Genomic DNA, 55,967 nt, shown 5'->3' with positions numbered 1-55,967 from the left:
CGGAACTCGACGGACGCGACCCGGTCGCCGCCGTACGCGCCGGCGTCGTCCAGGTCCCGGAGGGCAGACGCGTGTTCGCCGGGCTCAGCGTCGACGAGAACCTGCGCACCGGCGGCCTCGGCCTCGGCCGCCGCAGCCCCGCCCTGGTGCGCGAGGCCCGGGAGCGGGTCTTCACGCTGTTCCCGAGGCTCGCCGAACGCACCCACCAGGCCGCGGGACTGCTGTCCGGCGGAGAGCAGCAGATGCTCGCCATCGGCCGCGCCCTCATGGCCGCCCCCCGCCTGCTCCTGCTCGACGAGCCCTCCCTCGGCCTCGCCCCGCAGATGGTGGCCCGGATCGCCGACGTCGTGAAGGAGATCAACAGCCAGGGCACCGCCGTGCTCCTGGTCGAACAGAACGCCGGCATGGCCCTCTCCCTCGCGGACAGCGCCTACGTCCTGGAGGTCGGCGAGATCCGGCTCTCCGGGCCGGCCGCCGAACTCGCCCGCACGGACGCCGTACGCCGCCTGTACCTGGGCGAGACCGCCGACGGTCAGGGGGCCGCGTGAACGACCGCACCACCACACCCGAGGTGCTCGACGTCCGGGACGTCACCGTCCGGTTCGCCGGGCTCACCGCCCTGGACACCGTGTCCTTCACGGTCGCCCCGGGCTCCGTGCACGCGCTCATCGGCCCCAACGGAGCCGGCAAGTCCACCTGCTTCAACGTGCTCTCGGGCCTGTACCGCCCGGCCGCCGGCACGGTCCGTCTCGGTGACACCGAGCTGACCCGCCTCGCCCCGCACCGCATCGCCGCCCTCGGAGTCGCCCGCACCTTCCAGAACATCGTCACCACCGAGGGCACGGTCGCCGACAACCTGATGCTCGGCCGGCACGCCCTGTCCCGCGCCGGCTTCGCCGCCAGCGCCCTGCGCCTGCCGAGCGCCGTGCGCGAACAGCGCGCCCACCTCGACCGGGCCCGGGAGATCGCCGAACTCGTCGGCCTCGGCCCGCACTTCGACTCCCCGGTCGCCCTGCTCTCCTACGGCGACCGCAAACGCGTGGAGTTCGCCCGCGCCCTCTGTCTGGAGCCCAGCGTGCTGCTGCTCGACGAACCCGTGGCCGGCATGAACGGCGCCGAACGCGCCCGCACCGCCGAGGTGGTGCGCACCGTACGGGCCGAACTCGGCCTGTCCGTCCTGCTGGTGGAGCACGACATGGGCCTGGTCATGCGGCTCGCCGACGAGGTCACCGTCCTCGACTTCGGCCGGGTCATCGCCCACGGCAGCCCCGACGAGGTCCGCCGCGACCCCGGGGTGCTGCGCGCCTACCTCGGCACCGAGGCCACCGAGGCCGGCGGGGAGGATGCGGCATGACCGGGTTCCTCGACAACGTCCTCAACGGCCTGGCCCTCGGCTCGGTCTACGCCCTGGTCGCCCTCGGCTTCGTCATCATCTTCAAGGCCTCCGGCGTCATCAACTTCGCCCACGGCTCCCTGCTCCTGCTCGGCGGCTACCTCACCGCCGTCCTCCACGACGACCTCGGCTTCGCCGGCGCCCTCGCGGTCGCCGTCCTGGTGACCGCGGCCGTGGCCGGGCTCATGGACCGGTTCCTGCTCCAGGTCGGCGGCCAGGACGCGCACTCCGCCCATGTGCAGACGATCGTGACCATCGGCATCGACATCGTCCTGCTGACCGACCTGTCCCGGCGCATCGGCGGCGACCTGCTCACCCTCGGCGACCCCTGGGGCGACTCCGTGAGCGGCCTCGGCCCCATCACCGTCGCCGACAGCCGGCTCGCCGCGATCGTGGTCTCCGCCGTCGTCATCGGCGGTGTCTTCGCCCTCTTCCGCTACACCTCCTGGGGCCTGTCGCTGCGCGCCTCGGCCGAGGACGTGGAGGCGGCCGCCCTGATGGGCGTACGCCTGGTACGGGTGCGCACCCTCGCCTGGTGCCTGGCGGGCGGCCTCGCGGCGCTGGCCGCCGTCTTCCTCGCCGCGTTCCCGGCCCCCGGCCTGGAACGCACCACCGGACAGATCGCCCTGAAGGCGTTCCCGGCCGCCATCCTCGGCGGCATGACCTCGCCGCCCGGCGCCCTCGCCGGCAGCATGCTGATCGGCCTGACCGAGGCCCTCGTCGCCGGCTACCAGTCCGAACTGCACGTCCTCGGCGAGGGCTTCGGCGACGTCGCCCCCTACGCCGTGATGGTCCTCGTCCTCCTGGTACGGCCCACCGGGCTGTTCGGCGCGAAGGGAGCGGCCCGTGTCTGACTTCCTGCGCCGCAGCCGCGCCCGCACCCTCCTGCTGGTCCTCCTGCTCTGCGCCCTGCCCTTCTACCTGGACGCCTTCTGGCTGCGCATCGGCCTGTTCTCGATGGCCGCCGCCGTCGGCGCGATCGGCCTCGGCCTGCTCTCCGGCACCGCCGGCCAACTCTCCCTCGGCCACGCCTTCTTCCTCGCCGTCGGCGCCTACGGCTACGTCTGGCTGGCCGGCGAACCCGGCCCCGGACTGCCGCCCGCCCTCGCCGTCGTCCTCGCGGTGCTGCTCGCCGGGGCCGCCGGCGGCCTGTTCAGCCCCGTCGCCGCCCGGGTGCGCGGCATCTACCTGGGCATCGCCACCCTCGCCCTGGTCTTCCTCGGCCACCACGTCCTGCTCACCGCGGACTCCGTCACCGGAGGCTTCAACGGCAGTTCGGTGCCGCCGCTGGAGCTCGGCGGCTTCAGCTTCACCGGCGCCGATCCCGAACTGACGGTGCTGGGCGTGCCGTTCGGCGCGGAGGAGCGCCTGTGGTACCTGAGCCTGGCGCTGTTCGCACTCACCTGGTTCACCGCCCGAGGCATCCTGCGCGGACGCCCGGGCCGCGCCATGGTGGCGCTGCGCGACAGCGAGACCGCGGCCGCGGTGATGGGCGTGCACATCGCCCGCTACCGCTCGGCGGCCTTCGTGGTCTCCTCCATGTACGCGGGTTTGGCCGGGGTGATGCTCGCCCTCGCCTTCCGCCGCGTGGTCCCTGACTACTTCGGCCTCGCCCTCTCGGTCGACTACCTCGCCATGATCGTCATCGGCGGCCTCGGCTCGGTGGCCGGAGCCACCGCGGGAGCCGTCTTCGTCACCGCGCTTCCCCTGCTGATGACCCGCTACGCCGACCAGCTGCCCCTGGTGGCGGCCCCCGGCACCACCGACGGAGCGGTCGGCCCCACCGAGGCGGCCCGCTACCTCTACGGAGCGGCGATCGTGCTGATCCTGCTCTTCGCCCCCGACGGCCTGCACGGCCTGGTCCGGCGCACCCGCGCCCGCCTGCGCCGCCGCCGGACCGTCACCGAGGACGCGGACACCGCGACCCCGGAACCCTCACCCGCCTCAGCCGATCGAGCCAAGGAGCCGACACCGTGAACCACCCCACGCACCGCACCAGGACGGTCCTGGCCGCCGCCCTGTCCGCCCTGCTCCTCGCAGGCACCGGCTGCAGCTCCAAGGCGGACAGCGACAGCGCAGGAGACGGCGCCGACGGCGTCAAGGCAGGCCCCGGCGTCACCGACAAGACCATCAAGCTGGGTGCCCTGACCGACCTCACCGGCCCGTACGCCACCCTCGGCAAGTCCATCGTGCAGGCCCAGCAGATGTGGGCCGACGAGACCAACGCCGACGGCGGCATCTGCGACCGCAAGGTCGAGATCGTCGTCAAGGACCACGGCTACGACGTGCAGAAGGCGGTCACCGCCTACGCCGACATCGCCCCGGACGTGGTGGCGCTGCCCCAGGTCATCGGCTCGCCGGTGGTCGCCGCGCTGCTCGACGACATCGAACGCGACAAGGTCCTCACCTTCCCGCAGGCCTGGGCCGCCTCCCTGCTCGGCAAGGACCCCGTGCAGGTGCTGGGCACCACCTACGACGTCGACATGATCGCCGCAGTGGACTTCCTCACCCGCACCAAGGGCCTGGCCAAGGGCGACACCATCGGCCACGTCTACTTCGAGGGCGACTACGGCACCAACGCCCTCGAAGGCTCCGAGTGGGCCGCGAAGAAGGCCGGGATCAAGGTCGTCGGCCAGAAGATCAAGGCGACCGACACCGACCTGTCCGCGCAGGTCTCCGCGCTGCGCAAGGCCGGCGTCAAGGCCATCCTGATCAGCGCCGGACCGGCCCAGACCGCCTCGCTGGTCGGCGTCGCGGCCTCCCGCGGACTGCAGGTCCCGGTCGTCAGCAGCGCCCCCGGCTACGCCCCGCAGCTGATGAAGACGCCCGCCGCGGCCGCCCTTGAGGCCATGCTGCACGTGGTGAGCGCGGCCCCGGCCGTCAGCGCGGACGTGCCCGGCGTGCGGAAGATGGTCGCCTCCTACCAGAAGAAGTACCCGGGTGAGCTGGTCGACTCCGGCGTGCTCTCCGGGTACAACGCCGCCCAGCTGATGGGCGCCGACCTGAAGAAGGCCTGCAAGGACGGCAGCCTCGCCCGCGAGGACGTGGTCGCCGCGCACCGTTCGCAGAACAACGCCGACGCCGGCCTCGGCACCCCGCAGGACTTCTCCGACGTGGCGAAGCCCGCGAGCATGTCCACCTATGTGCTCAAGCCCGACGCCAAGGCCGTCGGCGCCATGGTGAACGTCGAGGACGCGCACGAGGCGCCCGGGGTGGCCGAGTACCTGGCCGCGAAGTCTTCCTGACACAGCGTCACCCGGCCCGTGGTGCGACGGCACCACGGGCCGGGATTCAGCGCCGCGGCCGATGAATGCGTTCTCCATCCTCTATTGGACCTACCGACCACGCGCCCGTCACGCTGGGGCTCGGCCCACGCTCCCTTCGCCCGGGTCGCCGAGGCCCACGGGGTGAGCCCGCAGCGCGTCTGCCTGGCGTGGATGCTGGCCAAGTCGCCGGTCGTCGTGCCGATCCCCGGCGCCAGCCGGCCGGAGTCCGTCCGCGACTCGGTCGCCGCGGCCGACCTCACGCTCACCGCCGACGAGATCGCCGCTCTGGACGCGGTGTAGGAGCTGCCCGGAGGGGCGGAAAGCGCTGCTGCCGCTGATCGCCGCGTACATCATCGACACTCGTGGGGGAGCGCGGCGCACGCCTGTCCGGCGGGCAGCGCCGGCGGCTGGCCATCGCGCGTGCCCTGATGAGGGACCTCGGGGGCTGATCCTGGACGAGGCGACCTCCGCGCTCGACGCCCGCTCCGAGGCCGTCGTCCAGGAGGCGCTCGCCCGGCTGCTGCGCGGGCGCACCACGCTCGTCGTGGCACACCGGCTGTCCGCCGTACGCGGCCCCGCACCGCATCGGGCCCGGCCGCCGGACCTGACCCGGACGTCTGCCCGGCGGCGTGGCCTGTCCGTCAGGCCGCGCTGCTGCGCGGGATCCGGTGCCGGCAGGTCGCGTCGTGGTCGCAGCCGAGACTCGTCCACCAGCGTTCGCAGCAGGCGGCGGTCAGCTCGGCGCGCACGATGTCCTCGGCGTTCCCCTCCGCGGGCGCCCGGCGCGCCCGTTCCTCCCACTCGGCGAGCGCCCGGTGCTGGTCCCCGATCACGCTCTCGCGCACCACCCCGATCACCGGGACGAGGCTCGCGGCGGCGAAGAGACACGCGGCCCACATCGGCCCGTACTCGTATTCGAGGACCGCGGTCCAGGCGAGTCCGGCGCTGGTGGCGATGTAGAGGGCGCCGAGGAGGCGGCTGGAGCAGTTCATGGGCGTCACACCGTCCGTGCTGAAAGGTTTGCCTCCTGTCCAACGGCACACGGCGCCAAGGGACGCGGGTGATTTCTCAACCCGTCCCGGCGGCCGTGCGGCGAAACCCGTCACGACCGGCGTACGGAGTGCTCCCGGGGACCCTTCGCAAGCAGGTACCGGGCCCGCACAGCCCCCGCAGCGGAGGGTGCCGGCGCACGAGGGACCACGCCCGGCCGTCCTCCCGTTCGAGGGGCGTGACGAACGTTCGCGCGGCGTCCGCGGCGGAGCAACCGCGTCCCGCCGGTTCCTGCGCGGACACGGGTCCAGGGCGACGGCCGCCCCGGCCGGGGCGCTCGGGCCCGTCATGACCCGCTCCGACGGCGGCGGGACACCCGTGGCCCCGCCCGGTGACGGTACCGCGGTGCCCCTGCTCGGCTTCGCCGCCGGCATCCTGAACGCTCGCGTCCCGCCCGCGCAGGGAGAGGGCCCCGGTCCGGCCGGCGGGCGCTCCGGGACGGTCCGGCTCGCCACCTTCACCGCGTCCGCCCGCTGTTCCGGGCTGCCGTCACCGCCCCCGTGACCGTCCGGCCGGGCGCGGCCACGGGCGCTGGACGGCCCGGGCCGGCCGGTCGGCCGTCGTCAAGCCCGATCCCGGAATTAGCACCCCCGTGTGCTCGGGCGCCTACACTCCTCGGTTGGGCCCATGGTGTTGGGCCGGACATGAAAGGCGCGTTGACAGGGTGTTCCAGGATTCCCCCATTTACGACCGACTCATCACGGAACGCGGCGACATTCCCGCCCAGGTGCGCAGGGAGGCCGAACGCGTCAGCAGGGAACTGGAGTTCGTCATGCAGCCGCTGCAGTCCTTCGGCGCCCCGCCCGCGGAACGTCCCCAGGCGCCCGGCACCGGATGGCAGCGCTCCGCCCTGCCCCCGGGCCTCCCGCCGCACTGACCCGTCACGGTACGGCCCGGTCGGCACCGCTGCTCCGCCTCGGCCGCGGCACGGTGGGCCGGGACAGCCACTCGGCGATGGTCCGCGCGATCGGCTGCCCGGTGTCCACCTCGACGAAGCCGAACTGCCCCGACTGGTTGCACTCCAGGAACCACCAGGTGCCGTCCGCGTCCTCCGCGAAGTCGAAGGCGCCGTAGGCCAGTCCGGCGTGCCGCATGTAGGCGCGCACGCCCTCGGCGATCCGCGCCGGCACCTCGGCGGGATGCCAGGCGGCGGCGGTCGAGGAGAAGCGGACGTCCACCTCGTCGGGGTCGGCGAGCCTGCGGGCGGCCAGCAGGCGCTCGCCCACGACGGTGAGCCGGATGTCGGCCCGCTTGGTGACGTGCCGCTGCAGCAGGGTGGGGCCGAAGGCGACGGCGGAGAAGTCCGCGTCGGGGGAGACCCTGCTGGTCGGCACGGCCCGGGGCGGGTCCTGCGGATGGGCGCCGGAGACCGGCTTGACCACCAGGTCCGGGTAGCGCTCGGCGAACTCGCGGGCCGCCTGCGGGAACGTCGTGATGAGTGTGGCGGGCACCGGCAGCGAGCAGCTCTGCGCCAGCCGCAACTGCCAGGGCTTGTGACGGGCGCGATGGGCGGCGTCGGGATCGTTCATCCAGCGGGCACCCGAGCCGCGCAGCATGCCGTAGAGCGCCTGGGAGGACTCCTCCGCCAGCCAGGCGGAGGGCGCGGCCGCCCGCGCCGCGGGGGTGCCCGGCCGGCGCAGCCACACCGACCGCAGCCCCCCGAGGCTCACCAGCCGTCCCCCGGCCGACAGATGCCCCCGAAAGGCGCCGTGCACGAACTCGCCGGACAGCGACACCCCGTTGGTCAGGTCCGCCGGGTCGAACCGGACCACCGGCACCGAACAGGCGTGGAGGTGCACGACCACCATGTCCGCCGTGACATCCTCTTCGCTGGTCAGAATCAGCACCGTCATCCTGGCCGGTCCGCGTTCAGTCGTCGAAGTGTGTCTTCGACCCCGCCGTGGACGTCGTTGTCCCCAGCTCTCTCAGCAGGGCGTGATCGCGCGCGGCGATCCGCCCGTCGCGGAGCACGTTCAACTGCCGCCCGGCGTCGTACGCGTAGGCGGCCGTGACCTCCGGCTGCACCGCCGGACGTGCGTAGTTGAGCGCGAACGGTTGCATCGTCTCTCCCTCGCCGGTACTGCTTCGAACAAGCGAGGCCCCCTTGCGGCGTCGCTCGGTCCGCCGACTTCCTTCGGCTTCCATTCACTTATACGAATCGAACGGGTGATTGGTTTCCTCACGCTGAGTAGTCATCAGGGGGTCGGAGACTTCGGCGCGGTCGTCCGGGCACGTCCGTCGGCGGATCGGCGCATGGTGCGCAGGGCGAGCAGCAGGACACCGATGTCATCCAGATACACCGGATCGGGTACCAGGTCGGTCGGCAGCACGAAGTACAGCAGGGCGCCCCAGAACACCCAGCGCGGCCCGGTCGGCAGGCCGGCGCGCCGCAGTCCGCGCCGGGTCCGCACCAGCCGAACCAGCACCACGACGGCGCCCGCCAGCGCGGCGGCCGCCAGGGTCGCGGCCAGGACGATCACCGCTGTGGTCGAGTCCACCGACTCTCCTCACTTCGAAGGTGCGCGCGGCGTGCGCGCGGTGCCGAGCGGCACGCCTCTTCGGACGGATTCCCTGCTCCGGGGCTTGTATGGCCCGCGTCGGGCAAACGGCGTATTCGAACGTTCGTCAGAACAGTGTGTGGGACCGATGTGAAGGGCGCGTTCCGCGTCGATGCGGGCCTCATACCGTTGGCCCGCTCGGGTGGCGGGACGCGGTGGCAACGCCTAGTAATGGTCACCGTACAGTCGCGTGTCGCGCTTCGGGGGCGCAGGAACGACCGCGCACCCTTCTCTGGAGCCGAGGAATGACCACCCGCTCTTCATCACCCCGTGCGAACGAAGCCGCCATACCCTCCGCCGACCCGTCCGCCCTCCCCGAGGAGTCCTCAGCGGTCCGGGGCGACCCCGTCGGCGCCCTCGTGCACGCCGCCGTGGCCGACCGGCCCGTGGAGGAAGTCGCCCATCTGATCACGCTGTTGGAGCGTTCGCCCGAGCACGCGCGGGCCACGCTCGAAGCGCTCCGCGCCATCGGCGTCGACCGGTCCGTGGAGGACGTGACGCAGCTGGTCGCCCTGCTGACCCGGCCGCCGCGCACCGCCGACAGCGCGGACGAAACGATCCGCGCCGCCGCCGAACACCGCTGCCTCGACGACGTCACGCGGCTGATGGACCTGCTGCACCGCGCCCCCCTGGAACCCCACTGCGGGCAGGAAGCGGCACGCGTGGCCGCCACCGGCCGCCCGGTCGAGGAACTCGTCGAACTGATCCGGCGGCTGAACGCGGAACGTGAGCGTCCGCCGGCGTCCGAACGCGGACCCGAACCGGAACCCGAACCCGAGGCGCTGCCCGAGGTGCCGGACAACGAGGGCCGGGCGCCCAGGAGTCTCGGCCGCGGCACCGCGCCGGCCGCGGCACCCTCCTGGCCGGGCCGGATCGCCGTCGCGGCCCTGGTCGTCTGCGCGATCGCCCACTTCCCGCTGCACCGGGACGGGGCCGGCCTGCGCGTCTACGGACTCACCCTCGCCATGTCGGTGGCCTGCCTGGCCGTGGCCCTGCTGCTGACCCTGCGGATCAGTACGCCGGCACTCGCGACCGCGGTCGTGGTACCGGCCGCGCTGGCCGCCGCCCAGTTGTTCGAGGGCCGCCTGCCCTCGGCGGACCTGTCCCGCGCGCTGGATCTCACCCTCGCCCCGACCTGGTCGGCGGGCCTGACGGCCGTATGCGCCGCCCTGGCGGCGCTGGCCGCACTCCTCGTCCACCTGGCGGCACCGGCGCAGGGCCGCAGGCCGGCAGTGGCACGGGAGACGGCCGCGGCCGTCCGCGCGAGGGACTGACCGCTTCGGCCGGCCCCGGCGGGGCCGCCCGGGCCGTGCTGTGCGGCCGTGCGGCGGTCCGATCGCGTCAGTCGGCCTTGGTGGATTGCTCGGGCGACTCGGTGGAGTCGCCCGAGCTGTCCTGCGGGACCGTCTCGGGCCGGGGCCGCAGCCCGAGCGCGGAGTCCTTCAGGCGTCCGAAGGTCCGGGTCAGTTGCCGCAGCGGTGAGCCCGCCGACGCTTCGGAGGCCGGCCGTGGCGGCTCGGGCCCGTCCGCGGCCTCGCGGTACGCGGCCAGGGCCTCGTGGGCCTGCTCGGCCGCCTGCCGGTACAGGTCGCGGGACTTCGTCATCGCCTCCAGTGCCTCGGCGTACATCGCCACCAGGGCGCGCTCGCGGGCGAGTTCTTCCTCAAGGGTCAGCAGGCGCCACTGCTCGCGCAGCGCGGTCACCGCGTCGTCGGCGCCCTCCGGCAGTGGCCTCTCCAGGGCGGCGAAGCGGGTGACGGCGTGGATGAGCTCGGTCGGCTCCGAGCCGTCGAGGAAGACGGTGCGCACGGAGAAGTCGGCCTCGTCGTAGCCCGCCGGGGCCGGGGAGCCGGGCAGGACCACGGCCCCGCCGCGCGGCACCTGGACGCCGGTGTCCCGCAGCGCCCAGTTCACGACGCGCAGTTGCTGCGGGGCGGCGCGGTGTTCCACCACCCGGTGCCGCAGGCTCGCGGGCAGCATTCCGGCGAGCGGCACCCGGCCGCGCCGGTCGGTGGTCATGGCCTCGTGGACGAGGACATGGATGCTCCAGGGGTCGCGTGCGGCGTCCCTGAGCACGCGCCGTACGTCCTTGTCGTCCTCGGGCAGGGGATTGAGGTCGCGCAGCCGCAGTCCGGTCGCCGCGTCGTGGTCCCATTCCGCGTCCGGCTCCTGCGGCCAGAACATCTCGGCGGGCGAGGGCCAGCGCGGATCCCACGGGCGTTCCGCCTCCGCCGCCAGCAGCCAGTCCTGCCCGGCGGGGCCGGCGTCGGACGCGAGGGTGAGCCGAGCCCGGACCGTGACGTCCTCGTCGACCCGCCAGCGGGCCTCGAAGACCGTCTCCCCGGTCGAGTCCGCTTCGGGAAGCTCGTGGAAGTCGTCGATGTCACCGTCGTCCTTGAGCCGTTGCAGACGCCATCGCACCACCTCCCCGGTGGTCGATCCGGCATGGCGGCCCCGGGCCAGCCACACCGTGGGCGGAGTCGTGGGGCTAACGGTCGGCGAGCTTGGCATGAGTCCATCTGGGAACGGGGGCACAGGGCTCGTCCCAGTATCGACGCCGCAGGTCGCCACGTGTCACGCGGGGTCCGCACACGGGGTGTGACCGGCCCGCACCCGCCGGGTGGCGTTCACCCGTGGTCCGGCCCGCTGCCGGTCACGACAATGGCCGGTGCGCGGGGCCCGCCCGCCATCCGCATTGGGGCGGGCCCCGCGCACACGGAATGAGGCTTCGCTCAGCTGTGGAACTTGATGTACCCGTTGCCGTCCGGGTCCGAGCCGCCCTTGGTGTACGCGTGCGTGTCCGCGCCGGCGCCCGAGGGCTTCTTCAGGAAGACCGTGTCCTTGTCGTTGTTCCACACGAAGTTGCAGTTGTCGCGGTAGACCACGTTCTTCGCGTCGGAGTCCGTACCGTGCCCGCCGCGCAGCTTCACGTAGTCGCCGGGCTCCAGGTAGTGGTTGGCGGGGAACGTGAACTTGTGCCCCGCGGCGTCCTTGACGACGTATCCCTTGAGGTTGACCGTCTTGGTGGACGAGTAGTTCTTGATCGTGACGTATTCCTGGTGCGTGTTCCCGGTGGTGCAGTTGTTGGAGTCGCGGCCGGGAGCGTCGTACTGGATGCCCTTGAGCTTCAGCGCGGACGTGTACTCGGCGGCCTGCGCCGGTACGGCGGTGAGTACCGCCAGGGTGCCGGCGGCGACGGCCGACATGGTGACCAGGCGTATGCGCATCGAAGAGTCCCCCCTCATGTGAAGGTCTGGTGAAGAAGGGGAGCGTACACGGTGACGGTGGCGATCAAGTAGGGCGGGGCGGTGTCGAGTTGGGGTCCGTTTCCCGACCGGTTCCCCCCATGCCGGAGGGCCCGGGGCGGTCACCCCGGGCCCTCCTGTGCACGGTGTCTCAGGCCCCGCTGGCCCGCAGCATGTCCTCGCGCTCGACGATCTTCACGCGCTCGCGGCCCTCCGGCTCGCCCAGCGCCTTCTCCGCGGCGTCCAGCTTGTACCAGCCCTCCCAGGTGGTGAACCGGATCTCACGCTCGGCGAGGAACGCGTCGACGGCCTCGGGCTCGGGGGAGGCGGGCGTCTGCAGACGCTCGTTCGCGAAGTCGTCCAGCAGGTTGGCGACCGTCTCGTTGGCGTCGCCCTTGGTGTGCCCGATCAGGCCCACCGGACCGCGCCGGATCCAGCCGGTGACGTACGTCGACTGCAGGTGCTCGCCGGACTCCTGCATGACCCGGCCGCCCTGGTCCGGGACCGTGCCCGAGTCGATGTCCCAGGGCAGCTTGGGCAGCTTGTCGGAGAGGTAGCCGACCGCGCGGTAGACCGCGTCGACGTCCCAGTCGGTGAACCGGCCGGTGCCCTTGACGTTGCCGGTGCCGTCCAGCTCCGTGCGCTCGGTGCGCAGGCCGACGACCTTGCCGTCCTCGCCGAGGATCTCCACCGGGGACTCGAAGAAGTGCAGGTAGAGCTTGTGCGGGCGGTCGCCGATGTCGCGGATCGCCCAGTTCTCCAGGGTCTTGGCGACCATGTCGGTCTGCTTGTTGCCCCGGCGGTCGGCGATCGAGCCCTCGTCGTAGTCGATGTCCTCGGGGTTGACGATGACCTCGATGGTGGGGGAGTGGTCCAGCTCGCGCAGCTCCATCGGGCTGAACTTCGCCTGCGCCGGGCCGCGGCGGCCGAAGACGTGGATCTCGACGGCCTTGTTCGCCTTCAGGCCCTCGTAGACGTTCGGCGGTATCTCGGTCGGCAGCAGCTCGTCCGCCGTCTTGGCGAGGATCCGGGAGATGTCGAGCGCCACGTTGCCCACGCCCAGGACGGCGACCTTCTCCGCCTCCAGCGGCCAGGTGCGCGGCACGTCCGGGTGGCCGTCGTACCAGGACGCGAAGTCGGCGGCACCGTAGGAGCCGTCGAGCTCGACGCCGGGGATCCGCAGCTCGCGGTCGGCCATGGCGCCGGTCGAGAAGATCACCGCGTCGTAGAAGGCGCGCAGGTCGTCCAGGTGGACGTCGGTGCCGTAGTCGACGTTGCCGAAGAGGCGGACCTGCGGCTTGTCCAGCACCTGGTGCAGGGCGGTGATGATGCCCTTGATCCGCGGGTGGTCGGGGGCGACGCCGTAACGGATCAGTCCGAACGGAGCCGGCATGCGCTCGAAGATGTCGATGGAGACACCGGGCTCGGCGGCAGCATCGGACTTGAGCAGCGCGTCGGCGGCGTAGATCCCGGCGGGGCCGGCTCCGACGATGGCTACCCGCAGGGGGCGGGGCATGATCAGTTCCCTTCGAGCGATGACAAGCAACTCGACGGGAAGCCTAAGTTAAGGCAACCCTAACCCGGTACGCGGGTCCGATCTATGAGCTCATAAGCTTGTTTTATGGGTAGTGGAGGAATGCCTTATGGATGGCCCCATGGAGCGCAATCCGCCTGCCGCGCAAGCCCGTTGCCCACAGCGATGACCGCATGTGATCGCCCTGCGACGGCGCCCGGACCGGAGCAGCACCGGCCCGTCACCGCGCTGGGCGTCCGGCACCGACCGCGCCTGCACGATCGGGCTGGACGGGGCGGGCGTCGGCTCGCGCGGACGGTACCGGCGCGGCGAGGGCCCGGGTGGACGGTACCGGCGCGGTGAGGGCCCGGGTGGACGGTACCGGCGCGCCGAGGGCCCGCCCGGCGGAGCCGAGATCGCCGCCGTACCCCGCCGCCACCGGCCGGGGCGTGACCGCCCGGGCCGCCCGCGCCCGCACCGAACAGGCCCTCCGTCCCACCGGCGTCGCATGCGTACACCGTCCACGACCCGGCCGACGAGGCCGACGGCGCCCCGGCCCGCCCCGGCTGCACCGTCCACGACCGGGCGCTCCGCCGAAGGCCTTGCCTTGGCTGGGGCCGGCGATGATCGGGCGCTGTGGCGAAGGCTTTGCCCGGCTGGGGCCGGGGGCGATCGGGCGCTGTGGCGAAGGCTTTGCCTTGGCTGGGGCGGGCGATGATCGGGTGCTCTGGCGAACGCTTTGCCCGGCCGGGGCCGGCGACGATCGGGCGCCGCGCCGAATGCCTTGCGTCGGCCGGGACCGGCGACGACCGGGCGCTCTGCCGAACGCCTCGCCCCGGCCGCACCGGCCACGACCGCGCGCCCCGCCCAACGCCTCGCCCCGGCCGGGACCGGCGGATCGGGACCCGGCGGATGACCCGCCGACGGGCCGAGGCCCCGGCCGCCGAGGCGGGCCGAGTGTCACTCCCGGGGCAGCGCCTGCTCCGCCCAGATGACCTTGCCCGCGGGCGTGTAGCGGGTGCCCCAGCGTTCGGCGAGCTGGGCGACCAGGAACAGGCCGCGCCCGCCCTCGTCCGTCATGGCCGCGTACCGCAGGTGCGGTGAGGTGCTGGAGCTGTCGTAGACCTCGCAGATCAGCGCGCGGTCGCGCAGGAGGCGGACGCGGATCGGTTCGCCGCCGTAGCGGATGGCGTTGGTGACCAGTTCGCTCAGGATGAGCTCCGTGGTGAACGCCAGCTCGTCCAGGCCCCATTCGGCCAGCTGCCGGCTGACCGAGGCGCGCGCCTCGGCGACCGCCGCCGGGTCGGACGGCACCTGCCACTCGGCGGTGTCATCGACGGGCAGCGCGCGCGTGCGGGCGACCAGCAGCGCGACGTCGTCGCCCGGCCGGTCCGGAAGCCGCGCGTCCAGGACCGTCCGGCAGGTCTCCTCCGGGGACGGGCCCGCCTGCGCGAGGGCGGCCCGCAGCAGCTCCAGACCCTCGTCGATGTCCCGCTCACGGTCCTCGACGAGACCGTCCGTGTACAGCACGAGCCGGCTGCCCTCGGCCAGTTCCAGCTCGGCCGTCTCGAACGGCAGGCCGCCGAGCCCGAGCGGGGGGCCGGCGGGCACGTCGGGGAAGTCGACGGTGCCGTCCGGCCGGATCAGGGCCGGCGGCGGATGACCGGCCCGGGCCACCGTGCAGCGCCGGGAGACCGGGTCGTAGATCGCGTACAGGCAGGTCGCGCCGGTCACCGGCGCCAGGCCGTCCTCGACCGTCTCGTCCTGGTCGATCCGGGCGACCAACTCGTCCAGCAGCGCGAGGAGTTCCTCGGGCGGCAGATCCAGGGCGGAGAAGTTGTGCACCGCCGTCCGCAGCCGCCCCATCGTGGCCGCCGCGTGCAGCCCGTGCCCGACGACATCACCGACCACCAGGGCGACCCGCGTGCTCGACAGCGGCAGCACGTCGAACCAGTCACCGCCCACACCGGCCTGCGCGGGCAGATACCGGTAGGCGATCTCCAGCGCGTTCTGCTCCGGCAGGCTGCGCGGCAGCAGACTGCGCTGCAGCGTCACCGCCATGCTGTGCTCACGCGTGTAGCGGCGCGCGTTGTCGATGGACACCGCCGCCCGCGCGACCAGCTCCTCCGCCAGCTCCAACTCCTCGGCGTCGAACGGCTCCGGCTTCTGCGAGCGCCAGAAACTCACCACCCCCAGCACCAGCGACCCGGCCCGCAGCGGCACCGCGATCAGCGAGTGGATCCCGAACTCCACGACCTGCGCCGACCGTTCCAGGTCCTGGGCCTGCCACCCCGGCGCCTCGGCCAGCCGCGGCTCCAGCACCGGCTGCCCGCTGCTCAGACACCGGCCCTGCGGCGACGACGCCACGAACGCGATCTGCTCACCCGGCGGATACAGCGGCGCGTCCTTACGGATCCCGTTGAACGCCGTACGCCGGAGAGGCGTCACCGTCTGCTCCGGCTGCCCGCCCCGCAGCACGGCCTCGAACAGGTCTACGGTGACGAAGTCCGCGAACCTGGGGGCGGCCAGCTCGGCCAGCTCCTCGGCGGTGCGCGTCACGTCCAGGCTGGTGCCGATGCCGACCCCGGCCTCGTAGAGCAGGTTCAGCCGCTCCCGCGCGGCCTCGGCCCGCCCGGACAGCGCCCGCAGCTCGGTGGAGTCACGGAGGGTGGCCACACTGCCGGACGGGCCGCCGCGCAGATTCGTCGGCCGCTGGTTCACCGCCAGCAGCCGGTCCTTGACCAGGTGCACCTCGTCCGTGGCGACCCGGCCCGATTCCAGCAACTCCGCGGTGTCCTGGGCCAGCCCCAGCTCCCGCACCGCGAGCCCCTCGGCGTCCGCGGGCAGATCCAGCAGCCGGTGCGCCTCGTCGTTGGCGAGCAGCAGCCGGCCCTCGTCACCGACGATGATCACGCCCTCGCGCACGGCGTGCAGCACCGCGTCGTGGTGCTCGTACATCCGGGTCATCTCGTGCGGCCCCAGACCGTGCGTCTGGCGCAGCAACCGCCTGCTGACCAGGGCCGTGCCCGCGGTGGCCAGCGCGAGCGCCGCCGCGGCCGCGACGAGGACGAGTGGCAACTGCCGCGAGGCGTTGCCGCCGACGGTCGCCGTGGTCAGCCCGGCCGACACCAGGCCCACCACCGTGCCGTCCGCGTCCTTGACCGGGACCACGGCCTGCACCAGCGGGCCGATCGTGCCGGTGATCTCCTCGGTCACCACCTCCCCGCGCAGGGCGGGTTCGATGGTGCCGACGAACTTCTTGCCGATGCGGTCCGGCTTGGGATGGCTGTAGCGGATCCCGTCGGTGTTCATGACGACGATGAAGTCCACGTCCGTCGCCTCACGGGCCGCCTCCGCGCGCGGCTGGAAGACGGCGGACGGATCGGCCGCGCGGAACGCCGCCACCGTACCCGGGGCGTTGGCGAAGGACTCGGCGACCGCGACCGAGCGGTTGCGGGCCTCCTGCGTGCTGTCGTAGCGCCCCTGGAGCACCAGCGCCACCACCGCGGCCACCACCAGCAGCAGCACGATCACCACCTGCAGGACGAACACCTGCCCGGCCACGCTGCGCCCGCTCAGGGCCGCGTGCCGCCGATGGCCCTTGGTGCGTGCGGCACCCGCCCCGCGCCCCGCACGCACCGCGCGGGCGCGATCGGCCGCACGCTGTGCGGGACCACCGGGACGGCGGTGCGACCGGGTCCCGGATCGACCCGAGAGACGGACCATGAGCTCATGTCTACACTGCCGGACCTCGCGAGGCGAGGGGCGTCACTCCGGCGCACACCCGGAACGGCCCGCTCAGGGCCGTGATCCGGGCCGCGGAGCGGACCGGCGGGTGGCGAGCAGCAGCGCGATGTCGTCCGGCCGGTCGGCGGTGTGCCGGGCCGTCGCGGTGAGCCGGTCGGCGACCCCGGTCAGCGCGCGACCGCCGGGCCGCCCGAGCGGAACCCCGGCCCGGGCCAGCGCCACCCGCAGTGCCCCGATGCCGTCGTCGATGTCGGCGCCGGGCCGCTCGACCAGGCCGTCCGTGTACAGCGCCAGCACCGCCCCGGGCTCCAGCCTCAGCTCCGTGACCGGGTACCGCTCCTGCGGGTCGACCCCGAGGACGACGCCGCCCAGCAGGTCCAGGGCGTGCGTACGGCCGTCCGGGCGGCGCAGCAGCGGCGGCGGATGCCCGGCCCGGGCCGCCCGGGCCAGGCCCGTGACCGGATCCAGCCGGATGTAGCAGCAGCTCGCGAACTGCCCGCAGTCCAGGTCGATGAGCAGCCGGTTGGTGCCGCTCAGCACCTCGTCCGGGGGCCGGTCGTCGAGCGCGAAGGCCCGCACGGCACTGCGCAGCTGCCCCATCGTGGCCGCCGCCTGCACTCCGTGCCCCTGGACGTCACCGATGACCAGCGCCAGGCCGTCACCGGAGGTGACGACGTCGTACCAGTCGCCGCCGACCTCCATGCCCTGGGTGCCCGGCAGGTACCGCCCGGTGGTCTCCACCAGCGGGTGCACCGACAGCCGGCGGGGCAGCAGGGCCTGCTGCAGCCCGCGGGCGAGCGCCGCCTCGCTCTCGTAGCGCTGCGCCTTCTCCATCGCGTGCGCGATCAGTCCGGCCAGCGCGGTGAGCACCGTCCGCTCCTCGGTGCTGAAGCTGCGGGGCCGGTCGAAGCCCAGGATGCAGGAGCCGACCGGACGCCCCGAGGCGATCAGCGGCAGGAACGCGCGGGCCCCCTCCGTGGCGTCCAGCGCGATGCCGGGATAGGCGTCCACGAGCTGCTGCATCGAGTCGAAGAACAGCGGGCGGCCGGTGGTCAGCGTCTCCACGCCGGGCAGCCGCGCGTCGAGACCCACCCCCTCGAAGGGCGCGAGGAACCCCGGCGGGAACCCGGTCTCCCAGGCCAGGTACAGATGCCGCTCCTGCAACAGGTAGATCGCCAGCCGACGGCCGCCGAACGCGGGCAGCAGTTCCCGCATGACCACCGCGGACACCTGCCGGGCGGTGACCGCCTCGGTCAGGGCGATGGCGAGGACGATCGGCCGGTACAACGGGGCCATCGAGGGCCCCGCGGCCGTCCCCGCCACCGCATCGGCGGCGGTGTCCGCCGCCGGGACGTCGGCCGGCGCGCGGGACGCGTGATGGGCGGGACGCACCGTGCAGGTCAGCAGGTCCGGCCCCGGGTGCAGCGACAGGCCGAGCCAGTCCCCGTCGTACGCCGGCGAGCCCGGCGCGGCCGGCCGGCCGACGTGGAAGTGCACCGGCTCCGGCGACAGCAGCGCCCCGCGCAGATGGTCCTCGCAGGCGGCCTGGTCCAGCCACGGCACCGCCTCCCACAGGGGCCGGCCGAGCAGCTCCGACCGCGGCCGCTCCAGCAACTGCGCGGCGCGCGGATTGGCGTAGACGACGAGCCCCAGCCGGTCCAGGGCGAACACCCCGTCCGGCAGCAGGTCCGCCGCCGCCCCGGCCGCCGCTGCCGGGCCCGGATCGAGCAGGACACCGCGCACCGTCCGCCCGCCCACGTCCTCGCGCACACCGTGATACGGCGCCCACAGGTCGACGAACCGCAGCAGACCGTCCACACCGCGCAGGCACAGCGGCAGCGGCGGCGGCCGGCCCACGGCCGTCTCCCGCAGCGCGGTCAGCAGCAGCCGTCCGTCACTCGTCGCCACGGCCTCGGCCAACTCCTCGACGGTGAGGCCGCCGCCCTCGGCATCCGCTCCCACCACCGCCCGCACCCGCTCGTCCAAGGTCACCGACCCCGTCACCGGGTCCCAGGAGAAGCAGCCCGCCCGCCCCGCCGACGGCCGCAGTCCGGGCGGCCGGACGCTCAGCGGCTCGTCGTCCCACCACACCTGCGACGGCCCCGCCGCGTCCTCCAGGTCCGCCAGCCGCGCCCCCAGCTCCTCGGCCAGCCGCGCCAGGCGCTCCCGCTCGGCGAGCAGCTCGGTGGCGTCCGCGGCGGACGGCCGCAGCACGGTCAGCACCCCGTACGCGGTCGACGCCCCCGTCACCGGCACGTACAGCGAACCGAACTGGAACGGCAGCCCCGCCGCGAACTGCGGATAGCGGCGCATCGTCTCCGTCGCGTTCGCCAGCACCACCTCCACGCCCAGCCGGTGGGCGTCGGCGACCGGGAACGGCCGGTCCACGTGCAGCCGCCACCAGGGCCGGAACAACGGCCCGGGCAGCCCCGCGAGCACCGAGAGCCGCAGCAGTCCGGGCGTGCGGGAGCGCAGGTAGACCCCCGCCGCGTGCGCGCCGGCCGCCCTGATCGCCTCGTGCGAGGCATCGATCAGCGCCTCCGCCGACCGCTCCGGCGTCCGCTGCGCGTCCTCGGCGCTGCTCGTCATCGGCCCTACCTCGTCCGTGCGCCGTCGCTGCGCCGTCCCGCGGGCAACACAGCAAGAATGCGCCACGAGGGGCGGGGACCGCACCCGGGAGGATCCGATCCGTGCCTCCGTCCCGTCGGCCCGTGGGATCATGCCGGCCATGGCGAGTACGTCCCCAGCCGCGCCGACCTGGCCGCGATCGCCGCCCGGCACGCCGTTGACGTGCGAGAACTGCGACCCGCCCCCTCCGGCGTCGCCAACCGCGTCTTCCTCCTCGGGGACGAGCTGGTCCTACGGATTCCCCGGACCCGGAGTTTCCTGGCCGACCTGGCCAAAGAGGCCGTGGTCGTCCTCGCCGCCCGGCGCGCCGGCGTACGCGCCCCCGACATCCGTACCTTCGACGACAGCGGCACGACCGCCGACGTGCCCTACATGGTGCTCACCCGCGTGCCGGGAACCGACCTCGCCCGCCTCCGGCCGCCCGCCGAGGAGGCGCGGCGCGTCTACCGCGAAACGGGACGGGAGCTGGCCCGGCTGCACCGACTGCACCGGCTGCACCGGCTGCACCGGCTGGATCCGGCCACGCGGCACGGTCTGTCGACCCTGCCCGAGGACGGCGCGGGACCGGACCCGCGCGCCCTGGTCACCGGTCTGCTGACGGAGGGCTGGCTCGACCCGGAGGCAGCGAGCTGGCTCACCGACTGGTTCGACCGCCTCCGCGCCCACCTGCCCGCCGAACCGGCCCAGGTCCTGGTGCACGGCGACCTCGCCCCGCAGAACCTGATGGCCACGCCGCACCCCGCCACCCTCACCGGCATCGTGGACTGGGGTGACGCCCAATGGGCCGACCCCGCCACCGAGTTCGCCAAGATCCCCCTGTCGGGGGTCCCCGCGCTCCTCGACGGCTACCGCCAGGAGTCCGGCGAGCCCACCCCGCCGGACGGCGGCTCCTGGGAGGGCCGTGTCCTGTGGCACCACCTCGTCTGGGCCCTCGGCCGCCTGCCCGATGCGGTACCGAGGCCGGGCGAGCGCCCCTGGACGGCCCCGCCCGCCGGCCGGCTGCTCGGGCTGCTGCGCTTCTTCGCCCAGTCGCCGCCCGCGCCGTGGGCGGACCTGGCCTGACGGGACGTCACAGCCGGTGCGCGCGTTCCCTGAGAGATTCGTATGAATCCTCGGGGCGGTTGAACACTTCGCGTCCGCGGTCCGTATGGGGGCGGGGGATTTCCATGCTCGCCCGCCCCGATGACCGTAGGAGTACTGCCTTGAGACGCAATACGCGCAGGCGCCCGACCGGCCCACGACGCGCGACCTTCGCAGCGGTCGCCCTGATCCTGGGCGGCTCCGGCCTGGTGGCGGCGAACGTGTACGCCTCGGCCACCGAGGGGGACGCGGAGCCGGTCCAGCAGACACCGCTGAGCGACGGCACCACCATCGGATGCCCCGACGTCGGCGCCGAGCTGACCGAGGTGCCCGAGGTGGCGAAGGCCGAGGTCGACACGGAACTCGCCGCGCTGGACCAGCAGATCGCGGAGGCCTACCAGCGGCTGCGGGCGGCGACACCGCAGGAGCTGCAGGACGACGGCTTCGCCGAGGCCGCCGTCATGAAGCCGCTGGAGGAGAAGCGGACCGCGACCATCGAGCGCATCGTCCTCGCCCTCGGGCGCGGCGGCGAGCGTCCCGAGGGGCTCGAAGCCCTCGCCGCCTGCGAACTCGCCGTCCCCGAGGGGCAACAGACGCAGGAGGGACAGGGCGGTGACGGTCAGCAGCAGGGCAACGGCCCCGTCGCCGAGGACTTCGCCGACATCACCGCCGTGCAGCCGAACGTCCAAAGTCCGCCCCTTCAGGGCGACGCCTCCCGCGGCACGTTCGTCACCAGCTGCGGAGTGAACGAGAACGGCCTGTTCAACTCCGACAACGTCATCGTCGCCCCCGGCGTCAGCAACGGCGCCCACCACTTCCACGACTACATCGGCAACCAGGCCAACGACGCCTTCGCCAGTGACGAGGACCTGGCCGCGGCCGACACCAGCTGCGAGAACCCGGGCGACAAGTCCTCGTACTACTGGCCCGTCCTGCGGCTGCAGAACGGCACCCAGGAGCGGGACGCGGACGCCCCCGGCGGCGGCATCGAGGGCAACACCGGCGAGATCGTCACGCCCGCGCAGGTCACGCTGACCTTCGAGGGCAGCCCGCGGGGCGAGGTCACGGCCATGCCCCGGCTGCTGCGCATCATCACCGGCGACGCCAAGGCGTTCGTCAACGGCACGGCCAACGCCAACGCCTCCTGGAGCTGCACCGGCTTCGAGGACCGGCAGCTGAAGGACAAGTATCCGCTGTGCCCCGAGGGCAGCGACGTGGTGCGCACCTTCCGGTTCCAGAGCTGCTGGGACGGCCGGAACATCGACAGCGCCAACCACCGCACCCACGTGGCATTCGCCGCCGCCGACGGCTCCTGCCCGGCCGGCTTCCGGGCCATCCCGCAGCTGGTGCAGCGGATCGTCTACGACGTCGACGCGCCGAGCGTGGCCGACGGCGGCCGGACCATCCCGTTCTTCGCCGTCGACTCCTTCCCCGAGCAGTTGCACAAGCCGGTCACGGACCACGGGGACTTCATCAACGTCTTCGACGAGGACCTGATGCGGGAGATGGTCGACTGCATCAACGAGGGCCGGCAGTGCGACGCGGGTGCGGCACCGGGCGAGGGCCCGGGAGGCGGGGACACCGGCGGCGACAATGGCGGCGACGGCGGCAACACCGGCGGTGACGGCGGTGACGGCGGTGGGGACACCGGTGGCGACACCGGTGAGGGATCCGGCGGGGACACCGGCGAGGGCTCCGGCGAGGGCTCCGGCGGCTCCGGCGAGGAGACCCAGCAGCCGGCGCCCGCGGACGGCAACCAGCAGCCCGGGAAGCCCCAGAAGCCCGCGCCGACGGACGGCGGCCAGCAGGCCGGAAAGCCCCAGAAGCCCGCGCCCGCGGACGAAGACCCCGCGCAGCCCGCCGCGTCCGAGTCCGAGGCGGCCGTCGAGCAGCCCAAGGCCTACACCAGCCCGTCCCCGACCGGCACCGGCACCCGCACACCCGGATCGACCCCGGCCGAGGAGACGCCCGCCGCTGCCGCGACCCCGTCCACCGCTCCCGCCGACGACACCGACGGCACCGACGGCACCGAGCCCCAGACCGTCGGTGGCGGTCTCGCCGACACCGGCGCCACCCTGTGGCCGGCCGCCGCCGGAGCCGTACTCTTCCTCTCCGGCATCGTGCTGCTGCGCCGGATCAGGAAGCAGGCCGGATAGCCCGCCGTACGCCCTGGCGCGTACACGGGGTTACTCCCGCCGTCAGACGCCGTGACGGGCGCCGTCCTGGAGCGTGGGTCGGGTGAATCTCAGCCGACCCGCGCGCCGGGTTCTCGTCGTCGTTCATGTCGTCGCCTCCGCGAGCTGGCTCGGGCTCAGCCTCGGGCTGCTCGCGCTGGGGATCACCGCGGCCACCACCGCGTCCCCGGCGGCCACCGAGGCCTCCGTACGGGCCATGAAGCTGTTCGCCGACTGGCTGCTGCTGCCGGTCGCCGCGCTGACACTGCTCAGCGGTCTGGTACTGGCCCTCGGCACGGCGTGGGGGCTGGCCCGGCACCGGTGGGTGTACACGAAGTTCTGGCTGACCCTGGCCACGACCGCCGCCACGGCCTTCGCCCTGCGCCCGGGCGTGAACGAGGCGGTCGCCGCGACCGCGGCCGGCGGGCCGCTGCCCGACGCCGGGGAGGTGCTGTTCGGGCCGGTCGTGTCCCTGACCGCCTACGTCTTCATGACGGCGATCTCCCTCCTCAAGCCCTGGGGCTTGACCCGCCGCGGCCGGCGGCTGCGCGCCGCGTCCGCGCGCGGCCCGGCTCGCGCACGGAACGCGACCACCGACGCGTAGGCGCCGCCCGGCGGGCTACTCGGAGGCCATGACGCGCCTCGGAAAGCCCCGCGAGACCGGCGAGGAGCCGGAGCGGTACGGCCCCGACGAACAGGTGGAGGAGCGGGCCCCGGACACCCCGTCGGACCTGCCCCGCACCTCGTGGGGCGCCGTGCTCAAGGGGAGCCTGCGGGAGTTCAAGGACGACGAGCTCGCCGACCGCGCGGCCGCCCTGACGTACTACGGCGTGCTCTCGCTGTTCCCGGCCCTGCTGGTGCTGGTGTCCCTGCTGGGCCTGGCCGGGGAGTCGACGACGGACAAGGTGCTGGACAACCTCCGGCAGCTCGCCCCCGGCTCGGCCCGCGACATCATCACCCGGGCGGTGGAGCAGTTGCAGGGGAACGCGGGCACCGGATCCGTCATGGCCCTCGTCGGCCTCGTGCTGGCGCTGTGGTCGGCCTCCGGCTACGTGGCTGCGTTCATCCGGGCCTCCAACGCCGTCTACGACATCCCCGAGGGACGGCCGGTGTGGAAGATCCTGCCCGTCCGGCTCGGTCTGACCGCCGTGCTGACGGTACTGGCCGTGGCGAGCGCGCTGATCGTGGTCTTCACCGGCGGCATCGCCCGGCAGGCCGGTACCGCGCTGGGCATCGGGGACACCGCGCTGACGGTGTGGTCGATCGCCAAGTGGCCCGTCCTGGTCGTCCTGGTCACGATCATGATCGCGATCCTGTACTGGGCCAGCCCCAACGCCAAGGTCAAGGGCTTCCGATGGATCACCCCGGGCAGCCTGCTGGCCCTGCTGATCTGGCTGGCCGCCTCCGCGGGCTTTGCGTTCTACGTCGCCAACTTCGCCTCGTACAACAAGACCTACGGCACGATGGCCGGCGTGGTCGTCTTCCTGGTCTGGCTGTGGATCAGCAACCTGGCCATCCTGCTGGGCCTGGAGTTCGACGCCGAGGCGGTCCGTCAGCGGGCGATCGCCGGGGGCCATCCGCCGGAGACGGAGCCGTACACCCAGCCGCGCGACACCCGGAAGTGGAGCGAACAGGACCGGCGCCGCATGGACGAGGACACGAGGACCGAGGTCCGGTCCCGGCCGGACCGGCCCGCGCCGGAAGAGTGAAGTGTGCCTTCCGCCCGCTCAGTGGCCAGGTTCACATGGCGTTGCCGGGGTACCCCCGACACCATGGTGGCCTCACCGGCAGGCGAAGGGATCAAGGATGTTCCGCAAGGTGCTGGTCGCCAACCGCGGCGAGATCGCGATTCGGGCGTTCCGCGCGAGCTATGAGCTGGGCGCGCGAACCGTCGCCGTCTTCCCGCACGAGGACCGCAATTCCCTGCACCGGCTGAAGGCCGACGAGGCCTACGAGATCGGTACCCCCGGGCATCCGGTGCGGGCCTACCTCTCCGTGGAGGAGGTCGTCGGCGCCGCGCGCCGAGCGGGGGCGGACGCCGTCTACCCCGGCTACGGCTTCCTGTCCGAGAACCCCGAGCTGGCCCGGGCCTGCGAGGCCGCCGGCATCACGTTCGTCGGGCCGAGCGCGGACATCCTGGAGCTCACCGGGAACAAGGCGCGGGCGGTGGCCGCCGCACGGGAGGCCGGCGTGCCCGTGCTGGGCTCCTCCGCGCCCTCCACCGACGTGGACGAACTCGTGCGGGCCGCCGAGGAGATCGGGTTCCCCGTCTTCGTGAAGGCGGTCGCGGGCGGCGGCGGCCGCGGCATGCGCCGCGTCGAGGACCCCGCCCAGCTCAGGGAGTCCATCGAGGCGGCCTCCCGCGAGGCGGCCTCCGCGTTCGGCGACCCCACCGTCTTCCTGGAGAAGGCCGTCGTCGAACCCCGCCACATCGAGGTGCAGATCCTCGCCGACGGCCACGGCGACGTCATCCACCTGTTCGAACGCGACTGCTCGGTCCAGCGCCGCCACCAGAAGGTGATCGAACTCGCGCCCGCCCCCAACCTCGACCCCGCGCTGCGCGACCGCATCTGCGCCGACGCCGTCCGCTTCGCCCGGCAGATCGGCTACCGCAACGCGGGCACCGTGGAGTTCCTCCTCGACCGCGACGGCAACCACGTCTTCATCGAGATGAACCCGCGCATCCAGGTCGAGCACACGGTCACCGAGGAGGTCACCGACGTCGACCTCGTCCAGGCGCAACTGCGCATCGCGGCCGGCCAGACCCTCGCCGACCTCGGGCTCGCCCAGGAGACGGTCACCCTGCGCGGCGCCGCCCTCCAGTGCCGTATCACCACCGAGGACCCGGCCAACGGCTTCCGCCCCGACACCGGACGCATCAGCGCCTACCGCTCGCCGGGCGGCTCGGGCATCCGCCTCGACGGCGGCACCACCCACGCCGGTACGGAGATCAGCGCGCACTTCGACTCGATGCTGGTGAAGCTGACCTGCCGCGGACGGGACTTCACCACCGCCGTCAACCGGGCCCGGCGTGCCGTCGCCGAGTTCCGCATCCGCGGTGTCGCCACCAACATCCCGTTCCTGCAGGCTGTCCTGGACGACCCCGACTTCCAGGCCGGGAACGTCACCACTTCGTTCATCGAGCGGCGGCCGGGGCTGCTCACCTCGCGCCAGTCGGCCGACCGGGGCACGAAGCTGCTCACCTTCCTCGCCGACGTCACGGTGAACCGGCCCCACGGCGAACGGCCCGAACTGGCCGACCCGCTGGCCAAGCTGCCCCCGCTGCCGGAGGGACAGCCACCGGCCGGCTCGCGCCAACGGCTCGTCGAACTCGGCCCCGAAGGCTTCGCCCGCGCCCTGCGCGAGGCCCCGACCATCGGCGTCACCGACACCACCTTCCGCGACGCCCACCAGTCCCTGCTCGCCACCCGCGTCCGCACCAAGGACATGCTCGCCGTGGCCCCGGTGGTCGCCCGCACCCTTCCCCAGCTGCTGTCGCTGGAGTGCTGGGGCGGCGCCACCTACGACGTCGCCCTGCGCTTCCTCGCCGAGGACCCCTGGGAACGCCTGGCCGCCCTGCGCGAAGCCGTGCCAAACATCTGTCTGCAGATGCTGCTGCGCGGCCGCAACACCGTCGGCTACACCCCGTACCCCACCGAGGTGACCGACGCGTTCGTGCAGGAGGCCGCGGCCACCGGCATCGACATCTTCCGCATCTTCGACGCCCTCAACGACGTCGACCAGATGCGCCCCGCCATCGACGCCGTACGCCAGACCGGAACGTCCGTCGCCGAGGTGGCCCTGTGCTACACCTCCGACCTGTCCGACCCGAACGAGCGGCTCTACACCCTCGACTACTACCTGCGCCTGGCCGAGAAGATCGTGGCCGCGGGCGCCCACGTCCTGGCCGTCAAGGACATGGCGGGCCTGCTGCGGGCGCCGGCCGCCGCCACCCTCGTATCCGCCCTGCGCCGGGAGTTCGACCTGCCGGTGCACCTGCACACCCACGACACCGCCGGCGGCCAGCTCGCCACCTACCTGGCGGCGATCCAGGCCGGCGCGGACGCCGTGGACGGAGCGGTGGCCTCCCTGGCCGGCACCACCTCGCAGCCGTCGCTGTCGGCGATCGTCGCCGCGACCGACCACTCGGCGCGGCCGACCGGCCTCGACATCCAGGCCGTCGGCGACCTGGAGCCGTACTGGGAGAGCGTCCGCAAGGTCTACGCCCCCTTCGAGGCGGGCCTGCCCGCGCCGACCGGCCGCGTCTACCACCACGAGATCCCCGGCGGACAGCTGTCCAACCTGCGCACCCAGGCCATCGCGCTCGGACTCGGCGACCGCTTCGAGGAGATCGAGGCCATGTACGCGGCGGCCGACCGCATGCTCGGCCGCCTGGTGAAGGTCACCCCGTCGTCGAAGGTGGTCGGCGATCTGGCCCTGCACCTGGTGGGCGCGGGTGTGGCACCCGAGGACTTCGAGCAGAGCCCCGACCGGTTCGACATCCCCGACTCCGTCATCGGCTTCCTCCGCGGCGAACTGGGCACCCCGCCCGGCGGCTGGCCCGAACCGTTCCGCACCAAGGCCCTGCGCGGCCGCGCCGAGGCCAAGCCCATGGCGGAACTCACCGCCGACGACCGCGCCGGACTGGTCAAGGACCGCCGCACCACCCTCAACCGGCTGCTGTTCCCCGCCCCCACCCGCGAGTTCGAGGCACACCGCCAGTCCTACGGCGACACCAGCGTCCTGGACAGCAAGGACTTCTTCTACGGGCTGCGCCCGGGCAAGGAGTACGCCATCGACCTCGAACCCGGAGTGCGGCTGCTGATCGAGCTGCAGGCCGTGGGCGAGGCCGACGAACGCGGCATGCGCACGGTGATGTCCTCCCTCAACGGCCAACTGCGGCCGATCCAGGTCCGCGACCGGTCGGCGGCCTCGGACGTCCCCGTCACCGAGAAGGCGGACCGCGCCAACCCGGGCCATGTCGCGGCGCCGTTCGCGGGCGTGGTGACCCTCGCGGTCGCCGAGGGCGACCAGGTGGCCGCCGGGGCGACGGTGGCGACCATCGAGGCGATGAAGATGGAGGCCGCGATCACGGCCGCCAAGGACGGCACGGTCGCCCGGCTCGCCATCAACCGCGTGCAGCAGGTCGAGGGCGGCGACCTGCTGGTGGAACTCGCCTGAGCGGACGCGGACGCAGACCGGGGAGCGGGGCCGGGCGCACACGGTGTGCCCGGCCCCGCCGCGTCTCACGCCCGGCGGCAGAGCAGGAAGAGATGCGGCTCGGGACCGGCGTCGGGATGGCTCGGGGTGAACATGACGTTCTGCCGCTCCTCCACGGACAGCCCGGCCGCCTCGACGACGGCGACGAGGTCCGCCTCGCTGAAGCTGGTCGCACGGACCGGCCGCCCCATGAAGACGACCTCGACGTCCTCCACGTCCGCGGGCACCGTGGCCAGCACCAGATGCCCTCCCGGCTTCAGCGCCCCGGCCAGCCGCCCCACCACCGCCGACTGCTCCTGGCGTGACATCTGCAGCAGCGAGAAGAACACGCAGACCCCGTCGAACGAGGCCGGATCCAGCGGGAGTTCGCGGATGTCGGCGAGGCGGAAGGAGGCCTCGGGCACCTGCAGGGCGGCGAGGTCGACCATGACGGGGGAGACGTCGACCCCCAGCACGCTGTGCCCGGCGGCGGCGAGCGTGGCCGCGGTGGGCCGCCCGGTGCCGCTGCCCACGTCCAGCACCCGGGCTGCGGGCGGCAGCCGGTCGAGCAGCCACCGCAGTGCGGACAGATGCGCCGGGGCGTGGGCGAACGCCTTCTCGTAGTCGGCGCCCAGCGCGTCGAACAGGACGGCGGCGGGCGGCTGTTGGCTCTCGTGCGTCACGTCGGCTCCCCTCAAGTCTGCGACGACACAGATCGTAGGCCGCCGTGCGGTTCCGCAATCCGGGTGGCGAGCCCGCTATGGGCTCCCCAGGCGCGCCCGGGCCCGCCATGATGGGACCTCGGACGGGGAATGGGCCGGTTCGTCCGGTGATGCCCCGAAGGCGGCCGACGAAGGACGGAACAGTGGACGACTACACCTACGACCTGGGCTCCCACAGCCGCCGTGTGACGACCGACTCCGCCGAGGCCCAACGGTGGTTCGACCGCGGCCTGGCGTGGACCTACGGCTTCCACCACGAGGAGGCGGTCGCCTGCTTCGAGGCGGCGACCGCCGCGGACCCCGACTGCGCGATGGCGCACTGGGGCATCGCCTACGCCCTGGGCCCCAACTACAACAAGCCGTGGGAGTTCTTCGACGACGAGGACCTCGCCCGCACCGTCGAGCGCACCCACGCCGCCGTCGAACTCGCGCACGAGAAGGCGAAGGCCGGGTCCACCCCGGTCGAGCAGGCACTGATCTCGGCCCTGCGCGACCGCTACCCGCAGGCCGAGGCCGTCGAGGACTGCGCCGTGTGGAACGAGCCGTACGCCGAGGCGATGCGGGCCGTCCATGAACTGGCCCCGCACGACCCCGACATCGCGGCCCTCTACGCCGACGCGCTGATGAACCTCACCCCCTGGCAGCTGTGGGACCTGCGCACGGGGCAGCCCGCCGAGGGCGCCCGCACGACGGAGGCCAAGGCCGTCCTGGACGCCGCCCTCGCCACCGACGCGGGCAGCCGCCACCCCGGCGTCCTGCACTTCTACGTCCACCTGATGGAGATGTCCCCGACCCCCGAGGCCGCCCTGCCCGTCGGGGACCGCCTGCGCGGCCTGGTGCCCGACGCCGGGCACCTCCAGCACATGCCGTCCCACCTCGAAGTCCTCTGCGGGGACTACCGGCGGGTGGTGTCGGACAACACCGCCGCCATCGCCGCGGACGAGAAGTTCCGGGCGCGGAAAGGGCCGTTGAACTTCTACACCCTGTACCGGGCGCACAACCACCACTTCAAGATCTACGGCGCGATGTTCCTCGGCCAGTACCGCACCGCCCTGGAGACCGCGGCCCAGCTCGAAGCCGCGATCCCCGAGGAACTGCTGCGGGTGCAGAGCCCGCCCATGGCCGACTGGCTGGAGGGCTTCCTCGCCATGCGGGTGCACGTCCTGATCCGCTTCGGCCGCTGGACGGACATCCTCGACCTCCCGCTGCCCGCCGACCCCCGGTTGTACTGCGTGACGACGGCGATGCTGCACTACGCGCGCGGTGTCGCGTACGCCGCCACCGGCCGCGTCCCGCAGGCGGAGGAGGAACGCCGGCTCTTCCGTACCGCGTGCGCCCGCGTCCCCGGCACGCGCATGCTGTTCAACAACACCTGCGCCGACATCCTCGCCGTCGCCTCCGCCATGCTCGACGGCGAACTCGCCTACCGCAAGGGCGACCACGCCGCCGCCTTCACCGCCCTGGAACGGTCCGTCGCCCTCGACGACAACCTCCCCTACGACGAGCCCTGGGGCTGGATGCAGCCCACCCGGCACGCCTACGGCGCCCTGCTCCTCGAACAGGGCCGGGTCGCCGAGGCGGAGGCCGTCTACCGTGCCGACCTCGGCCTGGACGACACCCTCCCGCGCGCGCTCCAGCACCCCGGCAACGTGTGGTCCCTGCACGGGCTGCACGAATGCCTGGTACGGCTGGGCAGGACGGGGGAGGCGCGGATCGTGGGGCAGCAGCTCAGGTTCGCCACGGCCCTGGCGGACGTACCGGTGGAGGCGTCCTGCTACTGCCGCCTGGAGGTGAACGGCGAGGACGGAGGCGGGTGCTGCTGAGGCGCCGGTCAGTGCCCGTAGGGCGGCTCGAAGCAACCCGTCTCCGGATACGGGCCGCCCGCCCGCACACCGTAGGCGGCCTCCTGCACCACGCCCGTGACACAGGCGTCCTCGTGGACGCGCAGGGCGACCAGCGCCCCCTCGTCCGTGACGTAGCGGCCGTCCTCGTAGCGCGAGAACAGCTCCCGGACGGTGAGCGACCCGCCGAGCCGCTCGCCGTCCTGCGCGACCCGCTCCTCCTCGTAGCCGAGCCGGAGCAGCTCCGCCCGCACGGCCGAAGGGTGCCACTTTCTCTCCTCCCACAGCCGCTTGAGGACCGGCCGGAGGCGGTCGGCCTCCCGCTCGGCGTCCTCCGCGTGAGCGGCGGACATCGTGCCGGGCCTGCGGTAGGCGTTGTTCTCGTCGTGGTGCGGAGCGCCGTCGCCCGCCCCCGGCTCCACGTACGGGGAGGCTCCCGCCGCACTGGGCGTGGGCGACGCGGCTGCACCCGCCGACGCCTGTCCGCAGGCGGTGAGGGCCACGACGGCGGCCAGCGCGAGACCGACGCCCGCAACAGGGGTTCGGCGGAGAGGCGTTGAGCGACACATGGGACGGAGTCTGCCAGCGGATCGGGCGGTCCGAACGGGGTGTTTCGCGGGCGAGAGGTGAGTACGCGTACTCAGGACAGGGCGGCCCGCAGCGCCTGCGCGACACCGCTTCAGGCCACCGGCCGGCGATCCGTGATCCACCAGGCCGCGAGCACCCCGGACCCGGCGGTGAGCACGGCCGCCGCGACCACCGTCGCGTTCAACCCCACCGCATCCGCGAGCACGCCCGCCACGAGCGCCCCCACCGCGTACCCGATGTCCCGCCAGAACCGGTACGTCCCCAGGGCGTTCGCCCGCCACCTCGGATGGGCGTGGTCGGACACCGAGGCGATCAGGGCCGGGTACACCATCGCCGTACCGATGCCGAGGACCACGGCCGAGGTGACACCGGCGAGCAGAGGGCGGTCGAGGAGCACGAGGGCGAGGACGAAACCGGCGGACTGGACGAGCATGCCGGAGACGATGAGCGGCTTGCGGCCCAGGCGGTCGGCGAGGTGGCCGGTGGGGATCTGGCCGATGCCCCACAGGATCGGGTACAGGCCCTTGATGAGGCCGACCGCGGCCAGGCCGAGGCCGTGGTCGGTGAAGAGGAGCGGGAAGACACCCCAGGTCAGGCCGTCGTTGAGGTTGTTGACCAGACCGGCCTGGCTGGCTCCGCGCAGGGAACGGTGGTGCCAGGACGTCCGGGCGAAGGTGGCGGCGAGGCCGGCGGCCGGGCCGGTCGGCGGCGAGTGGTCCGTGTGCCGGGCGAGTTCGAGCGCCACATGGGCCGCGGTGTCGCGGACCACGAGGGAGAGCGCGAGGCCCGCCACGACGAAGACGACCCCGATGAGTTCGGGGGCCGGCCGCAGACCGTAGGCCGTGGCGAGGTACCCCGTGAGGAGCGCCGTGGCGCCCACGGCGGTGTAACCGGCCGCCTCGTTCAGGCCCGTCGCCAGCCCCCGGCGCGCCGGACCCACGAGGTCGATCTTCATGTTGACCGTCATCGACCAGGTCAGGCCCTGGTTGAGGCCGAGCAGCACGTTCGCGGCGACGATCCAGCCCCAGGACGGCGCCCACGCGAGCGCGAACGGCACGGGGACGCCGATCAGCCAGCCGGCGACCAGGAGTTGCTTGCGGCGGAACCGGGCGGTGAGCGCCCCGGCGGCGAGATTGGTGAGCGCCTTGGTGAGACCGAAGGCGATGATGAACGAGAAGACGGCCAGGTCGCTGGTCAGGCCGAACACGTCCGTGCCGATCAGCGGCACGGTGGTGCGTTCCAGGCCGACCAGGCCGCCGACGCAGACGTTGACCACGACCAGCAGCGCGAACTGCGCCCGGTTCTCCCGCAGTCCGAGCCGGACTCCGGTGTCGGCGGTGCTGCTCACCGGGGATCGCCCTCGGCGAGGGTGAGACCGTGCGCGGCGGCGTACCCGCGAGGGCCGCCGTCGAGGACCGTCAGGCCCGTGCGGCCCGCCCGTTCCAGGACGGAGGCGGCGGTCATGGCCCGCTCGCCGTGCCCGCAGGCGACGACCGCCCCGTCGGGCACGTCGGCGGCGCGCGGGGCGAGCGTGCCCAGTTCGAGGTGGAGCGCACCGGGGACGTGCCCGGCGGCGAACTCGGCCTCCTGCCGGACGTCCACGTACGCCGTTCGCGGCGCCCGGTCCGCCGTGACGAACGCGGTGGCCGACTCCGGCAGTCCGGCCGCCCGCCAGGCGGCCATGCCCCCGGCGAGCCGCCCGGCGAGCCGCTCGTAGCCGATCTTGTACGCCTGCCAGACGATCTCACTCGGATCCTGGCCCTCACCGGTGACGAAGGCGATGCGTGCCCCGTCCGGCAGGAGCCAGCCCAGCCAGGTGGCGAACTGGTCGCGCAGCGGGATCGACAGCGAGCCCGGGATGTGGCCGGCGGCGTAGTCGGCCGCCGGGCGCACGTCGACGACATGGCCGCCGTCGGTGAGGAGCGCACGGAGCGCTGCGGCATCGAGCGCGGGCAGCGTCGGCGCCGCCGTGAGGACGGCGGGGCCGCGCCGGTTGGCCTCGGCGAGGCGGTCGAAGTACGCGGGGTACGTGCCGAGGCTGCCGAGCAGGCGGCGTACGAAGGTGTCCTCGTCGGGGGCGGCGAGCAGCGGGTTGGACCGCTTCTGGGCGCCGATGGTGGTGGTCCGCTCGGCGCCGGGCGGGGCCGAGCAGAACGAGCCCGCGCCGTGCGTGGGCCACACCGCGGTGTCGTCGGGCAGCCGGGTCAGCCGCTCCAGGGAGCGGTACTGCGCGCGGGCCAGTTCCTCCGTCCGGCCGGGGCCCAGCAGGTCGGTGCGGGCGGCCGAGTCCACGATCAGCGAGCCGCCCGTGAACACCCCCAGCTCGCGCCCGCCGTCCAGCAGCAGGAAGGACAGGTGCTCGTCGGTGTGCCCGGGCGTGGCCAGCGCGCGCAACGTCAGCCCACCCAGATCGACTTCGTCGCCCTCCACCAGACCCCGGTGCGCGAACTCGCGCCCGCCGGCGGCGGAGGCGAGCACCGTGGCCCCGTGCTCGTGGGCGAGGCGGAGGGCGCCGGAGAGGAAGTCGGCGTGCAGATGGGTGTCGGCGGCGAACGCGACCCTCAGCCCACGCCGCTCGGCGGCCGCGTGCAGGGTGCGCAGGTCGCGGCTCGCGTCGACGGCGAGGGCGCGTCCGTCGCCCAGGTCGACGAGGTAGGCGCTGTTGCCCAGCCCTTCGTCGATCAGCGGAATCAGAGGGTCGAAGCCCACGGCAGCCTCCCGGGCAGGGCGAGTGGTCACGGCTCTTGCCGTCGACTACAATATTCCATGGATTTATGGAGGATGTCATGCCGGAGACCACGACCCCCCACGCGAAGGCCCAGCTCTACGACGCCTTCGCCGTCAGCGGCAAGGCGCTGGCCAGCGGAAAGCGCCTGGAACTGCTCGATCTGCTGGCGCAGGGCGAGCGGACCGTCGACGCCCTCGCGAAGGCGGCGGGGCTGAACCTGACCACCGCCTCGGCGCATCTGCAGACGCTCAAGCAGGCCGGGTTCGTCGCGACCCGCCGGGAGGGCGTGCGCATCCACTACCGCCTCGCCGGCGACGACGTGGCCCAGCTGTTCGCCCTGCTGCGCAAGGTCGCCGAGCGCCACCAGGCCGCCGTCCCCGCCGCCCGCGACGCCTACCTCGGCGGCGACGCGGCGACGGAGGTCACCCGCGAGGAACTGCGCGACCGGGTCGCGGCCGGGAACACGGTCGTCCTGGACGTACGCCCCCGGGAGGAGTACCTCGCCGGACACATCCCCGGCGCCCTCTCCATCCCCGTCGGCGAACTGGCCGAGCGCATCAACGAACTTCCCGAGGAACTGGAGGTCGTCGTCTACTGCCGAGGCGAGTACTGCGTCCTCGCCCACGACGCCGTACGCCTCCTGACCGACCGGGGCCGCCACGCCGTCCGCCTCAACGACGGCATGCTGGAATGGCGCCTGGCCGACCTGCCGGTCGACGTGGGGGAGGCGGCCTGACCGCCCCGTACCTCCGGGACCTGCGCGCGCGCCGGGCCCACCTCGACCACGACGCTCCGACGCGGTACGGCCCGCCGCCCGCGCCGGGGTCCGGGGCCTGATCCACGTCTCCGTCTCCGTCTCCGTCGCCGTCGCGGGCGCTGCCGGTGAACTACTCCTCACCCGCACCGCAGTTCGGCCCCGACCCGCCCACCTCGCGCCGTGCGGGAGGCCGGCGTGGCGCGCCGGCCCGTGGGGTGGGCCTGACGGACCGCCAGGCCGGCGTCCAGGAGGCCGGTGACGGTACGCGCGGTGACTCCCGGCCGGCCGACGGCAGCCGTTGGGCAAGGTGAAGCGCCCTCGTCGCCGTTGAACCCGAGCCCAACGGGCGGGACTTGGCCCGGCAATTGGCCCGCCGCGGCCGGATTCCCCTTCACGGTGGTGAGCCGGTTCGATTTCCGGCCGATCCGCATCTCCCTGCCCGGTGCTGCCCATATGCTCGGCACCGCCGTGCACGCCGACCTGGAGGCCCTCGATGACCAGCCCGGACACTGCCGCCACGTCCGACGCCCTCGCCATACCTCACGCAACTGCCGTATCCGACGCCCCCGCCACGTCCGACGCAACTGCCGTATCCGACGCCTTCACCACGTCCGACGCAACTGCCGTATCCGACGCCCCTACCCCGTCCGACGCGACCGCCGTGTCCGACGCCCCCACCCCGTCCGACGGGACCGCAGCCCAAGCCTCCGCCACGCTGCTGGAGCGCCTCGCCGACAAGCTCGGTGCGCGGGCCTCCGTGACCACTGTCTTCGGTGAACCCGTCACCAGCGGCGGCGTCACCGTCATCCCGGTGGCCGACGTCGGCTTCGGATTCGGCGGTGGGGCGGGGCGCGAGATCGGCGCGGTCAAGTCGGGGGAGGGCGGGGGAGGGGGCGGCGGAGCCGGGGCGCGTGCCCGCGGCTTCATCGAGATCAAGGACGGCATCGCCACGTACAAGCCCCTGCGGGACCCGTGGGTCGACGTCGTCGTACCGGTTGCCGCACTCCTCGCGGGCGCGGTCCTGCCGCGGCTCGTGCGGCGCCGCCGCGCCCGCTGAACAGCCCGCCCCACCCGGACGTGGTTCGCAGGCCGCGGGCGGAGACAGGAAGAATGGGGGCGACGACAGACGGTCAACCACCGGACAGTCGTCCAACAGACGGTCACCCAACGGCCAACCATGCGGAGGAGCGGGCAGATGCAGCACGAGCGAGCGGGCACGGTCGCCGGACCCGAGGACCTCATCGACGTGGCCCGCCTGGTCACGGCGTACTACGCACTCCACCCGGACCCGTCCGACCCCGGCCAGCGCGTGGCGTTCGGCACCTCGGGACACCGCGGCTCGTCCCTCGCGACGGCGTTCAACGAGGACCACATCGCCGCCACCAGCCAGGCCATCTGCGAGTACCGCACGACCCAGGGCACCGACGGCCCCCTCTTCCTCGGCGCCGACACCCACGCCCTGTCCGAGCCCGCCCGGGTCACGGCGCTGGAGGTGTTCGCGGCCAACGACGTCACCGTGCTCATCGACGACACCGACGGCTACACCCCCACCCCGGCGGTGTCGCACGCCATCCTCGCCCACAACCGCTCCCGCACCTCCGGCCTCGCCGACGGCGTCGTGGTCACCCCCTCGCACAACCCGCCCACCGACGGCGGCTTCAAGTACAACCCGCCGAGCGGCGGCCCGGCCGGCTCCGAGGCGACCTCCTGGATCCAGGACCGGGCCAACGAGATCATCGCCGGCGGCCTGAAGGACGTACGGCGCATCCCGTACACGCGGGCGCTCGCCGCCTCCGGCACCGGCCGTTACGACTTCCTCGGCACCTACGTCGCCGACCTGCCGAACGTCGTCGACCTGGACGCGATCCGGGCGGCCGGCGTGCGCATCGGCGCCGACCCGCTCGGCGGCGCCTCGGTCCGCTACTGGGGCCGTATCGCCGAGCAGCACCGCATCGACCTGACGGTGGTCAACCCGCTCGCCGACCCCACCTGGCGGTTCATGACGCTCGACTGGGACGGCAAGATCCGCATGGACTGCTCCTCGCCGTACGCGATGGCCTCGCTCATCGACCAGCGCGACCGCTACCGGATCGCCACCGGCAACGACGCCGACGCCGACCGCCACGGCATCGTCACCCCGGACGCCGGGCTGATGAACCCCAACCACTACCTGGCCGCCGCGATCTCCTACCTGTTCTCCCACCGGGAGCAGTGGCCGGCGCAGGCCGGCATCGGCAAGACCCTGGTGTCGTCCGGGATGATCGACCGGGTCGCCGCGGACCTCGGCCGCCCCCTGGTCGAAGTCCCCGTCGGATTCAAGTGGTTCGTGGACGGCCTGGTCGGCGGCACCCTCGGCTTCGGCGGCGAGGAGTCGGCGGGCGCTTCCTTCCTGCGCCGGGACGGCTCGGTGTGGACCACCGACAAGGACGGCATCATCCTCGCCCTGCTCGCCTCCGAGATCACCGCCGTCACCGACCGGACGCCCTCGGAGCACTACGCGGCCCTCACCGCCCGCTTCGGCGACCCCGCCTACGCCCGCATCGACGCCCCGGCCTCCCGCGAGGAGAAGGCCCTCCTCGCCAAGCTCTCCCCGGAACAGGTCACCGCCGACACCCTCGCCGGCGAACCCGTCACGACCGTACTGACCGAGGCCCCCGGCAACGGCGCCGCCATCGGCGGCATCAAGGTGGCCACCGCCAACGCCTGGTTCGCCGCCCGCCCTTCGGGCACGGAGGACGTCTACAAGGTCTACGCCGAGTCCTTCAACGGCCCGGACCACCTGCGCCGGGTCCAGGAGGAGGCCAAGGAGGTCGTCCTGGCGGCGCTGGGCGGGTAGCCGCCGGCCGCGGTCCGGCCACGCGCGGTCCGCTGAGCCCGCCGCCGGACGAGCTGGACCGCTCACCCCGTCACCTGCTGATCGCCTCCACCGGTCGGGAATGCCACGGCACGCATGCTCCCACCCGGGTTCAGTGCACCGACAACCCGCCGTCCACGAAGATCGACTGCCCGGTGATGTACGAGGAAGCCCGGCCGGCGAGGAAGACGGCCGCGCCCGCGAAATCCTCCGCCAGGCCGTTGCGGCCGATCATGGTGCGCGCGGCGAGGGCGGCGACCTTCTCCGGGTCGGAGGAGAGGCGGGAGTTGAGGGGCGTCATGACGAAACCCGGGACGAGGGTGTTGCAGGTGACCCCGTACGGCGACCAGGCCTCGGCCTGTGAACGGGCCAGCGACTCCAGCGCGCCCTTGGAGACGCCGTAGGCGCCGCTCTGCACGAAGGCGCGGTGGGCCTGTTGCGAGGTGATGTGGATGATGCGGCCGAAGCCGCGCTCGGCCATGCCGGGCCCGAACCGCTGCCCCAGCAGGTAAGGCGCCTCCAGGTTCACCGCCATGGTGGCGTCCCACACCTCGTCGTCGAGGTCGCCCATCGGCGGCCGCAGATTGATCCCGGCGGAGTTGACGAGGATGTCGGGTTCCCCGAACACCTCCGCCGTCTCCTCCGCCGCCGCACGCACCCCCGCGCGGCTGCCGAGGTCGGCGCTCACCCACGCCGCCCGACAGCCGTCGTCCGTGAGTTCGCCGACCGTCGCCGCCAACTCGGCCTCCTTGCGCGCCACGACGACCACACTCGCCCCCGCACGCGCGAGAGCCCCGGCGACGGCCCGGCCGATGCCGGAACTGCCGCCCGTCACCATCGCCACCCGGCCGTCCAGCGAGAACAGATCGGAGAGGTACCTGTGCGAGATCATGACCGCACTGTAGGCGGCTGGCCGGAACGCGGCGGCACCACCTGGATGTTGAACGTGTGAGACCCCAGTCCACCCGCGATCCCCATGAACAGCAGAGCGAAGTGCTCCTGCCCCCGAGCGGTCGTGATGCCGCCGATGTCCAGTTGGGACGAGGGCGGCCAGCCCAGGTCGGTGAGGAGCCGACCGGCGGTCCGCTTGGCCTCGGCGTCGTCGCCGGAGAGGAAGACGGTGCTCGGCCCTGCCAGCTCGTTCGGCGCGACCATTGCGGTGGAGTCCATGGTGCACAGCGTCTTGACGACAGGGGTGAGCGGGAAGGCCTCCTGGATCTGTTCGCCCAGACTGCTGTTGGGATGGGAGAGTTCGGTGTAGTCGTCGGTGAGGCCGACGCCGACGTCGATCAGTACGGTGCCGGCCAGCGCGGGCGCGCCGAGGGAGCGCAGCAGGTCCACGGAGACGTTCCCCGGGGTGGCGTTGACGAGCACCTCCGCATGGGCGGCCGTCTCGTCGAGACCCGCCACGGGGAGACCGAGATCCGTCCGTTCCTTCGGAGTCCGGGAGCCGAGGAGGACGTCGTGCCCCGCGGCCCGCCAGCCCTGGGCCAGCGCGCGGGCGACATTGCCGGTGCCGAGTAGTCCTATACGCATGGATACGACGCTAGGCGCGACCGCACCGGCAACGGATCGGACCGAGGGCCCGGCCGAACCGGCACCAAAGTCGTAGTTCCGTCGTCCCGTTCCGCCTGCCTCCTGCTCCACTGCCCGGGCCGAACGCATGGCGGGCCGCATCGCGGACAGAAGCTGACCGCAAGTCTTCCTACAGTCGTGGCATGACGCAGACGCAGAAGATCCTTGTCACCGGTGCCACCGGAACCGTCGGCCGCCAGGTCGTCGCCGAACTGCTCGCCCGCGGCCACGCCGTCCGTGCCCTCACCCGGGACGCGGCGAAGGCCGGTCTCCCGGCCGGCGTCGAGGTCGTCGAGGGCGACCTGACCGAACCGGACAGCCTGGTCCCGGCCCTGGAAGGCGTCACCGGCCTGCACCTGATCACCTTCGGCGGCGCCTACTTCGCCCCGCTGGAGACCGGCCCGCGGATCCTGGAGCTGGCCCACGCGGCCGGCGTACGCCGGATCACCGTGCTGCACGGCGGCGGACCCACGCCGCTGGAGGACGCCGCGCGCGCGGACGACCAGGTGGACTGGACCGTGCTGATGCCCGTCGAGTTCATGGCCAACGCCCTGGAGTGGGCGGCGACGATCGTGCCCTCGGACGAGGTCCGGGAGCCGTTCGTGGACCGGCTCAGCGCCATGGTCCACGAGGGCGACATCGGCGCCGTCGCCGCGGTCGCGCTCACCGAGGAGGGCCACGGGGGCCAGGAGTACGTCATCACCGGCCCCGAGTTGCTGACCGTCGGCGACAAGGTGACGACGCTCGCCGCGGCCCGCGGCAGGGACATCTCCCTGGTCGAACTCTCCGAGGAGCAGGCCGTCGCCCAGTGGCGGGCGGCCGGCCACCCCGAGGACGTCATCGCCTTCCTCGTCGAGGCCTACGGCAACACCCCCGAGGTGGGCCGCACGGTCGTCGACACGGTCGAGAAGGTCACCGGCCGCCCGGCGCGCACGTTCCGCCAGTGGGCCGAGGAACACGCGGACGCGTTCACGGCGTAGGACAGCGGCCGGACGCGGCGGAGACCGCGTCCGGCCCACCCCGCCGGCGCGACGACGAGCTGCTCACGGGTCGGCCCCGACCGCCCGGAGACGCCCTGGTCGGCGGCCGGCCGGCAAGGCTCAGCCGCCCCAGCGGGCCCGCACCACGCCGTCGTCGTCCGGCATGACGGCGGTGAACAACGGCACACGTTCGTCGGCATACAGGGGCAGCAGCATCGCGGCCTCGGCACCGGAGATCCTGGCGGCCAGCTCGGGGAAGCCCTCCTCGTCGACGACGGCGCTGCACATACGGCCGTCCTCGTCCTGCCATACGCCTTCCACGAGGCCGTCGGTGGGAAAGGCGGCGAGGACCGCGTCGATGTCGGAGGACAGGCCCGGCCACACGGCCAGCCGCGCCCGGGGAGCAAGCCCGGCGCGAACGGCGTCGATCGTGTCGAGGGCGAGCCGGTGCCATCGCGAGGCGCCCTCGACGTACGTCTCCTCCAGGAGCCCGGTGCGGGACGCCGCGACCGCCGAGCGCAGATCGGCCCAGAAAGCGTCGTCGGCCGCTCGCCGGACGTCCTTCTCATCGGCCTCCACGTCGTACGGGGAGGCGCCCGTGCGCTCGGGGAACAGACCGAGCGCGCGGACCCGGGCCACTGCCTCCTCGCAGCGCCGACCGCTGCCGACATAGAGGTACTGGTCCCAGCCCACGTGCACCGCGAAGGTGCCCTCCACCTCCAGGCGGCACCAGGCGCCGCTGTCGCGGAGCATGAGCCGCACCAGCTCCAGACCGACGTCGAGGGGAACCTCCGCACCGTCGTGGAACCCGGACCGGCCGGTCGGGAAGAGCCCGTCCAGGCCGAAGCCCGCCAAAGGCGGCTCGACACCGAAGTGCCCGAATGACGACACCTGCGGTTCGCGTACGGCCAGGCGGTCGACGCCCGCATCGGCGGCGAACGCCGCGACCGCCGTCAGGTAGGCCGCCTCGACCTCGCCGTGATCGCTGACGGTGTCCTCGGTGCCGGTGTAGCGACCGTGCTCGTCACGGTCGGCCGGGTCGTACTTCGTGACGCGATAGACGTAGGGCAGCACCGCCCCATCTTCCAGCACGAGCACGTGGCTTACGGGGCCCACCGCCTGTTCGTGGCGAGCCGCCCCGCCCGTCCGGCCATACTGTGCGGATGGACACGCAAGCCATGGACGACGCCCGGCGGTGGCTGGCGGCGGAAGGCGTCACCCAGGTCGGCGACGACGCGTGGGCCGACCGCAATGCCCCGCAACGACGGCTCACCGCCAACGACGTGGCCCATGCGTGGGCGGGGCCGGCGATCAGCGAGGAACGGCTGGACGCCGAGGGGCGGGTACGGCTGGCGTTCGGCCTGCTGGACCTGCTCGACGACTACTGGGTCGCCGCCGAGATCAACCTCGCCGACCGGAGCCCCGACGGGCCGCTGCCGCCGACGGCACTGTGGGACGGCTACCGGCGGCGGCTGGAAGCGCCGCGGGTCGCCGACGCGGTCACATACTCGCTCTGGGTCGACTGGTTCGAGGACCGGGACACCGCCGCCACCGCCTTCGCCGAAGTACTCGGCCGCGACATCCCCCGTCTGCTCACCGACCCCTCGGAAACGCTCCTGCGCCGGGCCGCCCGAGTGCTGGAATGCTCCGGCCCGGTGCCGTGGCCGACGAAGGCACCCGCCTACGGCATCGCGGCCCGCGTCCCCGAGCTGCACCCGGCCCTCTTCAAGGGCCTGCTGGGCGGCTACCACGACGTCTACGGCGACCTCGAACCGCCCGCCGCCGTGGCCCTCCTCGCCGACCTGAACCTCCCGCACGACACCCCGCACCTCACCGAGCTGCGCACCGTACTCACGGCCGGCCACAGAAACCACCACCGCAACGCCGACGCCTGGCGCAAGGCCAAGCAGACACGGAGCCGACGGTAGGGACCGTACTCGGCTTCGAGCGGGACCACGCGTCGGCGGACGAGCGCGGCGAACCGGTGTGGCCCACCCGCACGTTGACCAGGCCGAGGAGCGAGTCAGCGTCAGGGACGACGTCCGCGCCTCCGGCGAGAGACAGCAGCGCACGGGTTCCGGTACCGACCGCCGAGCCCACGACGAGGGGGCACCGCCGGTGCTGCGGCGCCCGTGGGCCTCAGTTGACGCGGTGCACGAGCTGGTTGGTCAGCTCGTAGCGTGCCCCGACGATGGCGAGCCGACCGGTGGCCACCCTGGCCGCGAGGTCGGGTTCCGCGGCCAGACGGCCGCGGACGAGCCGTACGTTGGCGTCGATGGTCGCGTCGATCCGGGCGTCGCCCTCCTTGCCGTGGTCGATGGCGGGGCTGATCTGATCGGCGAGGTACTGGATATGGGCGGGCAACTGCGTGCCCGTCTCCTCGGCCTCGACCGCCGCGCGCACGGCCCCGCAGGACTGGTGCCCGAGCACCAGGACCAGGGGTATGTCCAGTTCGAGGACGCCGTAGGCGACACTGCCGAGCACCGCCTCGTCCAGCACCTCACCGGCGCTGCGCACGGTGAGCAGGTCACCGAGCCCCTGGTCGAAGACGAGCTCGGGCGGGACGCGGGAGTCGACACAGCTGAGGATCACGGCGAAGGGATGCTGGCCGGAGATGAGCGCCTTGCGGACGGCGGCCGTCTCGTCCGGGTGCTTCTCCCGGTACGTGCGCCAGCGCAAGTTGCCCGCCGCCAGCTCACGCAGGGCACCGTCCGGCGTGGTCGGCCGCGGACGGGTACCGCCCCCGGCGGGAAGGGCGGAAGCGGAGGAGGCCCCGGCGGAGAGGCCGACGCCGATGGCGGCGGCTCCGGTCAGGGCACCCCGCAGCAGCGAGCGGCGGGCGGGCTTCGGCTCGGCGAGGCGCGGGGCGCCCACAGCAGAATCAGAATTCACGCGCTGAACGTACGTCCGTGCGTGGGGGAGCGCTCCCCCGCCAACCCAATCCTGGTCTGGACGTGGACTGTTCATGGTGAAGTGTTGATCGTTCCTTGATCAGAATCCGTCGCGGACCCGGGCCCAGTCCACCGGAGCGTCCCAGTTGCGGCCGAAGCAGCCGGGAAAGGACAGCTGTTCGGCGAACGCGTCGAACAGCGTGTCCGCGTTCCGCAGCATCCGGCCGTCGAGGCGCACCACGCGGCCGCCCCGGCGCGTGAGCGCAGCCGTCTCGGCCGTCAGCCCGGAGCGTCATGACGGGCGAAGGCCACCCACGGCGGCCGGAGTCGGGTGAGGGAGACGCGCATGACTCGGATCCTCCCCGGCCCGTCAGCGGATGTCGTGGTCCGGATGCTCACGGTCGTAGGCCTCCCGCGCCTCGGCGATGGCGGCGCGGTTGGCCACGGACCAGTCGGTGAGGGCCTTGACCAGGTGGGTGAGGCCGGCCCCCGTCTCGGTGAGGCGGTAGTCGACCTGGGCCGGGACGGTCGGGTACACGGTGCGCAGGACGAGGCCGTCGCGTTCGAGTCGGCGGACGGTCAGGGTGAGCATGCGCTGGGATATGCCGTGCAGGGCGCGCTGCAATTCACGGAACCGGCGCGGACCGCCCGCCAGTTCGACGATCACGAGGACCGACCACTTGTCCCCGATGCGGTCCTGGACGTCCCGGATGCCGCAGTCGGGATGGTCCTCGTGTCCGCACGGGTCGAGGTCGGCGGGGGTGGTTACCCCGGTGTGCGTGGGTGACATGAAACTGCCTTCTTGTGGCGGGCGGGCGGGCGATCGACGATCAAGCGTAGTGAGCGAGACGAACCGACGACGGGGAAGAACATGACTGACACGATCCTGGTGACCGGCGCGAACGGCAATCTCGGGTCCGCGACACTCGCCGGCCTGCGCGCCCGCGACAGCGCCGCGACGGGCGGCAGCCGCACCCCCGGCGAGGGCATGCGGCACCTCGACTTCGACGACCGCGCAAGCCTCGAACTCACCGGCGTGTCCACCCTGGTGCTGATCTCCGCGGGATACGCCGAGGACGACCAGGTCGTACGCCGGCACACGGCGGTCCTGGACGCCGCCGCCCGCGACGGCGTCCGGCACGTCGTCTACACGAGCCTCGCCGGCGCAGGGGACCACCTCGGCTTCGCCCTCGCCCACCGCGCCACCGAACGCCTGCTGCGGGCGGGTTCACTGCCGTGGACGATCCTGCGCAACGGCCTCTACGCCGAACTCTTCGGCTCGCTGCTGACCTGGACCGACGACGGCCTCGAGTCCGCGTTCGGCGAGGGAGCCCTGGCCGCGGTCGCGCGCGAGGACCTCGCCGAGGCCACCGCGATCGTCGCGGCCGATCCGGCACAACACCGCGGCCGCGTCTACGAGTTCGTCGGCACGCCGATCACCGCGCAGCAGGTCGCCGACCGGCTCGGGGTCCCGCACCGCACCGTCGGCCTGGGCGAGTACCGGCGCAGGCTCCTTGAGGAGACGCCGGGCCTGCTCCCGTTCCAGCCGCCGATGCTCGCCTCGATCGCCACCGCCGTCCGGCACGGCTTCCTGGACGGCACCGCCCCCGACCTCACCGACCTCCTCGGCCGCCCGCTCCGCGATCCCCTGGCCACGGCCGCTGCCGCCGCGTCGGCCGCGCGACCGGAGCCGAGCGCATAGGGCCCGTCCGCCGGACTCGGCCCGTGCCCCGACCGACGTCTTTGTCCGGCCGTGTCCCGGGATGGGCGCCGCGCGAGGGCGCGTTGTCAGTGGCGTGCACAAGAATGCGCGGTAGAGATCAACACCGGGGCCCACACGGGTGAGCGGTGTTCAGTACTGCGCCCCGGAAAGGCCGTGCCCATGCCGCTCATCCACGATCGGGCCCCGTCCCGTGTGCGGTCCGCGATCCCGCTCGGCGGGGCCGCCGCCGATGTGCTGCGTGTCGTGTCCGACTCCCGTACGCCCGTGTTCGTCACCGCGCACGGGGACGGCCGCGTCCGGTACAGCTACTGGCGGCCGGTGGACTCGGCCACCGGCAGAGGCGGTTGCTACGTCGCCCTGCCGACGGACGTGTGCGAGGAACTGCGCCGCGGCGGGCGTATCACGCTGGGCGAGCCCGTCACCGACCCCGCGAAGACCACGTACCGGGTCAGACCCACCCGCGGCGTCCCGGCGGCCGCGACCGGCACGGCACGTGAACGGGGCCGTGCCGCATGAGGAGTTGAGGAACCTCGCAGCGCGGGAGCGGCGGAAGAGTGCGAGGCTCCCGCACGTTGCCGTAGGCATGAGGATCGGAGAGGCTTCCAGGGCCAGCGGTGCGAGCGCGAGGTCGTTGCGGTACTACGAGGACGAAGGGCTGATCGTCCCCGGCCGTCACAGCAACGGGTACCGCGACTACTGCCGGTCCACGATCGACCGGGTCCTCGTCATCCGCTCGCTGCTGGAGTCGGGGCTGCCCGTGCGGTTGATCAAAGAGGTGCTGCCGCACCTGACCGAACGGCCCGCCGCCGACCCGGACGTGACGTGCGCGGAGTTCCTCCGCGAGGTGCGGACCTACCGGGACCGGGTGGCCGCGCGCATCGCCCTGCTCTCCGAACAGCAGGCGGCACTCGACGCCTACCTCCGAGAAGCCGGGACGCCCCCCGACGACCACCACTTGACCTTGACGCACATGTGAAACTTCTACGGTGCCGCGCATGGAGATCGACGAGCAGCAGCACACCGCCACGCAGACGATGCGGGCACTGGTCCAGCGGTCGCACCGGGGCCCGCAGGACCTCACCCTCACCACCGACCGCCGCCGCCCCGCCCCGGGCCCCGGCGAGTACCTGATCCGAGTCGGCGCCGCCGGGCTGAACTTCGCCGACGCCATGCAGACCCTCGGAACCTACGGAGGCGGCCCGCAACCGCCCTACGTGGCGGGCTTCGAGGCCGCGGGCGAGATCGTGGGCGTCGGCCCGGACGTCGAGCGCCCGCTGCCGGTGGGCACGCACGTCATCGGGGCCGGACCGGGCGCCTTCGCGCAGTACATGACGATGCCGGCGGCGGGCGCCCTGCCCGTGCCGTCCGGCTGGACCGACGCCGAAGCCCTCGGCCTGGTCCTGAACTGGGCGACCGCCCTGGCCGCGCTGAAGCCGCTCGGCCAGGTCGAGGCGGGCGAAGCGGTGCTCGTGCACGCCGCGGCGGGGGGCGTGGGACAGGCCGCCGTACGCCTCGCCCGCCACTACGGCGCACGCGTGATCGCCACGGCCTCACCGGCCAAGCACGACACCGTCCGAGCCCTGGACGCCGACGAGGTCCTGGACCGCACCCGCCCCGACCTGACCGCGGAGATCACCCGCCTGACCGGCGGTGTCGACCTGGTCCTGGAATCCGTCGGACAGGCCACGTTCGGCACGAGCCTGTCGGTCACCCGGCCCTTCACCGGACGGATCGTCGTCTTCGGCGCCGCCTCCGGCGACGCCCGCCTCACCACCCACGACCTCGTCTTCACCCACCAGGTCCAGATCAAGGGCCTGCACATCGGTGCCCTGGCCACCGCCGCCCCGCACCTCCACCGCTCGCTCCTGGCCGAGATCGACGCGCTCATCGCCCAAGGCGTCTACCCGCCGGGGACCCCCGAGCTGCACCCCTTGGCCGAGGGCCCGACCCTGCTCCAGGAACTCGCCACGGGACGGACACGCGGCAAGCACGCGCTGGACCCGTGGCGGTAGCGCCGGAGCGGGAGCCCGGGGACGCCCGAGAAGCTTCGACGGACCGGCCTTCCACCGGAGTTGCGCGTCCGGGCGACCCCGCTCAAGGCCGCCGGTGCTTCAGGGACGGACGCGTCGGTCAGAGGGTGCCCTCGGCGGAGCCCTCGCCCGCCCGCAGCACGGGCGCCCACCACGGCGTCCGGTGGGCCAGCGTGTCGACGAACCCCTCCAGCACCTGGGCGACCCCGTCCTCGTCGTTGGAGGGGGCGTGATGGCGCGCGGCCGCCAGGACGTCCGGGTGGGCGTTGGCCATGGCGTAGGAGCTGCCCACCGCGTTGAGCATGGGCAGGTCGTTGGGCATGTCCCCGAAGGCGGCGATCTCGTAGCTGCCGATGCCGAGCCGGCCGCTCCAGGCGATCAGCGTCGTCGCCTTGGTGACGCGCGGCGCGCTGAACTCCACCAGCGACATCCCGGTGGAGTGCGTGGTCTCGGCGCTCGTACCGGCGATGCGGCGCGCCCGTGCGTAGAAGTCGTCGAGCGGGAGCGTCGGATGGTGGGCCAGCACCTTCAGCAGCGGCCGCCCGGGGCTCTCGGCGAGGATGTCCTCGGCCGCGCCGACCAGTTCGACGCTCCCGTCCTGGAACGACCAGCTCGGATACGTCGTCTCGTGACCGTGGGCCGCGTCGTACTCGACGGCGAAGGACACGCCGGGGATCGCCGCACGGAGGTTCTCCACGAGCCGCGCGGCCGTGAGACGGGGGATCGGGCTGGTCTGCGCGACGGCCCCGCTGGGGGCGTGGACGGCGGCACCGTTGGCGGCGATGACGACGTGCGGCCCGGTGCTCTCCAGCAGCGCCGGCACACTGCGGGGCGGGCGGCCGGTGACGAGTACCACGCGTATCCCGGCCCCCTCGGCCGCCGCCAGCGCGGCTCGCGTGCGGGACGACAGCGTCCCGTCGCTGCGCAGCAGCGTGCCGTCCAGGTCGGTCGCGACCAGCTTCGGCGGCAGGGCGGGCGGGGGGACCGGCAGGGTGGCCATGAGCGGCGGCACCTCCTGGATCGCGGGGCGAACACGTACGCACGCGTGTGCGGCGCGCATAGTGCCTCATGCCGGAGGAGAAGGGCTCGACACCCCTGGCAGCAGCGCCTGGCATATTACGGGTCGGCCGATGGTGCCGTGCGTGCCGTGCCGCCCCGCTCACCTGCCGGGCGTCGTCGCCTCGCGGACCTTCGGTGGACGGCCGTGTCGTGGGCCGCCCGGCGGTCCCCTTCCTCGGTTCGTTGCTCCGGAACCGGACGTGTGAGGGCCTGACGGTGCCGGAGCAGGGCCCGGCGATCGAGCCGGATGTCGTGCGGCAGAACGTCAGCGGGACGGTGTCCGGGTGCACGCCGACGTCGGCGACGCGACAGCCGGCCGTACGTCACGAGGCTCGCCACCGCCGCCGTACCCGCCTGCGCCGGGGCGTGCTGAGCAACGCCGCGGACCGGATGTGAACCGAGCGCCGGCCGAGGCCGTGTTCCTGGACATCCGGCAGGCCGTACCGCAGACACCGATGAAAGGAGCGGAACGCCCCCGTGCCCACTGACCACGCTTGCAGCGCAGCCGCCGAACAGGCCGCGCGCTGCCTCGCCCCCGTGCGTTCGGCGCTGATGCCCGACGGGCGGACGGAGTCGTCGTCCGCCGCCGAGGTCATGCCCGTCGTCCTGCGCAACTACCTGGGCGCGAACGCGCGGCCGCCCGCCGAGCGGGCGACGGGCGGCGCACGTCCGGCGCGGGTGGGTGTCGCCACGGGCGCGACCGCCCTGCAGAGCTGCCTGGACGGCCTCTGCGCCGAGATGAACGGCACCCTGGCCGCCTGGCACGCGGACCTCGGCCGCCACCTGCACGCGATGCTGACCGACCCGCGGGCGAGCGAACGACAGGCCGACGCCTGGCAGCCCGTCGCGGAGCTGCAACTGCGCGCACAGGAAGCCCTGATGCTCGTCGCCGACCGGGGGAGGTCCGGCGCGGCGGGGCCACGCCTGCTCGTCGCCCGGTTCGCCCTGCTGGAGGACGTGCTCGCGGGCGCGCTGCGCCGCATCGCCGTACCGGCCGAGACGGCCGCCGCCTGCGCGAGCGGACTGGCCGTCGCGGCCGGCTCACTGTTCGGCCTCGCCCTGGGACAGCAGGAGGACGCAGCCGACCACTACTTCTGACTCGGCTTCGTACGGTCGGATCAGGGGCGTACGTCCACGTAGTCACCGGCGGCCTTGGCCGGGCCGGTGGTGCCGGTGCCGGTGAAGTTCCAGCGCCAGTAACCGTCCCGGACCGCCTTGACCTTGGTGCGCAGGGCGCCGGTGCTGCTGGTGGTCGCGGTGGCCACCGTCGTGTACGTGTTGCTGTCCTTCGGACGGAACTGAAGCTTCACGGACCGGCCCGCGTACCCCGCGTACCGGTAGGTGTCCCAGTTGGCCCGCACGAGCTTGCCCGTGACGGTGAGGGTCGCGCCCTTGGCCACCGGTTCCGGCGAGGCGTCGACCGTGACCCGCGCGGCCCGCTTGAGGCCGAACGTCCCCACGCCGGGCGCGAAGACCCAGCCGCCGTCGTTGGCGTCGACCAGGGCGTCGACCGACCAGGTTCCCGCGTTGGCGTTAGCCAGGTCCACCGGATCGTCGCCGCCCGGGGCCGGGGGAGCCTTGACGCTGAACACCGTCGTGCACGCCGTGGCGGTCTCGCAGAACGCGTCGTTGGTGTAGAAGCCCCCGCGCGGCCCCTTCAGATCCACGTCGACGAACGACAGGCCGGAGTCGTCCGACCCGGTGACCGTCACCGGGAACACCACGTAACGGGAGATGCCCACGATGACGTCACGTCCGGAGTTGACGGTGACGCCGGTGACCACCGGGTCACCGGGCGTCGTACCCGACGCGGCCCCGGCCGAGGTGGCGACCCCCGCCAGGAGCACGGCGACGGCTCCCACCACGGCACCGCGCCGTGCCGCGTGACCGACGGGCCTGCGCCCGCTGTTCTGTCCGTCGTCGGACAGTGGTGCGGCTGAACGGCTCATGAATCCTCCCAGGGATGAAAGTCCCTCTGCCGACCACGGCGGTCGGCCGCGAGCACGGGGACGGATGCGTGTCACTTCCTACGACTGCCGACCCCGCCCGACCGTTGCCCCCCTTCGGCCCCCTGTTGTCCGCGTTGTCCGCCGCCGCAGGTTCCGGCCGCGCCCGTCGTACGCGCCCCGTCCCTCAGCCCCGGTTCGGCGCCGTCTCTGCCGCCGGGGGAAGGGAAGCCGAGCGGGGGAGGAGCAGCGGGGTGGCCAGCAGGATCAGACCGGCCAGGGCGATGGCCGTACGAGGACCGATCACGGCGCCCAGCAAACCCCACACGGCCGTCAGCAGCGCGGTCGCGACCTTCGTCGTCACCGACCAGGCAGTCAGCGTGCGGGCGACCCGGTCGGCGGGGGCGCGCGTGAGGCGGTAGGTGGCGTGGACGGGGTTGAAGACCCCGCAGCAGAGGATGAGCAGGAACTCGACGCCCATCACCAGCAGCAGTCCTCCCGCACCCGGCCCCGGAAAAGCCAGGCCGACGGGCCACAGGGCGCGGAGCGCTCCGGCCACCACCAGCACCTGGTGCTGCCCGAACCGGATGACGAGCGGCCGGGACAGCCACGAACCCAGCAGCCCGCCGAGGGCGGGTACGGCGAAGGCGAGACCGTACTGCCACGGTGCGAACCCGAGCCGGCCGAGCAGCAGGACGGCCAGCAGCGGCTGGGTGGCCATCACCAGCCCGTTGAACAGGGCGGTGTTGAGGAACAGCGGCCGTAGCATCGCGTCCGCGAGGATGTACCGCCAGCCGTCGAGCAGATCCCCTGCCCGCAAGCGCTCGCCCGCCGGGCGCACGGGCGGAGGCTCGTGCCCGCCCGTCGCACGAATGCCCAGCGCCGAGAGCAGATGGCTGACCGCGTCGGCCACCACCGTCGCCACCGGACCGAGGAGTCCGATCAGCACCCCGCCCAGCGGCGGTCCGACGATCGTGGTCGTCCAGGCCGTCGACTCGAACCGCGCGTTGGCGACGAGCAGGTGCTCAGGCGGCAGCAGCGTCTTCAGGTACGCGCCCGAGGCGGCCCGGAAGACGATGTCGGCCGCGGCGACGACCACCGACACCAGCAGCAGTTGAAGGACCGTGAGCACCCCGAGCGCATACGCTCCGGGAACCGTCAGCAGCGCCGCGCACCGCGCCAGATCCGTCGCGATCAGCACCTGCCGCTTGCGCCGGAACTCCACCCACGGACCGAGCGGTACCGCGAGTGCCGCGCCCACCGCGGACCCCACGGAGGCGAGCGCGGCGACCTCCGCCGGCCCGGCGTGCAGCACCTCGACGGCGATCAGCGGGAAGGCACCGAAGGCGAGCCAGGTACCGAGCGCACTGGTCCCGTACGCCCCCCACAGCCACCCGAACGACGGCCCCAGCCGCTGCCCGCTCCGCATATCCGACGCCCCCGACCTCGACCCGCACAACCCGTCCGCGACCCAAGGCATCAAAGCGAGCACCGCAGCCAGGAATCAAACAACCGCGGAGCCGCACGCCACAACCAACAGTTGTGTCCCTACCATGCCGACATGGACCTCGACTCCGTACGGACCTTCGTCGCCGCCGCCGAGGCGGGACGGTTCCAGGAGGCCGCCGCCGAACTGGCGGTCACCCAGCAGGCCGTCTCCAAGCGCATCGCCGCGCTGGAGCGCAGTCTCGGGGTGCGGCTGTTCACCCGCACCCCGCGCGGAGTCGAACTCACCATCGACGGGCAGGCGTTCCTGCCCCACGCGCGCGAGCTGCTGCGCGTCGCCGAGCGCGCGGTCACCTCCGTGCGCACCGGACACCGCCCCCTGCGTGTCGACGTGATCGCCTCACGGGGCGCGGCGACGGGCCTCATGCGGGCCTTCCACCGCGCACACCCCGACATCGACCTCGACGTGGTGATGCTGCTGGAGATCGAGACGGCCGTCGCCGCCCTGCGCTCCGGCACGATCGACGCGTCCTTCCGCGCCGTCGCGGCACCCGGCCGACCCCTCGCCGAGGACATCGAGTCCGTCCGCGTACTCGACGAACCGCTCCAACTCCTCACCGGCCCCGCCCACGCGCTGGCCGGCGCCCGATCGGTGCCCCTCGCCCGGCTCGCCCGGCACCGGATCTGGATGCCCGGCATCGTCCCCGGCAGCGAATGGGCCGCCTACTACGACGACCTCACCGCCGAGTTCGGCCTCACCATCGAGGCGACCGGCCCCAACTTCGGTTCCGACGCCCTCCTCGACACCATCGCCGACACCCCGGCCCTGGCCACCTTCATGGGCGGGCACACCCGCCTCGTCTGGCCCACCGGCCACGGCCTGCGCCGCATCCCGGTCACCGACCCCACCCCCGTCTACCCGCACTGCCTCCTCTGGCACCGCGACAACCCCCACCCGGCCCTCACCACCCTCCGCACCCACCTCACCACCACGACGACCGCTCCCGACACCGCCGGAACCTGGGCCCCGAGCTGGGCGATTCCTCGCCCTTGAGGCCGGTCTGCTGCCGCAGTGGCGGGCGCGCCCCACCGCGTCCCGACGGGTGGCGGCTGCGCTCGGATTCCGAGAGCTGGGAAGCCAGTTGAGCGTGCGTCTCGGCGGGTGAACACAGTCGCGCGGGGCTCTCTGCACCCGTCGGCGAGCGCGCCGCCACGAGACGGCCGGAGTCGACCCGGCGCGCCGCCTTGCATGCCCGCCGTGCCGGCGGGTACCCCCTCCCTTATGGGGGTGTCGCGGAAGCGGCCGACGAGCAAGGAGTGGTCCAAGTGATTCGAAAGCTGCAGGCGGTCGCGCTGGACTGCGCCGATCCGGTTCGGCTCGCGGAGTTCTACGCGGAACTGCTCGGCGGCCGGGTCGTCACGGACGCGGAGGACGCCGGCTGGATCGAGGTCCACGGATTCGAGGGGACCCCGCTGGCCTGCCAGCGGGTGGACGGCTACCGACCGCCCGAGTGGCCGGGCCAGGACCGCCCGCAACAGGTTCACCTGGACTTCGACGTGGACGACCTCGACGCGGAGGAGAAACGCGCGCTCGCCCTCGGCGCCACGGTACTGGAGCGCACGGACCAGATCCGCCCCGAGGCCAACTGGCGGGTCTACGCCGACCCCGCCGGCCACCCCTTCTGCCTCTGCCTCCACTGATCCCGCCGATCCCGCTCCGCCATTGCCCCGGCCCGCCCGGCCGGATACAAAGCTCGCATGCTGAAGGGCAAGAAGGTCGGCCTCAGAGCTCGACACGAGAATGACATCCCGGTCCTGCACGCCGAGCTCTACGACGACGTGGTCAACACCTCGCGGGCCGCGGGCCGACCGTGGCGGCCGATCACGCCCGGCTCGAAGGACTCGCAGTTCGTGGTGGACGACGCGGAGGAGGGACTCGTTCCGTTCTCCGTAGTGGAGTTGGACGGCGGCACGCTGATCGGCACCGCCATGCTCTGGGGCATCGACCACCACAACCGGTCCGCGCACATCGGGCTGGGCCTGCGGCCGGCCGCACGCGGCAACGGCTACGGCACCGACGTCGTCGCCGTGTTGTGCCACTACGGCTTCGTCGTACGCGGCCTGCACCGGCTGCAGATCGAAACCCTCGCGGACAACACCGCGATGCTGCGCTCCGCCGAACGCAACGGCTTCGTCCGCGAGGGCGTGCTGCGCTCCTCGGCGTGGGTGATGGGCGAGTTCCTCGACGAGGTGCTCCTCGGTCTCCTCGTCCAGGACTGGAAGGCGGACCCGGCGGGCTAGGAACTCCCGGTGCTCACACGGGGATCGCGGGCACGGCGCACGGGCGCAGGACCATCAGCGAGTCCTCCGGCGCCGCCACCATGGCGAAGGGGAACCGGTCCAGCTCAAGACAGAGCGCGACGTCCTCGGGATGAGCCCCTTCGCGCACCCCCTCCGTCAGCTCGGCGGCGGCCCGCGACGCGGCAGCGCGCCGCAGGAACTCGTCGGCATCCGTACCGGCCTCGACGGCCCGACCGGCGATGTACTGAGCGCATGCCAGGTCCTCGTCGGCCCTTCCGTCCTCGCCGGTGACCACGAACGTCACACTGGCGCACTCGCGGGTCCGCAACAGCCGAGCCGTCGCCTCCGCCACGACGAAGCCGGCGCACAGCACCAGCGACGCCTCCTTGACGGCGAGGGCCCCGACCGTACCCGCCGTGGTCTTCTGCACGACCGTCCGTCCGGTGAGGTCGACGGAGCGCAGCAGCCCCGGCGAGTTGACGGCGTCGAACCCGGGCGCGGGCGGACCGTCCTTCAACGCCACCCAGTCCGGATGGCGCCCCTTGAGCGCCAGAGCGTCCTCCAGCGACTCGGCCAGAACGATCTTCTCCGCCCCCTGGGCAAAGGCCCAGGCCGCCACCGTACAAGCACGCATGACGTCGACCACGACCGCCACGGACGGCACGTCGACGATCTCGGGGATACCGAGGAAACGGGAGTCCATACCGTTCATGATCGCAGGCGTCGGGCCCCGACGTCCCCGGAGTTGTGATGCGGAACGGCCCACGTCACTCAGCGAACGGACAGACCGCAGGCGGCGCGGCCCGTGCCGTTGTGGCGGCCTCGGCCGTGCCCGGTGCGGAGACGGCAAGGACGGCCACGGTGCGGAGACTCACCCGCGGGAGGTCGGCCGACATGCGTCGCATGCCGGAACGGCGTGCCTTCAGTGCCCACAACTCCCCGAGCGCGTCCGATGGTTGGCCAGGTAAGCCGGGCCGCCGCCGACGACGACGCCAGGTCGGCTCCGGGCCGTGAGCCCGCGCCGGATCCCACGCCGGACCCTGCTGCACGACGGCCCGCGCCGACGCGATAAGCAGGGGACCGCAGCAAGCCAACCCCTCGTAGAAACGGAGAAGTTCGTGCGGTCTCTGCCACGCTCCCCGTCCGGCTGGACCATGGCCGTGTTCGGCGCCCTCGCCTCCACCCTCGGCATCCTCGGCCTCGTCGCGCCGGACGGTCTGCTCACCGTCATGGGCTTCGCCGCCCCCGAGGGGTCCCGGCGCGCGGACGGAGACCACACCCTGGTCTTCGTGACCGCGTCCTCCATGGCAGCGGTCAACATGGGCGTGTACTACGTCCTGGCCGCCCTCTCCGACTGGAAGGCGTTCTTCCGCTGGACCGTTCCCTTCCGCCTGCTGACCTGCACGGTCTTCACTCTCGCGGTGATCGGCGGCCGGGCCCCCGCCGGCTTCCTGGGCGTCGGTCTGTGGGAGGGGCTCGGCGCGCTGCTCACCGCCGCGGCCCTGCGCTACGAGGCACGGCGCGCCCCCGTGGCCGACCGGGCCGGCGCCTGATGTCCACGAGCGAGCGGACACCGGGCGCCGGCCCGCCGGGAACTCCCGGATCCGTGGCCGCTACGCGCCCTTGGGCGCCGCCTGCTGCACCACGTCGAACGACCACAGGGTGGACCCGCCGGCCGCCGGCCGGGGACGCTCGCCGCCCTCCGCGCCGCCACCCTGGTGGGCCGCCTTCATCGGCCCCTCCATCCACGCCTGGAAGGACTCCTCGTCGCGCCAGCGCGTGTAGACGAGGTAGCTGTCGGTGCCCTCGACGGGCCGGAGCAGCTCGAACCACTCGAACCCGTCCGAGCTCTCCACGGCGTGCGCACGAGAGGCGAACCGCTTCTCCAGCGTCTCGCGCTGCTCGGCGGGGACAGTCAGTACATTGATCTTGACTACGCTCATGGCGCCCATCCTGCCGCACGGCCCCCGGACCGCGGGCGCCGCCCCGCGCAGGCGTGGACGCCGTGCACCAGGAGGTTCAGGAGACCCCGCTCCGGCGCAAGAGGCGCATCACGCGACAGCCGTCCCTTCGAGCTCGAGCATCTGGCCGGGGACGGCCAGCCGGCTCACGCCGAGCATCGTCGTGGTCGGCGCCACCCGGGCGGCGCCCAGCCGCCCGGCCAGCTCGCCGTAGTGCCGCAGGAGCAGATCGACGTCGGTGGTGTAGACGTTGAGCCGGACCAGGTTCGCCAGGGTCATGCCGGCCTCGCCGAGCACGGCCTCCAGGTTGGCGATGCTCAGCGCCAACTGCGCCGCCATGTCACCGTCGTGCCGGGGCTTGCCGTCACCGTCCATCGCGGTCTGCCCGGAGCAGTACAGGGTCCGTGTCTGCCCGGAGACGACTTCGCCCTGGTTGAATCCCATCTCCGCCGACCACGTCACCGGGTTGACTGCCACTCGTTCCACTGCCACATCCATTCCGTTCGACTCAAGGGAAGGACGTACGCCCGTCGGCGCGGTGCCGTCGGACTCCTACGTCGTGTGCACGAGCCTGCCAACGCATCACGACACCCTTCGTCATGTATTCCCGTAGAGTTCCCGAATGCGCGCCGACCGGTTGGTCTCGCTGGTGTTGCTGCTGCGTCAGCGCGGTCGGCTGACCGCCAACACGCTCGCCCGCGAGCTGGAAGTG

Annotated in this window: 55 protein-coding genes and 2 pseudogenes (2 of these 57 running past the window's edge); 32 read left to right on the top strand and 25 right to left on the bottom strand. The window is 73.1% G+C overall.

The genetic code is table 11. From position 1 onward, the window contains the following. The 7 genes and pseudogenes from ICC28_RS12590 to ICC28_RS12560 all read left to right on the top strand — a co-directional run. Nucleotides 1-548, top strand: partial view of an ABC transporter ATP-binding protein gene (locus ICC28_RS12590; protein WP_188288581.1) — the 3' portion only. Its footprint begins 235 nt before the window's first position; only the last 548 of its 783 coding nucleotides appear in the window; its start codon lies beyond the left edge, outside the window; its stop codon occupies nt 546-548. Beyond that, nucleotides 545-1,354, top strand: coding sequence for an ABC transporter ATP-binding protein (locus tag ICC28_RS12585; RefSeq protein ID WP_188288580.1), 810 nt, complete (start codon nt 545-547; stop codon nt 1,352-1,354). Before ICC28_RS12590 ends, ICC28_RS12585 begins: the two co-directional genes overlap by 4 nt. Beyond that, complete coding sequence (locus ICC28_RS12580; RefSeq protein ID WP_188288579.1) at nt 1,351-2,247, top strand: branched-chain amino acid ABC transporter permease; 897 nt, start codon at nt 1,351-1,353, stop codon at nt 2,245-2,247. The genes ICC28_RS12585 and ICC28_RS12580 overlap by 4 nt, the downstream gene beginning before the upstream one ends. Further along, nucleotides 2,240-3,370: a branched-chain amino acid ABC transporter permease gene (locus ICC28_RS12575; protein WP_188288578.1), complete on the top strand. Its 1,131-nt coding sequence runs from the start codon at nt 2,240-2,242 to the stop codon at nt 3,368-3,370. Before ICC28_RS12580 ends, ICC28_RS12575 begins: the two co-directional genes overlap by 8 nt. After that, complete coding sequence (locus ICC28_RS12570) at nt 3,367-4,638, top strand: ABC transporter substrate-binding protein (RefSeq protein WP_188288577.1); 1,272 nt, start codon at nt 3,367-3,369, stop codon at nt 4,636-4,638. The genes ICC28_RS12575 and ICC28_RS12570 overlap by 4 nt, the downstream gene beginning before the upstream one ends. Before the next feature lie 111 nt (nt 4,639-4,749). Beyond that, nucleotides 4,750-4,959 (top strand): annotated as a pseudogene (locus tag ICC28_RS12565) (aldo/keto reductase); the annotation flags it as partial. 41 nt (nt 4,960-5,000) lie between these two features. Beyond that, a pseudogene (locus ICC28_RS12560) lies at nt 5,001-5,233 on the top strand (ATP-binding cassette domain-containing protein); the annotation flags it as partial. Between the two features lie 67 nt (nt 5,234-5,300). Here ICC28_RS12560 and ICC28_RS12555 read toward each other — a convergent pair. After that, a complete protein-coding gene (locus ICC28_RS12555) occupies nt 5,301-5,651 on the bottom strand; it encodes a hypothetical protein (RefSeq protein ID WP_188288576.1) in 351 nt (116 codons plus the stop codon). A 346-nt stretch (nt 5,652-5,997) separates the two neighbouring features. Between ICC28_RS12555 and ICC28_RS12550 the strand changes: the two genes are divergently transcribed. After that, a complete protein-coding gene (locus ICC28_RS12550) occupies nt 5,998-6,213 on the top strand; it encodes a hypothetical protein (RefSeq protein ID WP_188288575.1) in 216 nt (71 codons plus the stop codon). 160 nt (nt 6,214-6,373) lie between these two features. Further along, nucleotides 6,374-6,586, top strand: coding sequence for a hypothetical protein (locus ICC28_RS12545; protein WP_188288574.1), 213 nt, complete (start codon nt 6,374-6,376; stop codon nt 6,584-6,586). Between the two features lie 4 nt (nt 6,587-6,590). Here ICC28_RS12545 and tgmB read toward each other — a convergent pair whose 3' ends face one another. From tgmB to ICC28_RS12530, 3 genes are all read right to left on the bottom strand, one after another. After that, nucleotides 6,591-7,562: an ATP-grasp ribosomal peptide maturase gene (gene tgmB / locus ICC28_RS12540; protein ID WP_188288573.1), complete on the bottom strand. Its 972-nt coding sequence runs from the start codon at nt 7,560-7,562 to the stop codon at nt 6,591-6,593. Between the two features lie 16 nt (nt 7,563-7,578). Further along, nucleotides 7,579-7,770 carry a putative ATP-grasp-modified RiPP gene (gene tgmA / locus ICC28_RS12535; protein ID WP_188288572.1) on the bottom strand — a complete coding sequence of 64 codons (192 nt, stop codon included), beginning with the start codon at nt 7,768-7,770 and terminating at the stop codon, nt 7,579-7,581. A 134-nt stretch (nt 7,771-7,904) separates the two neighbouring features. Beyond that, nucleotides 7,905-8,207, bottom strand: a complete 303-nt coding sequence (locus tag ICC28_RS12530) for a YkvA family protein (RefSeq protein WP_188288571.1) — start codon at nt 8,205-8,207, stop codon at nt 7,905-7,907. Between the two features lie 305 nt (nt 8,208-8,512). On the opposite strand from ICC28_RS12530, the gene ICC28_RS12525 reads away from it, so the two are divergent. Then, nucleotides 8,513-9,541 carry a hypothetical protein gene (locus ICC28_RS12525; RefSeq protein ID WP_188288570.1) on the top strand — a complete coding sequence of 343 codons (1,029 nt, stop codon included), beginning with the start codon at nt 8,513-8,515 and terminating at the stop codon, nt 9,539-9,541. Between the two features lie 67 nt (nt 9,542-9,608). Here the strand turns inward: ICC28_RS12525 and ICC28_RS12520 are convergent, their stop codons facing one another. The 5 genes from ICC28_RS12520 to ICC28_RS12500 all read right to left on the bottom strand — a co-directional run bounded on the left by ICC28_RS12520 (nt 9,609) and on the right by ICC28_RS12500 (nt 19,361). After that, on the bottom strand, nt 9,609-10,778 hold the full coding sequence (locus ICC28_RS12520) for a hypothetical protein (protein WP_223188748.1): 1,170 nt from the start codon (nt 10,776-10,778) through the stop codon (nt 9,609-9,611). 221 nt (nt 10,779-10,999) lie between these two features. After that, entirely contained in the window at nt 11,000-11,494 is a 495-nt protein-coding gene (locus ICC28_RS12515; RefSeq protein WP_188288569.1) for a lamin tail domain-containing protein, read from the bottom strand. A 169-nt stretch (nt 11,495-11,663) separates the two neighbouring features. Beyond that, complete coding sequence (locus tag ICC28_RS12510) at nt 11,664-13,028, bottom strand: FAD-dependent oxidoreductase (protein ID WP_188288568.1); 1,365 nt, start codon at nt 13,026-13,028, stop codon at nt 11,664-11,666. Nucleotides 13,029-13,985: 957 nt separating this feature from the next. Next, a complete protein-coding gene (locus tag ICC28_RS12505; protein ID WP_188288567.1) occupies nt 13,986-16,751 on the bottom strand; it encodes a SpoIIE family protein phosphatase in 2,766 nt (921 codons plus the stop codon). Between the two features lie 72 nt (nt 16,752-16,823). Beyond that, nucleotides 16,824-19,361, bottom strand: a complete 2,538-nt coding sequence (locus tag ICC28_RS12500) for a SpoIIE family protein phosphatase (RefSeq protein ID WP_188288566.1) — start codon at nt 19,359-19,361, stop codon at nt 16,824-16,826. 201 nt (nt 19,362-19,562) lie between these two features. Here ICC28_RS12500 and ICC28_RS12495 point away from each other — a divergent pair, with 201 nt between their 5' ends. The 5 genes from ICC28_RS12495 (at nt 19,563) to ICC28_RS12475 (ending at nt 27,835) form a co-directional block, all read left to right on the top strand. Further along, nucleotides 19,563-20,462 (top strand): phosphotransferase family protein, encoded by a 900-nt coding sequence (locus ICC28_RS12495; RefSeq protein WP_188288565.1) that lies wholly within the window; start codon nt 19,563-19,565, stop codon nt 20,460-20,462. A gap of 140 nt (nt 20,463-20,602) precedes the next feature. Further along, entirely contained in the window at nt 20,603-22,636 is a 2,034-nt protein-coding gene (locus ICC28_RS12490) for a DUF1996 domain-containing protein (protein WP_223188747.1), read from the top strand. An 82-nt stretch (nt 22,637-22,718) separates the two neighbouring features. Then, entirely contained in the window at nt 22,719-23,258 is a 540-nt protein-coding gene (locus ICC28_RS12485; protein ID WP_188288563.1) for a DUF2269 domain-containing protein, read from the top strand. Between the two features lie 28 nt (nt 23,259-23,286). Next, nucleotides 23,287-24,363 carry a YihY/virulence factor BrkB family protein gene (locus ICC28_RS12480; protein ID WP_188288562.1) on the top strand — a complete coding sequence of 359 codons (1,077 nt, stop codon included), beginning with the start codon at nt 23,287-23,289 and terminating at the stop codon, nt 24,361-24,363. A gap of 97 nt (nt 24,364-24,460) precedes the next feature. Further along, complete coding sequence (locus tag ICC28_RS12475) at nt 24,461-27,835, top strand: pyruvate carboxylase (protein ID WP_188288561.1); 3,375 nt, start codon at nt 24,461-24,463, stop codon at nt 27,833-27,835. A gap of 65 nt (nt 27,836-27,900) precedes the next feature. Here ICC28_RS12475 and ICC28_RS12470 read toward each other — a convergent pair whose 3' ends face one another. Beyond that, nucleotides 27,901-28,536 (bottom strand): class I SAM-dependent methyltransferase, encoded by a 636-nt coding sequence (locus tag ICC28_RS12470; RefSeq protein ID WP_188288560.1) that lies wholly within the window; start codon nt 28,534-28,536, stop codon nt 27,901-27,903. A gap of 149 nt (nt 28,537-28,685) precedes the next feature. Between ICC28_RS12470 and ICC28_RS12465 the strand changes: the two genes are divergently transcribed. Further along, complete coding sequence (locus tag ICC28_RS12465; RefSeq protein WP_188288559.1) at nt 28,686-30,398, top strand: hypothetical protein; 1,713 nt, start codon at nt 28,686-28,688, stop codon at nt 30,396-30,398. An 8-nt stretch (nt 30,399-30,406) separates the two neighbouring features. Here the strand turns inward: ICC28_RS12465 and ICC28_RS12460 are convergent, their stop codons facing one another. The 3 genes from ICC28_RS12460 to ICC28_RS12450 all read right to left on the bottom strand — a co-directional run bounded on the left by ICC28_RS12460 (nt 30,407) and on the right by ICC28_RS12450 (nt 33,713). After that, nucleotides 30,407-30,985: a hypothetical protein gene (locus ICC28_RS12460; protein WP_188288558.1), complete on the bottom strand. Its 579-nt coding sequence runs from the start codon at nt 30,983-30,985 to the stop codon at nt 30,407-30,409. A gap of 110 nt (nt 30,986-31,095) precedes the next feature. Next, the gene (locus ICC28_RS12455; RefSeq protein WP_188288557.1) at nt 31,096-32,352 is read right to left on the bottom strand and encodes an MFS transporter; all 1,257 of its coding nucleotides are present in this window, start codon (nt 32,350-32,352) and stop codon (nt 31,096-31,098) included. Then, nucleotides 32,349-33,713 (bottom strand): MBL fold metallo-hydrolase, encoded by a 1,365-nt coding sequence (locus tag ICC28_RS12450; protein WP_188288556.1) that lies wholly within the window; start codon nt 33,711-33,713, stop codon nt 32,349-32,351. The genes ICC28_RS12455 and ICC28_RS12450 overlap by 4 nt, the downstream gene beginning before the upstream one ends. 77 nt (nt 33,714-33,790) lie before the next feature. On the opposite strand from ICC28_RS12450, the gene ICC28_RS12445 reads away from it, so the two are divergent. The 3 genes from ICC28_RS12445 to pgm all read left to right on the top strand — a co-directional run bounded on the left by ICC28_RS12445 (nt 33,791) and on the right by pgm (nt 37,325). Then, a complete protein-coding gene (locus ICC28_RS12445; protein WP_188288555.1) occupies nt 33,791-34,468 on the top strand; it encodes an ArsR/SmtB family transcription factor in 678 nt (225 codons plus the stop codon). A 514-nt stretch (nt 34,469-34,982) separates the two neighbouring features. After that, a complete protein-coding gene (locus tag ICC28_RS12440) occupies nt 34,983-35,546 on the top strand; it encodes a spore germination protein GerW family protein (RefSeq protein ID WP_188288554.1) in 564 nt (187 codons plus the stop codon). A 138-nt stretch (nt 35,547-35,684) separates the two neighbouring features. Continuing rightward, complete coding sequence (gene pgm / locus ICC28_RS12435) at nt 35,685-37,325, top strand: phosphoglucomutase (alpha-D-glucose-1,6-bisphosphate-dependent) (protein ID WP_188288553.1); 1,641 nt, start codon at nt 35,685-35,687, stop codon at nt 37,323-37,325. 130 nt (nt 37,326-37,455) lie between these two features. Here the strand turns inward: pgm and ICC28_RS12430 are convergent, their stop codons facing one another. Together ICC28_RS12430 and ICC28_RS12425 are read right to left on the bottom strand one after the other, a co-directional pair. Further along, nucleotides 37,456-38,235 carry an SDR family NAD(P)-dependent oxidoreductase gene (locus ICC28_RS12430; RefSeq protein ID WP_188288552.1) on the bottom strand — a complete coding sequence of 260 codons (780 nt, stop codon included), beginning with the start codon at nt 38,233-38,235 and terminating at the stop codon, nt 37,456-37,458. Next, nucleotides 38,232-38,879 carry an NADPH-dependent F420 reductase gene (locus ICC28_RS12425; RefSeq protein WP_188288551.1) on the bottom strand — a complete coding sequence of 216 codons (648 nt, stop codon included), beginning with the start codon at nt 38,877-38,879 and terminating at the stop codon, nt 38,232-38,234. Before ICC28_RS12425 ends, ICC28_RS12430 begins: the two co-directional genes overlap by 4 nt. A gap of 182 nt (nt 38,880-39,061) precedes the next feature. Between ICC28_RS12425 and ICC28_RS12420 the strand changes: the two genes are divergently transcribed. Next, a complete protein-coding gene (locus tag ICC28_RS12420; RefSeq protein WP_188288550.1) occupies nt 39,062-39,898 on the top strand; it encodes an NAD(P)H-binding protein in 837 nt (278 codons plus the stop codon). A gap of 120 nt (nt 39,899-40,018) precedes the next feature. Here the strand turns inward: ICC28_RS12420 and ICC28_RS12415 are convergent, their stop codons facing one another. Continuing rightward, nucleotides 40,019-41,014 (bottom strand): RNA-binding protein, encoded by a 996-nt coding sequence (locus ICC28_RS12415; protein WP_317454001.1) that lies wholly within the window; start codon nt 41,012-41,014, stop codon nt 40,019-40,021. A 47-nt stretch (nt 41,015-41,061) separates the two neighbouring features. Between ICC28_RS12415 and ICC28_RS12410 the strand changes: the two genes are divergently transcribed. Continuing rightward, a complete protein-coding gene (locus tag ICC28_RS12410) occupies nt 41,062-41,826 on the top strand; it encodes a hypothetical protein (RefSeq protein ID WP_188288549.1) in 765 nt (254 codons plus the stop codon). Between the two features lie 211 nt (nt 41,827-42,037). Here ICC28_RS12410 and ICC28_RS12405 read toward each other — a convergent pair whose 3' ends face one another. The 3 genes from ICC28_RS12405 to ICC28_RS12395 all read right to left on the bottom strand — a co-directional run bounded on the left by ICC28_RS12405 (nt 42,038) and on the right by ICC28_RS12395 (nt 43,579). Beyond that, nucleotides 42,038-42,790 carry a carbonic anhydrase gene (locus tag ICC28_RS12405; protein ID WP_317454000.1) on the bottom strand — a complete coding sequence of 251 codons (753 nt, stop codon included), beginning with the start codon at nt 42,788-42,790 and terminating at the stop codon, nt 42,038-42,040. A gap of 99 nt (nt 42,791-42,889) precedes the next feature. Beyond that, complete coding sequence (locus ICC28_RS12400) at nt 42,890-43,030, bottom strand: barstar family protein (RefSeq protein ID WP_188288547.1); 141 nt, start codon at nt 43,028-43,030, stop codon at nt 42,890-42,892. 129 nt (nt 43,031-43,159) lie between these two features. Continuing rightward, a complete protein-coding gene (locus ICC28_RS12395) occupies nt 43,160-43,579 on the bottom strand; it encodes a winged helix-turn-helix transcriptional regulator (protein ID WP_188288546.1) in 420 nt (139 codons plus the stop codon). Between the two features lie 81 nt (nt 43,580-43,660). Here ICC28_RS12395 and ICC28_RS12390 point away from each other — a divergent pair, with 81 nt between their 5' ends. The 4 genes from ICC28_RS12390 to ICC28_RS12375 all read left to right on the top strand — a co-directional run bounded on the left by ICC28_RS12390 (nt 43,661) and on the right by ICC28_RS12375 (nt 46,524). Then, a complete protein-coding gene (locus ICC28_RS12390; protein ID WP_188288545.1) occupies nt 43,661-44,491 on the top strand; it encodes an NmrA family NAD(P)-binding protein in 831 nt (276 codons plus the stop codon). Nucleotides 44,492-44,671: 180 nt separating this feature from the next. After that, nucleotides 44,672-45,028 carry a hypothetical protein gene (locus ICC28_RS12385; RefSeq protein WP_188288718.1) on the top strand — a complete coding sequence of 119 codons (357 nt, stop codon included), beginning with the start codon at nt 44,672-44,674 and terminating at the stop codon, nt 45,026-45,028. Between the two features lie 67 nt (nt 45,029-45,095). Beyond that, on the top strand, nt 45,096-45,488 hold the full coding sequence (locus ICC28_RS12380) for a MerR family transcriptional regulator (RefSeq protein WP_188288544.1): 393 nt from the start codon (nt 45,096-45,098) through the stop codon (nt 45,486-45,488). A gap of 19 nt (nt 45,489-45,507) precedes the next feature. Further along, nucleotides 45,508-46,524: an NADPH:quinone oxidoreductase family protein gene (locus ICC28_RS12375; RefSeq protein ID WP_188288543.1), complete on the top strand. Its 1,017-nt coding sequence runs from the start codon at nt 45,508-45,510 to the stop codon at nt 46,522-46,524. A 118-nt stretch (nt 46,525-46,642) separates the two neighbouring features. On the opposite strand, the gene ICC28_RS12370 is transcribed toward ICC28_RS12375, so the two are convergent. Then, nucleotides 46,643-47,542: an HAD family hydrolase gene (locus ICC28_RS12370; RefSeq protein WP_188288542.1), complete on the bottom strand. Its 900-nt coding sequence runs from the start codon at nt 47,540-47,542 to the stop codon at nt 46,643-46,645. Between the two features lie 275 nt (nt 47,543-47,817). Between ICC28_RS12370 and ICC28_RS12365 the strand changes: the two genes are divergently transcribed. Further along, on the top strand, nt 47,818-47,997 hold the full coding sequence (locus ICC28_RS12365) for a hypothetical protein (RefSeq protein WP_188288541.1): 180 nt from the start codon (nt 47,818-47,820) through the stop codon (nt 47,995-47,997). 81 nt (nt 47,998-48,078) lie between these two features. Then, on the top strand, nt 48,079-48,699 hold the full coding sequence (locus tag ICC28_RS12360; protein ID WP_188288540.1) for a hypothetical protein: 621 nt from the start codon (nt 48,079-48,081) through the stop codon (nt 48,697-48,699). 20 nt (nt 48,700-48,719) lie between these two features. Here the strand turns inward: ICC28_RS12360 and ICC28_RS12355 are convergent, their stop codons facing one another. Beyond that, a complete protein-coding gene (locus ICC28_RS12355) occupies nt 48,720-49,550 on the bottom strand; it encodes a calcium-binding protein (protein WP_223188745.1) in 831 nt (276 codons plus the stop codon). Between the two features lie 184 nt (nt 49,551-49,734). Continuing rightward, a complete protein-coding gene (locus ICC28_RS12350; protein ID WP_188288539.1) occupies nt 49,735-50,976 on the bottom strand; it encodes an MFS transporter in 1,242 nt (413 codons plus the stop codon). Between the two features lie 132 nt (nt 50,977-51,108). Between ICC28_RS12350 and ICC28_RS12345 the strand changes: the two genes are divergently transcribed. From ICC28_RS12345 to ICC28_RS12335, 3 genes are all read left to right on the top strand, one after another. Continuing rightward, on the top strand, nt 51,109-52,047 hold the full coding sequence (locus ICC28_RS12345) for a LysR family transcriptional regulator (RefSeq protein WP_188288538.1): 939 nt from the start codon (nt 51,109-51,111) through the stop codon (nt 52,045-52,047). A gap of 272 nt (nt 52,048-52,319) precedes the next feature. Continuing rightward, complete coding sequence (locus ICC28_RS12340; RefSeq protein ID WP_188288537.1) at nt 52,320-52,694, top strand: VOC family protein; 375 nt, start codon at nt 52,320-52,322, stop codon at nt 52,692-52,694. A gap of 57 nt (nt 52,695-52,751) precedes the next feature. Beyond that, nucleotides 52,752-53,294, top strand: a complete 543-nt coding sequence (locus ICC28_RS12335; protein WP_188288536.1) for a GNAT family N-acetyltransferase — start codon at nt 52,752-52,754, stop codon at nt 53,292-53,294. A gap of 13 nt (nt 53,295-53,307) precedes the next feature. On the opposite strand, the gene ICC28_RS12330 is transcribed toward ICC28_RS12335, so the two are convergent. Beyond that, entirely contained in the window at nt 53,308-53,997 is a 690-nt protein-coding gene (locus tag ICC28_RS12330; RefSeq protein WP_188288535.1) for a 2-phosphosulfolactate phosphatase, read from the bottom strand. A gap of 451 nt (nt 53,998-54,448) precedes the next feature. Between ICC28_RS12330 and ICC28_RS12325 the strand changes: the two genes are divergently transcribed. Then, the gene (locus tag ICC28_RS12325; RefSeq protein ID WP_188288716.1) at nt 54,449-54,847 is read left to right on the top strand and encodes a hypothetical protein; all 399 of its coding nucleotides are present in this window, start codon (nt 54,449-54,451) and stop codon (nt 54,845-54,847) included. Between the two features lie 60 nt (nt 54,848-54,907). On the opposite strand, the gene ICC28_RS12320 is transcribed toward ICC28_RS12325, so the two are convergent. Together ICC28_RS12320 and ICC28_RS12315 are read right to left on the bottom strand one after the other, a co-directional pair. Continuing rightward, entirely contained in the window at nt 54,908-55,237 is a 330-nt protein-coding gene (locus ICC28_RS12320) for an antibiotic biosynthesis monooxygenase family protein (protein WP_188288534.1), read from the bottom strand. Nucleotides 55,238-55,345: 108 nt separating this feature from the next. Then, on the bottom strand, nt 55,346-55,741 hold the full coding sequence (locus tag ICC28_RS12315) for a RidA family protein (protein WP_188288533.1): 396 nt from the start codon (nt 55,739-55,741) through the stop codon (nt 55,346-55,348). Between the two features lie 136 nt (nt 55,742-55,877). Between ICC28_RS12315 and ICC28_RS12310 the strand changes: the two genes are divergently transcribed. Next, nucleotides 55,878-55,967, top strand: the start of a protein-coding gene (locus tag ICC28_RS12310) for a helix-turn-helix transcriptional regulator (RefSeq protein WP_188288532.1). Its footprint extends 885 nt past the window's final position; only the first 90 of its 975 coding nucleotides appear in the window; the start codon lies at nt 55,878-55,880; its stop codon lies beyond the right edge, outside the window.

This window comes from Streptomyces sp. TRM68416, assembly GCF_014596915.1.
GTDB lineage: Bacteria > Actinomycetota > Actinomycetes > Streptomycetales > Streptomycetaceae > Streptomyces.
The sequence above is the reverse complement of the archived record's forward strand: the minus strand, read 5'-3'. Positions and strand labels throughout refer to the sequence as shown.

Excerpts from the sequence above, each read along its gene's own strand:
- ICC28_RS12550 (WP_188288575.1), top strand. The coding sequence starts at position 5,998 with ATGACCCGCTCCGACGGCGGCGGGACACCCGTGGCCCCGCCCGGTGAC.
- ICC28_RS12475 (WP_188288561.1), top strand. The coding sequence starts at position 24,461 with ATGTTCCGCAAGGTGCTGGTCGCCAACCGCGGCGAGATCGCGATTCGG.
- ICC28_RS12445 (WP_188288555.1), top strand. The coding sequence starts at position 33,791 with ATGCCGGAGACCACGACCCCCCACGCGAAGGCCCAGCTCTACGACGCC.
- ICC28_RS12430 (WP_188288552.1), bottom strand. The coding sequence starts at position 38,235 with ATGATCTCGCACAGGTACCTCTCCGATCTGTTCTCGCTGGACGGCCGG.
- tgmA (WP_188288572.1), bottom strand. The coding sequence starts at position 7,770 with ATGCAACCGTTCGCGCTCAACTACGCACGTCCGGCGGTGCAGCCGGAG.
- ICC28_RS12395 (WP_188288546.1), bottom strand. The coding sequence starts at position 43,579 with ATGTCACCCACGCACACCGGGGTAACCACCCCCGCCGACCTCGACCCG.
- ICC28_RS12410 (WP_188288549.1), top strand. The coding sequence starts at position 41,062 with ATGGACACGCAAGCCATGGACGACGCCCGGCGGTGGCTGGCGGCGGAA.
- ICC28_RS12420 (WP_188288550.1), top strand. The coding sequence starts at position 39,062 with ATGACGCAGACGCAGAAGATCCTTGTCACCGGTGCCACCGGAACCGTC.
- tgmB (WP_188288573.1), bottom strand. The coding sequence starts at position 7,562 with ATGACGGTGCTGATTCTGACCAGCGAAGAGGATGTCACGGCGGACATG.
- ICC28_RS12525 (WP_188288570.1), top strand. The coding sequence starts at position 8,513 with ATGACCACCCGCTCTTCATCACCCCGTGCGAACGAAGCCGCCATACCC.
- ICC28_RS12480 (WP_188288562.1), top strand. The coding sequence starts at position 23,287 with ATGACGCGCCTCGGAAAGCCCCGCGAGACCGGCGAGGAGCCGGAGCGG.
- ICC28_RS12580 (WP_188288579.1), top strand. The coding sequence starts at position 1,351 with ATGACCGGGTTCCTCGACAACGTCCTCAACGGCCTGGCCCTCGGCTCG.
- ICC28_RS12505 (WP_188288567.1), bottom strand. The coding sequence starts at position 16,751 with ATGGTCCGTCTCTCGGGTCGATCCGGGACCCGGTCGCACCGCCGTCCC.
- ICC28_RS12390 (WP_188288545.1), top strand. The coding sequence starts at position 43,661 with ATGACTGACACGATCCTGGTGACCGGCGCGAACGGCAATCTCGGGTCC.
- ICC28_RS12520 (WP_223188748.1), bottom strand. The coding sequence starts at position 10,778 with ATGCCAAGCTCGCCGACCGTTAGCCCCACGACTCCGCCCACGGTGTGG.
- ICC28_RS12425 (WP_188288551.1), bottom strand. The coding sequence starts at position 38,879 with ATGCGTATAGGACTACTCGGCACCGGCAATGTCGCCCGCGCGCTGGCC.
- ICC28_RS12375 (WP_188288543.1), top strand. The coding sequence starts at position 45,508 with ATGGAGATCGACGAGCAGCAGCACACCGCCACGCAGACGATGCGGGCA.
- ICC28_RS12330 (WP_188288535.1), bottom strand. The coding sequence starts at position 53,997 with ATGGACTCCCGTTTCCTCGGTATCCCCGAGATCGTCGACGTGCCGTCC.
- ICC28_RS12325 (WP_188288716.1), top strand. The coding sequence starts at position 54,449 with ATGGCCGTGTTCGGCGCCCTCGCCTCCACCCTCGGCATCCTCGGCCTC.
- ICC28_RS12465 (WP_188288559.1), top strand. The coding sequence starts at position 28,686 with ATGCCCCGAAGGCGGCCGACGAAGGACGGAACAGTGGACGACTACACC.
- ICC28_RS12335 (WP_188288536.1), top strand. The coding sequence starts at position 52,752 with ATGCTGAAGGGCAAGAAGGTCGGCCTCAGAGCTCGACACGAGAATGAC.
- ICC28_RS12385 (WP_188288718.1), top strand. The coding sequence starts at position 44,672 with ATGCCGCTCATCCACGATCGGGCCCCGTCCCGTGTGCGGTCCGCGATC.
- ICC28_RS12500 (WP_188288566.1), bottom strand. The coding sequence starts at position 19,361 with ATGACGAGCAGCGCCGAGGACGCGCAGCGGACGCCGGAGCGGTCGGCG.
- ICC28_RS12345 (WP_188288538.1), top strand. The coding sequence starts at position 51,109 with ATGGACCTCGACTCCGTACGGACCTTCGTCGCCGCCGCCGAGGCGGGA.
- ICC28_RS12440 (WP_188288554.1), top strand. The coding sequence starts at position 34,983 with ATGACCAGCCCGGACACTGCCGCCACGTCCGACGCCCTCGCCATACCT.
- ICC28_RS12510 (WP_188288568.1), bottom strand. The coding sequence starts at position 13,028 with ATGCCCCGCCCCCTGCGGGTAGCCATCGTCGGAGCCGGCCCCGCCGGG.
- ICC28_RS12460 (WP_188288558.1), bottom strand. The coding sequence starts at position 30,985 with ATGTGTCGCTCAACGCCTCTCCGCCGAACCCCTGTTGCGGGCGTCGGT.
- ICC28_RS12320 (WP_188288534.1), bottom strand. The coding sequence starts at position 55,237 with ATGAGCGTAGTCAAGATCAATGTACTGACTGTCCCCGCCGAGCAGCGC.
- ICC28_RS12370 (WP_188288542.1), bottom strand. The coding sequence starts at position 47,542 with ATGGCCACCCTGCCGGTCCCCCCGCCCGCCCTGCCGCCGAAGCTGGTC.
- ICC28_RS12515 (WP_188288569.1), bottom strand. The coding sequence starts at position 11,494 with ATGCGCATACGCCTGGTCACCATGTCGGCCGTCGCCGCCGGCACCCTG.
- ICC28_RS12555 (WP_188288576.1), bottom strand. The coding sequence starts at position 5,651 with ATGAACTGCTCCAGCCGCCTCCTCGGCGCCCTCTACATCGCCACCAGC.
- pgm (WP_188288553.1), top strand. The coding sequence starts at position 35,685 with ATGCAGCACGAGCGAGCGGGCACGGTCGCCGGACCCGAGGACCTCATC.
- ICC28_RS12380 (WP_188288544.1), top strand. The coding sequence starts at position 45,096 with ATGAGGATCGGAGAGGCTTCCAGGGCCAGCGGTGCGAGCGCGAGGTCG.
- ICC28_RS12350 (WP_188288539.1), bottom strand. The coding sequence starts at position 50,976 with ATGCGGAGCGGGCAGCGGCTGGGGCCGTCGTTCGGGTGGCTGTGGGGG.
- ICC28_RS12355 (WP_223188745.1), bottom strand. The coding sequence starts at position 49,550 with ATGAGCCGTTCAGCCGCACCACTGTCCGACGACGGACAGAACAGCGGG.